52 protein-coding genes, 1 tRNA gene and 6 pseudogenes (2 of these 59 only partly in view) are annotated in these 56143 nt (G+C 54.5%); 22 read left to right on the top strand and 37 right to left on the bottom strand.

The window, feature by feature from the left end:
* Nucleotides 1-21 carry the 5' portion of a hypothetical protein gene (locus ABKW30_RS10885; RefSeq protein ID WP_348598906.1) on the bottom strand. Its footprint begins 219 nt before the window's first position, so the window shows 21 of its 240 coding nt (coding positions 1-21); it begins with the start codon at nt 19-21; its stop codon lies beyond the left edge, outside the window.
* A gap of 53 nt (nt 22-74) precedes the next feature.
* Between ABKW30_RS10885 and ABKW30_RS10880 the strand changes: the two are divergent.
* Nucleotides 75-413 (top strand): annotated as a pseudogene (locus ABKW30_RS10880) (efflux RND transporter permease subunit); the annotation flags it as partial.
* A gap of 109 nt (nt 414-522) precedes the next feature.
* Here ABKW30_RS10880 and ABKW30_RS10875 read toward each other — a convergent pair.
* The 4 genes from ABKW30_RS10875 to ABKW30_RS10860 all read right to left on the bottom strand — a co-directional run bounded on the left by ABKW30_RS10875 (nt 523) and on the right by ABKW30_RS10860 (nt 5106).
* Nucleotides 523-1299, bottom strand: a complete 777-nt coding sequence (locus ABKW30_RS10875) for an alpha/beta hydrolase (RefSeq protein ID WP_348598905.1) — start codon at nt 1297-1299, stop codon at nt 523-525.
* A gap of 802 nt (nt 1300-2101) precedes the next feature.
* Nucleotides 2102-2743, bottom strand: coding sequence for a ThuA domain-containing protein (locus tag ABKW30_RS10870; RefSeq protein ID WP_348598904.1), 642 nt, complete (start codon nt 2741-2743; stop codon nt 2102-2104).
* A gap of 19 nt (nt 2744-2762) precedes the next feature.
* Nucleotides 2763-3863 carry a Gfo/Idh/MocA family oxidoreductase gene (locus ABKW30_RS10865; RefSeq protein ID WP_348598903.1) on the bottom strand — a complete coding sequence of 367 codons (1101 nt, stop codon included), beginning with the start codon at nt 3861-3863 and terminating at the stop codon, nt 2763-2765.
* A gap of 37 nt (nt 3864-3900) precedes the next feature.
* A complete protein-coding gene (locus ABKW30_RS10860) occupies nt 3901-5106 on the bottom strand; it encodes an ROK family transcriptional regulator (RefSeq protein ID WP_348598902.1) in 1206 nt (401 codons plus the stop codon).
* A 192-nt stretch (nt 5107-5298) separates the two neighbouring features.
* Here ABKW30_RS10860 and ABKW30_RS10855 point away from each other — a divergent pair, with 192 nt between their 5' ends.
* The 4 genes from ABKW30_RS10855 to ugpC are packed head-to-tail and all read left to right on the top strand — an operon-like array spanning nt 5299 to nt 9538.
* Complete coding sequence (locus ABKW30_RS10855; protein ID WP_348598901.1) at nt 5299-6606, top strand: extracellular solute-binding protein; 1308 nt, start codon at nt 5299-5301, stop codon at nt 6604-6606.
* 57 nt (nt 6607-6663) lie between these two features.
* Nucleotides 6664-7602, top strand: coding sequence for a sugar ABC transporter permease (locus tag ABKW30_RS10850; RefSeq protein ID WP_348598900.1), 939 nt, complete (start codon nt 6664-6666; stop codon nt 7600-7602).
* Nucleotides 7595-8443 (top strand): carbohydrate ABC transporter permease, encoded by an 849-nt coding sequence (locus ABKW30_RS10845; protein ID WP_348598898.1) that lies wholly within the window; start codon nt 7595-7597, stop codon nt 8441-8443. Before ABKW30_RS10850 ends, ABKW30_RS10845 begins: the two co-directional genes overlap by 8 nt.
* A 24-nt stretch (nt 8444-8467) precedes the next feature.
* Nucleotides 8468-9538, top strand: a complete 1071-nt coding sequence (gene ugpC / locus ABKW30_RS10840) for a sn-glycerol-3-phosphate ABC transporter ATP-binding protein UgpC (RefSeq protein ID WP_348598897.1) — start codon at nt 8468-8470, stop codon at nt 9536-9538.
* 63 nt (nt 9539-9601) lie between these two features.
* Here ugpC and ABKW30_RS10835 read toward each other — a convergent pair whose 3' ends face one another.
* On the bottom strand, nt 9602-9928 hold the full coding sequence (locus ABKW30_RS10835; RefSeq protein ID WP_348598896.1) for a hypothetical protein: 327 nt from the start codon (nt 9926-9928) through the stop codon (nt 9602-9604).
* 34 nt (nt 9929-9962) lie between these two features.
* On the opposite strand from ABKW30_RS10835, the gene ABKW30_RS10830 reads away from it, so the two are divergent.
* Nucleotides 9963-10262, top strand: coding sequence for a DUF982 domain-containing protein (locus tag ABKW30_RS10830; RefSeq protein ID WP_348598895.1), 300 nt, complete (start codon nt 9963-9965; stop codon nt 10260-10262).
* Between the two features lie 562 nt (nt 10263-10824).
* On the opposite strand, the gene ABKW30_RS10825 is transcribed toward ABKW30_RS10830, so the two are convergent.
* The 14 genes and pseudogenes from ABKW30_RS10825 to ABKW30_RS10760 form a co-directional block, all read right to left on the bottom strand.
* Nucleotides 10825-11718 carry a ribokinase gene (locus tag ABKW30_RS10825; protein ID WP_348598894.1) on the bottom strand — a complete coding sequence of 298 codons (894 nt, stop codon included), beginning with the start codon at nt 11716-11718 and terminating at the stop codon, nt 10825-10827.
* An 18-nt stretch (nt 11719-11736) separates the two neighbouring features.
* Complete coding sequence (locus tag ABKW30_RS10820) at nt 11737-12387, bottom strand: TenA family protein (protein WP_348598893.1); 651 nt, start codon at nt 12385-12387, stop codon at nt 11737-11739.
* 4 nt (nt 12388-12391) lie between these two features.
* Nucleotides 12392-13234 (bottom strand): BtpA/SgcQ family protein, encoded by an 843-nt coding sequence (locus tag ABKW30_RS10815; RefSeq protein WP_348598892.1) that lies wholly within the window; start codon nt 13232-13234, stop codon nt 12392-12394.
* Nucleotides 13235-13292: 58 nt separating this feature from the next.
* A complete protein-coding gene (locus tag ABKW30_RS10810) occupies nt 13293-14060 on the bottom strand; it encodes a glutamine amidotransferase (RefSeq protein ID WP_348598890.1) in 768 nt (255 codons plus the stop codon).
* Nucleotides 14061-14122: 62 nt separating this feature from the next.
* The gene (locus ABKW30_RS10805) at nt 14123-15190 is read right to left on the bottom strand and encodes a phosphotriesterase-related protein (protein ID WP_348598889.1); all 1068 of its coding nucleotides are present in this window, start codon (nt 15188-15190) and stop codon (nt 14123-14125) included.
* Between the two features lie 5 nt (nt 15191-15195).
* Nucleotides 15196-16194 (bottom strand): ABC transporter permease, encoded by a 999-nt coding sequence (locus tag ABKW30_RS10800; protein ID WP_348598888.1) that lies wholly within the window; start codon nt 16192-16194, stop codon nt 15196-15198.
* Nucleotides 16191-17012, bottom strand: coding sequence for an ATP-binding cassette domain-containing protein (locus ABKW30_RS10795; protein ID WP_348598887.1), 822 nt, complete (start codon nt 17010-17012; stop codon nt 16191-16193). The genes ABKW30_RS10800 and ABKW30_RS10795 overlap by 4 nt, the downstream gene beginning before the upstream one ends.
* A complete protein-coding gene (locus ABKW30_RS10790; RefSeq protein ID WP_348598886.1) occupies nt 17009-17959 on the bottom strand; it encodes a substrate-binding domain-containing protein in 951 nt (316 codons plus the stop codon). The genes ABKW30_RS10795 and ABKW30_RS10790 overlap by 4 nt, the downstream gene beginning before the upstream one ends.
* Nucleotides 17960-17998: 39 nt before the next feature.
* Nucleotides 17999-19021, bottom strand: a complete 1023-nt coding sequence (locus ABKW30_RS10785; protein ID WP_348598885.1) for a LacI family DNA-binding transcriptional regulator — start codon at nt 19019-19021, stop codon at nt 17999-18001.
* A 70-nt stretch (nt 19022-19091) separates the two neighbouring features.
* On the bottom strand, nt 19092-19262 hold the full coding sequence (locus ABKW30_RS10780) for a hypothetical protein (RefSeq protein WP_348598884.1): 171 nt from the start codon (nt 19260-19262) through the stop codon (nt 19092-19094).
* A pseudogene (locus tag ABKW30_RS10775) lies at nt 19259-19564 on the bottom strand (DUF3313 domain-containing protein); the annotation flags it as partial. The pseudogene ABKW30_RS10775 and the gene ABKW30_RS10780, both read right to left, overlap by 4 nt.
* Nucleotides 19548-20563: pseudogene (locus tag ABKW30_RS10770) on the bottom strand (histidine kinase dimerization/phospho-acceptor domain-containing protein); the annotation flags it as partial. The pseudogenes ABKW30_RS10770 and ABKW30_RS10775, both read right to left, overlap by 17 nt.
* Nucleotides 20563-21234: pseudogene (locus ABKW30_RS10765) on the bottom strand (response regulator transcription factor). The pseudogenes ABKW30_RS10765 and ABKW30_RS10770, both read right to left, overlap by 1 nt.
* A gap of 397 nt (nt 21235-21631) precedes the next feature.
* Nucleotides 21632-22606: a zinc-binding dehydrogenase gene (locus ABKW30_RS10760; protein ID WP_348598883.1), complete on the bottom strand. Its 975-nt coding sequence runs from the start codon at nt 22604-22606 to the stop codon at nt 21632-21634.
* Nucleotides 22607-22705: 99 nt separating this feature from the next.
* Here ABKW30_RS10760 and ABKW30_RS10755 point away from each other — a divergent pair, with 99 nt between their 5' ends.
* Nucleotides 22706-23101 carry a helix-turn-helix domain-containing protein gene (locus ABKW30_RS10755; protein ID WP_348598882.1) on the top strand — a complete coding sequence of 132 codons (396 nt, stop codon included), beginning with the start codon at nt 22706-22708 and terminating at the stop codon, nt 23099-23101.
* Nucleotides 23102-23632: 531 nt separating this feature from the next.
* Here ABKW30_RS10755 and ABKW30_RS10750 read toward each other — a convergent pair.
* From ABKW30_RS10750 to ABKW30_RS10740, 3 genes are all read right to left on the bottom strand, one after another.
* Entirely contained in the window at nt 23633-24580 is a 948-nt protein-coding gene (locus ABKW30_RS10750; RefSeq protein ID WP_348598881.1) for an isoaspartyl peptidase/L-asparaginase, read from the bottom strand.
* Nucleotides 24581-24647: 67 nt separating this feature from the next.
* Nucleotides 24648-26237, bottom strand: a complete 1590-nt coding sequence (locus tag ABKW30_RS10745; protein ID WP_348598880.1) for an ABC transporter substrate-binding protein — start codon at nt 26235-26237, stop codon at nt 24648-24650.
* Nucleotides 26234-26803, bottom strand: a complete 570-nt coding sequence (locus tag ABKW30_RS10740) for a MarR family winged helix-turn-helix transcriptional regulator (protein WP_348598879.1) — start codon at nt 26801-26803, stop codon at nt 26234-26236. The genes ABKW30_RS10745 and ABKW30_RS10740 overlap by 4 nt, the downstream gene beginning before the upstream one ends.
* 206 nt (nt 26804-27009) lie before the next feature.
* On the opposite strand from ABKW30_RS10740, the gene ABKW30_RS10735 reads away from it, so the two are divergent.
* Genes ABKW30_RS10735 through ABKW30_RS10710 form a run of 6 tightly spaced genes read left to right on the top strand, consistent with a single transcriptional unit; the run spans nt 27010 to nt 32367 of the window.
* Complete coding sequence (locus tag ABKW30_RS10735; RefSeq protein ID WP_348598878.1) at nt 27010-27711, top strand: creatininase family protein; 702 nt, start codon at nt 27010-27012, stop codon at nt 27709-27711.
* A gap of 28 nt (nt 27712-27739) precedes the next feature.
* On the top strand, nt 27740-28711 hold the full coding sequence (locus tag ABKW30_RS10730; protein WP_348598877.1) for an ABC transporter permease: 972 nt from the start codon (nt 27740-27742) through the stop codon (nt 28709-28711).
* Nucleotides 28711-29589, top strand: coding sequence for an ABC transporter permease (locus ABKW30_RS10725; RefSeq protein WP_348598876.1), 879 nt, complete (start codon nt 28711-28713; stop codon nt 29587-29589). The genes ABKW30_RS10730 and ABKW30_RS10725 overlap by 1 nt, the downstream gene beginning before the upstream one ends.
* Nucleotides 29586-31289: an ABC transporter ATP-binding protein gene (locus ABKW30_RS10720; protein ID WP_348598875.1), complete on the top strand. Its 1704-nt coding sequence runs from the start codon at nt 29586-29588 to the stop codon at nt 31287-31289. The genes ABKW30_RS10725 and ABKW30_RS10720 overlap by 4 nt, the downstream gene beginning before the upstream one ends.
* 19 nt (nt 31290-31308) lie before the next feature.
* Nucleotides 31309-32181, top strand: a complete 873-nt coding sequence (locus ABKW30_RS10715) for a polysaccharide deacetylase (RefSeq protein ID WP_348598874.1) — start codon at nt 31309-31311, stop codon at nt 32179-32181.
* Nucleotides 32182-32220: 39 nt separating this feature from the next.
* The gene (locus ABKW30_RS10710; protein WP_348598873.1) at nt 32221-32367 is read left to right on the top strand and encodes a hypothetical protein; all 147 of its coding nucleotides are present in this window, start codon (nt 32221-32223) and stop codon (nt 32365-32367) included.
* A gap of 168 nt (nt 32368-32535) precedes the next feature.
* On the opposite strand, the gene ABKW30_RS10705 is transcribed toward ABKW30_RS10710, so the two are convergent.
* The gene (locus ABKW30_RS10705) at nt 32536-32952 is read right to left on the bottom strand and encodes a type II toxin-antitoxin system VapC family toxin (protein WP_348598872.1); all 417 of its coding nucleotides are present in this window, start codon (nt 32950-32952) and stop codon (nt 32536-32538) included.
* Nucleotides 32949-33206: a type II toxin-antitoxin system VapB family antitoxin gene (locus ABKW30_RS10700; protein ID WP_348598871.1), complete on the bottom strand. Its 258-nt coding sequence runs from the start codon at nt 33204-33206 to the stop codon at nt 32949-32951. The genes ABKW30_RS10705 and ABKW30_RS10700 overlap by 4 nt, the downstream gene beginning before the upstream one ends.
* Nucleotides 33207-33428: 222 nt before the next feature.
* On the opposite strand from ABKW30_RS10700, the gene ABKW30_RS10695 reads away from it, so the two are divergent.
* From ABKW30_RS10695 to ABKW30_RS10685, 3 genes are read left to right on the top strand one after another with little or no spacing between them, the layout of a single operon-like run.
* A complete protein-coding gene (locus ABKW30_RS10695; RefSeq protein WP_348598870.1) occupies nt 33429-33671 on the top strand; it encodes a type II toxin-antitoxin system prevent-host-death family antitoxin in 243 nt (80 codons plus the stop codon).
* A complete protein-coding gene (locus tag ABKW30_RS10690; RefSeq protein WP_348598869.1) occupies nt 33671-34090 on the top strand; it encodes a type II toxin-antitoxin system VapC family toxin in 420 nt (139 codons plus the stop codon). Before ABKW30_RS10695 ends, ABKW30_RS10690 begins: the two co-directional genes overlap by 1 nt.
* Nucleotides 34080-35204, top strand: a complete 1125-nt coding sequence (locus ABKW30_RS10685) for a site-specific integrase (protein WP_348598868.1) — start codon at nt 34080-34082, stop codon at nt 35202-35204. The genes ABKW30_RS10690 and ABKW30_RS10685 overlap by 11 nt, the downstream gene beginning before the upstream one ends.
* 152 nt (nt 35205-35356) lie before the next feature.
* On the opposite strand, the pseudogene repC reads toward ABKW30_RS10685, so the two are convergent.
* Nucleotides 35357-35687, bottom strand: a pseudogene (gene repC / locus ABKW30_RS10680) (replication initiation protein RepC); the annotation flags it as partial.
* A gap of 307 nt (nt 35688-35994) precedes the next feature.
* Between repC and ABKW30_RS10675 the strand changes: the two are divergent.
* Nucleotides 35995-36237, top strand: a complete 243-nt coding sequence (locus ABKW30_RS10675) for a DUF3601 domain-containing protein (protein WP_348598867.1) — start codon at nt 35995-35997, stop codon at nt 36235-36237.
* Nucleotides 36238-36246: 9 nt separating this feature from the next.
* On the opposite strand, the gene ABKW30_RS10670 is transcribed toward ABKW30_RS10675, so the two are convergent.
* Both ABKW30_RS10670 and ABKW30_RS10665 read right to left on the bottom strand, forming a co-directional pair.
* Nucleotides 36247-36621, bottom strand: a complete 375-nt coding sequence (locus ABKW30_RS10670; protein WP_348598866.1) for a phospholipid-binding protein — start codon at nt 36619-36621, stop codon at nt 36247-36249.
* Between the two features lie 87 nt (nt 36622-36708).
* Nucleotides 36709-36784 (bottom strand) — tRNA-Met (locus ABKW30_RS10665).
* 102 nt (nt 36785-36886) lie between these two features.
* Here ABKW30_RS10665 and ABKW30_RS10660 point away from each other — a divergent pair.
* Complete coding sequence (locus ABKW30_RS10660; protein ID WP_348598865.1) at nt 36887-37174, top strand: hypothetical protein; 288 nt, start codon at nt 36887-36889, stop codon at nt 37172-37174.
* 1423 nt (nt 37175-38597) lie between these two features.
* On the opposite strand, the gene ABKW30_RS10655 is transcribed toward ABKW30_RS10660, so the two are convergent.
* From ABKW30_RS10655 to ABKW30_RS10640, 4 genes and pseudogenes are all read right to left on the bottom strand, one after another.
* Nucleotides 38598-38900 carry a YciI family protein gene (locus ABKW30_RS10655; RefSeq protein WP_348598864.1) on the bottom strand — a complete coding sequence of 101 codons (303 nt, stop codon included), beginning with the start codon at nt 38898-38900 and terminating at the stop codon, nt 38598-38600.
* 440 nt (nt 38901-39340) lie between these two features.
* Nucleotides 39341-40282, bottom strand: a complete 942-nt coding sequence (locus ABKW30_RS10650; RefSeq protein ID WP_348598863.1) for an NAD(P)-dependent oxidoreductase — start codon at nt 40280-40282, stop codon at nt 39341-39343.
* Nucleotides 40283-40459: 177 nt separating this feature from the next.
* Nucleotides 40460-41256: pseudogene (locus ABKW30_RS10645) on the bottom strand (SDR family NAD(P)-dependent oxidoreductase).
* Between the two features lie 193 nt (nt 41257-41449).
* Nucleotides 41450-43030: a GMC family oxidoreductase gene (locus tag ABKW30_RS10640; RefSeq protein ID WP_348598862.1), complete on the bottom strand. Its 1581-nt coding sequence runs from the start codon at nt 43028-43030 to the stop codon at nt 41450-41452.
* Between the two features lie 1249 nt (nt 43031-44279).
* Here ABKW30_RS10640 and ABKW30_RS10635 point away from each other — a divergent pair.
* Nucleotides 44280-44930, top strand: a complete 651-nt coding sequence (locus ABKW30_RS10635; protein ID WP_348598861.1) for a Urease operon accessory protein — start codon at nt 44280-44282, stop codon at nt 44928-44930.
* 1203 nt (nt 44931-46133) lie between these two features.
* Here ABKW30_RS10635 and ABKW30_RS10630 read toward each other — a convergent pair.
* Nucleotides 46134-47273, bottom strand: coding sequence for a HAMP domain-containing sensor histidine kinase (locus ABKW30_RS10630; protein ID WP_348598860.1), 1140 nt, complete (start codon nt 47271-47273; stop codon nt 46134-46136).
* 55 nt (nt 47274-47328) lie between these two features.
* On the opposite strand from ABKW30_RS10630, the gene ABKW30_RS10625 reads away from it, so the two are divergent.
* Nucleotides 47329-50391 carry a winged helix-turn-helix domain-containing protein gene (locus ABKW30_RS10625; RefSeq protein ID WP_348598859.1) on the top strand — a complete coding sequence of 1021 codons (3063 nt, stop codon included), beginning with the start codon at nt 47329-47331 and terminating at the stop codon, nt 50389-50391.
* Between the two features lie 211 nt (nt 50392-50602).
* Here ABKW30_RS10625 and ABKW30_RS10620 read toward each other — a convergent pair whose 3' ends face one another.
* The gene (locus ABKW30_RS10620) at nt 50603-50893 is read right to left on the bottom strand and encodes a hypothetical protein (protein WP_348598858.1); all 291 of its coding nucleotides are present in this window, start codon (nt 50891-50893) and stop codon (nt 50603-50605) included.
* 649 nt (nt 50894-51542) lie between these two features.
* Between ABKW30_RS10620 and ABKW30_RS10615 the strand changes: the two genes are divergently transcribed.
* The gene (locus tag ABKW30_RS10615; RefSeq protein WP_348599008.1) at nt 51543-52631 is read left to right on the top strand and encodes an FAD-dependent monooxygenase; all 1089 of its coding nucleotides are present in this window, start codon (nt 51543-51545) and stop codon (nt 52629-52631) included.
* Between the two features lie 78 nt (nt 52632-52709).
* On the opposite strand, the gene ABKW30_RS10610 is transcribed toward ABKW30_RS10615, so the two are convergent.
* From ABKW30_RS10610 to ABKW30_RS10600, 3 genes are all read right to left on the bottom strand, one after another.
* Nucleotides 52710-54248: an IS66 family transposase gene (locus ABKW30_RS10610; protein ID WP_348598857.1), complete on the bottom strand. Its 1539-nt coding sequence runs from the start codon at nt 54246-54248 to the stop codon at nt 52710-52712.
* A 68-nt stretch (nt 54249-54316) separates the two neighbouring features.
* Nucleotides 54317-54670, bottom strand: coding sequence for an IS66 family insertion sequence element accessory protein TnpB (gene tnpB / locus ABKW30_RS10605; RefSeq protein WP_348598856.1), 354 nt, complete (start codon nt 54668-54670; stop codon nt 54317-54319).
* Nucleotides 54667-55041 carry a transposase gene (locus tag ABKW30_RS10600; RefSeq protein ID WP_348598855.1) on the bottom strand — a complete coding sequence of 125 codons (375 nt, stop codon included), beginning with the start codon at nt 55039-55041 and terminating at the stop codon, nt 54667-54669. Before ABKW30_RS10600 ends, tnpB begins: the two co-directional genes overlap by 4 nt.
* A gap of 743 nt (nt 55042-55784) precedes the next feature.
* On the opposite strand from ABKW30_RS10600, the gene ABKW30_RS10595 reads away from it, so the two are divergent.
* Nucleotides 55785-56143 carry the beginning of an alpha/beta hydrolase gene (locus ABKW30_RS10595; RefSeq protein ID WP_348599007.1) on the top strand. 382 nt of this gene lie beyond the right edge of the window, so the window shows 359 of its 741 coding nt (coding positions 1-359); the start codon lies at nt 55785-55787; its stop codon lies beyond the right edge, outside the window.

Here is a 56143-nt window from a genome sequence, read left to right as displayed (position 1 = left end):
GATAATGCCAATCTCTTTCATGACCCCCTCGTTTAAATAGTGATCAACGTCTCCATTCCGGCACATCAATGCCGCCGGGGGGCATCAACTGCACCATCCCCTATGACACCAGGCCATTCGTTGTGGCCTCGGTCGAAAAGGTTGTCCACACGCTGATCCCAACAATCGTGCTGCCGATCACGCTGCTCGGTACCTGCGCTGTAATGATGACGACGGGCTTCTTCATCAACGTGCTTACCATGTTCGTGATGGTGCTTGCGATCGGCATTCTCATCGACGATGGCACCGTCGTTGTCGAGAACGTCGAGCGCATCATGGCGGATGAAGGCCTGTCGCCCAAGGCGGCGACGATCAAGGCCATGAGCCGGATCACCGGAGCCATCGTCGGCATCACACCGGTCCTGTCCTGCGTTGTTCATCCTGATGGCTTTCCTCCAGCTAAAGACCAACTCATGATAAATAAGCCCGATGAGCGTGCCTTGAATGCCGTTCCACATACCACAAGGGCTGATTTGGATTTGTTTAGAGGCCACACGCATCAAGAACTAACCGCGTGATTTCGTCGGGACGGGATATGAGCGATAAGTGGGAAGCAGACACTTCTATTGTCCTGGCGCCCATGCGCTTGGCCATGAATCGCTGCAAATCAGGGTCGATGGTCCGGTCCATCGTCGAGACTGCATAATAGCTGGGTTTTGTGTGCCATGCTGCCTGCGATACGTTTCCGCCAAGCAAGGACTTTTGGAAGGGTTGTTGTACTGCGTACAGCAACCTTGCCCGAGCTTGTGGCAGATCACCGGCAAAATCACGCAAAAATGCAGCTTCACTGAGCCATCCCTCTTCACCGTCAAACATAATTCCTGCTGAGGCAGGCGGCGTAGAGTATTCTTTAGCCAGAACAGCATAGTCCTCATTGGCGTCAGGTGCGCGTGCCGCAACATAAACGAGGGAAGAAACATTTGGACGTGTACCCGCTTCAGTCACGATCATACCGCCGAAAGAATGCCCCACCAACACCGTTGGTCCGTCCTGCCGAGCCAGGACCCGTTGAGCAGACACAACCGCTTCTGGCAGGGTGGTCAAAGGATTCTGGACAGATGTTGTATTCAACCCCTGTGACTGCAGGCGGGTGATCACATCCGACCAACAGGAACCATCTGCAAACAATCCATGTACGAATACAATATTTCGGACTCCAAGCTTTTCGGATTTAGCCGTGGCGGCAATGCCACGCGAGGTGACAAGCGAGGCAGCAGCGCCTGCAACAAGGGACTTTGAGAAGGTCCGGCGAGTAATCATATTTTCTCCGTTCTGGTAATTTGATGCTATCAACAGGCCAGTTCGGCCGTTCACTCATAACGGTTACACAGTCACGGCAACGTGATCATCACAGGAAAAATCACGCGAACAACCGCGGGGCGTTCGACTCGCGCAAAGGTAAGGATTTCGTTACTGGCGAGTAAATTTGGTGGCATCGCTGAACTGGTTATGGATGTATTGAAGAATTGTTCCTCGTCGCACGTCGTAGCGAATTGGATCAACGTCCTGCTTAAAGAAAAGCAGAAAGAACAACTTCTCATTGATTGGTTTGGATTTGCTGGTCTTTACTACGAATTCGGCGCTTGTCGGCCCACCAAGTCGGATTAACTTGAATTTGCGTCTCAGTTTGCCGCACTCGTATAACGCCCTTACCAAATAAGTTTTCACTGTTTTAGCTTACGAAAGCCACAGTCATGAAACGCACGGCCGACCGCCTGCTAGGCGAGAATTACAGTTGGTCCGGGCTCGGTGCCGGTTGCAACCAGATGGTCATTGCTGCCGGTGGAATGTTCGTGTGGGTCTTGAGGATTCACTCTGAATCGAGCCGAAAAAGTTCGCCGGGAGCAACGATGGACAAGTCGCCAAGGTACAGGCCCTGATTGAGGGGGTGGGATACGAGATCCCCAAGCCGGCCGACGCACGCTCGATCTCAAAGGCCAGGGGCGGCCGTGTCGGTTTTAACCCGGTGATACCGACCAGGTGAAAGCGCGAAGATCGTGCGCTTATCTGCATCCACTCCCTGTTGCCACCCTCCAAGGCATACCGAGTTTGACTGCTCAAGTCAGCGGGCGGCCCAATTAGCTCCTCGCTGGAATATTGTTCGCATCTGCGGAACTTCGAACTCCTTGGCGAGATGACCGAGCGCCGAGTAGAAGACCCGGCCTTTGCCATATTTGCGCTTCCAGACAACAGGCATGACGACGCCGTCAATCCAGTAGGCGTGATCGCCATTGAACGTTGTCGTTGCGAGCACCTCATTGGAAGGGTCGATATGCATGTAGTATTGTTCCGACTTGTACGGAAAATCGCCGATGCCGTGCATGAGAGGATCGTCCGGTTTCGCCACGTTGACCGTGTAATCAATAATGTTGCCGGGATGTGCGACCCACTGGCCCCCCATGATAAATTGATACTCGACACATTCGCGAAAGGCATCCCCGGCCCCGCCATGATATCCGGCAATTCCCACACCGTTCTCGACTGCCTCCGCAAGATTCTTGGCTTCTTCCTTTTCGATCTTCGACATCGTCATGATTGGCACGACAAGGCTGAGATCATGGATGGAAGGGTCTGCGAATGCTTCTGTACTGTGCTCGACATAGACCTTGAAGCCGTCCCCCTCCAGAATGTCCTTGATGATTGCAGCGCATTCCTGCGGCTCGTGACCACTCCAGCCACCCCAAACAATAAGTGCTTCGCGCATTTGTTTTCCTCCTGAAACTCTAAATCCCGATCCGCCCCTCGATCAATGAATCGGCCAGTGGCGCAGGGCGCTCGGTTGTTGTCGTGATCGTTACCGTTCGAGCCGATTGCGAAGCGGTTTCAAATGCTTCCATGACTTCCAGAACATGCAACGCCAGAGACCCGTTTGCCCTGTGTTGCCGGTTGGACCGGATAGCATGCGCCATATCCGCCACTCCCAGCGACCGGTAATTTCCCTCCGAGTAAGGATAGCGCGTATCCCTGCTCTCGAATGCTCCGCCCTTTTGCAGATATTCAATCTGCCCGCCGAAATGGTTGGGGTCCGGAACGATCAGCGTTCCTTCTGTACCATAGATTTCGAGTGGCACGTGTTTGTGGCCGACAACGTCGAAACTCATCCCGATTTGCACAATTGCACCATTGGCGAAGGCCAGAACGCCAGCCACGTGCGTCGGCACGTCTACAGGGATACGTTCGCCTTTGCGCGGCTCACTGCTGATGATGCGTTCGTTGTGAGGTGCGAATGCAAACCCGGCAACCTGAGTGACCGGCCCCAGCAGATTGACAAGATTGGTGATGTAGTAGGGGCCCATATCGAGCATGGGACCGCCGCCGACCTCATAATAAAAGTCCGGATTGGGATGCCAGCGCTCATGACCCGGACACATGAATGTGGCTGTCCCGCCGACAGGCTGGCCGATTGCGCCCTCATCCAGAATGGCGCGCGCGGTTTGGTGTGCCCCCCCCAGAAACGTATCGGGTGCGGCACCAATGCGCAGGTTCTTTGACTTTGCGGTTTCCGCGAGCATCTTGCCATCGGCAAAATTGATGCCCAATGGCTTTTCCGAATAGGTGTGTTTTCCCGCATCCAATGCTTGAAGTCCGACAGCAACATGAGCTTTTGGAACGGTCAGATTGACAATGATCTCAATATCGGGAGCAGCCAACAACGCACTGACGTTTGTGGCGGGTATGTTGAACTCCGCTCCTCTGGCGCGCGCCAGGTCTTCGTTGAGATCGGCGAGCCCAACAACATTCAAGATCGGAAAAGACGCCATCGCTTTCAAATAGGCACCCGAAATATTACCGCAGCCGATAATGCCGATACCGATAGGTTTCATTCAGTTTCCTCCCGAATACACATGTGAGCAGAGACAATCAAAGTCCCTGTGCAGGGCCTGTTGTTCCCCAGGGTGATTCATAAAGTTCGCACAGAGCGACAACAGCAGCACCCTGCGCCCAAATCTCATCCGTCGAATGATCGAAGACCAGTTCAGCGACATCTTTGAGCGATGGCGGAATTGCTTGAGCGTAAGCGGTGCTCATTCTTTCAAGAAAAGGTTTGCCCAGCGCGAGGCTCGATCCGACCACGATGATGCGCGGCGGAGCGAACAGCGTCACGATATTGGCGAGCGCTATTCCCACCGCCTCACCTGCGTTCGCTGCGGCACACACAAGAGCATTGTCTTCGGCTTCAATGAGACTTTGAGCATGGTGCATTCCGCGGCCCAGTTGAATCGCCTCGGCAAAGCGGCTTGCCGCCGGGTGCACCCCCAGAATGGCACTTTCGCCAGCCTTGCTTGACAAACGCACCGGTCCCTCGGAACCAATACCGAGGACAAGATCACCAAGGTTATGATTCAAGCCTCCGGCCCCTCGGAACAACTGCCCGTCGTGCAGCACGCCGAGGCCGAGCGTGCGCTCCAGCGATACCAAAACCATATCGTCCAGATCGCGTGCCTTACCGAACCAGTGATGAGCAAGCGTTATGGCGTGGGCATCACTTTCGATGATCGTCGTCGTTCGCAGGCGCTCTGTCATCTCGTCGGCGAAGTCGACTTCCGTATCCCGAAACACCTGGCTCGTCAGCACACGGCCGGTACGATGCTCGATGACACCGGGCAAGCCTATACACACGCAATCAATTTCATCGAGCGACAGACCGGCATCAACAACGCATCGCCGCACGCCATCCTCTATCAGATCGGCAATCACGGCGATTGGTTGCCGGTCAACCCGCAGGTCGAGTGTCAGTGTCGAACACACCTCACCCTTGAAATTCGTCACAACGAACGTCATCCGGTTCGACGCAATCTTGGCTCCTACGACCCGCGCGGCGTCCGGATTGAGCTCAAGCATCACCCTTGGCCGGCCACGAACAGCGGCGTCGCGCAAATCCCCTTCATGACGCGTCAAAATGAGCCCGTCATCAAGCAGCGAGGCTGTGATCGCCGACACTGTCGTCGTTGACAACTCGCTTCTTTCGCTGATTTCTATCCGGGATATCGGCCCATAGCGGCGAATCGTGTCCAATATGGTGAAGCGATTGATTGCTCGCATAAGTTCTGGGTCTGCGGTTTTCATAAAACATACCAGGCAGTTAAGGAAGTATTCGGCGATATTTTAGCCGGGATGCGGAATAAATAGCAGGCGGCATCCACTCTGTGTCAAGCAAATTAAGCCCGTAAACATAAATTTTGGTTGACATCGTGTGATTATTCCTTTGAATTAATCCGCGTTGCGGAAAAATTATTTAATTTCTCGGGAGGAGAGATTATGAACACGATAACGCGCCTCGCCTTCAAGGGCGATCGCATAGCTATGCGAACAGTAGCGGCTGGATTGGCACTGATGCTGTGCACCGCCGCCGCAAATGCTCAAACAGTTGTCAAGTGGCTCCATTTGGAAGTAGATCCACGATATGTTGCTATCTGGGATGATATTGCCAAGAAATATGAAGCCGATCATCCCAACGTTGACATCCAGATGCAGTTTCTGGAAAATGAAGCGTTCAAGGCAAAACTTCCTACCTTGCTCCAGTCGCCTGATGCGCCGCATATTTTCTACACCTGGGGTGGCGGTGTGTTGAAGCAACAGGCAGAAACCGGTGCCCTCATGGATTTGACGGCCGCCATGAAAGCTGAGGACAGGGCCTGGGAGAAATCCTATAACCCCGCCGCCGTTCAGGGCCTCACCTTCAACGACAAGATATGGGCTGTTCCCATGAAGATGGGCACCGTCAGTTTCTTCTATAATAAGGGACTTTTCGCTAAAGCAGGAATTGATGCCGCAGCCATCAAGACCTGGAATAACCTCCTGGATGCTGCAAAGAAAATCAAGGCCGCTGGCATCGTCCCCATTGCCGGTGGCGGTGGCGAAAAATGGCCCCTGCACTTTTATTGGAGTTATCTCGTCATGCGTGACGGGGGCAAAGAAGTGTTTACTGCCGCCAAGAACGGCGAGGGAAATGGATTTCTCGATCCGGCCATCATCAAAGCTGGCGAACAGCTTGCGGAACTTGGCGCGCTGGAGCCGTTCCAACCCGGCTATCTCGGCACTACCTGGCCTCAGGCACTGGGCCTGTTTGGTGATGGCAAGGCCGCGATCATCCTCGGTTTTGAAAATACAGATGCCAACCAGCGCAACAATGCAGGCGATGGCAAAGGTCTGGCCCCCGAAAACATCGGTCGCTTCGCCTTTCCGGTCGTTGAAGGCGGGGCTGGTGCGGCAACCGACACCCTGGGCGGTCTCAATGGCTGGGCTGTATCAAAAGATGCACCACCCGAAGCCCTCGACTTTCTGGCTTACCTGACCAATGCCGACAATGAGCGCGTTATGGCCAGGGCGGGGATGCTCATTCCTGTGGCTGTTGGAGCGGAAGACGGCGTTGTCAACCCACTCGTGCGGCAATCAGCCGAGCAGCTCGGCGCCTCGACCTGGCATCAAAATTTCTTCGATCAGGACCTCGGACCCTCGGTTGGTCGTGTTGTCAATGATGTTGCCGTTGAAATCACGTCCGGTCAGATGACGTCGCAAGAAGGCGCCCAGACGATTCAGGACGCGTTCGAACTGGAGAAGTTCTGATTCAGCACCTGCTGTTGGTCGCAGCATGACGGAGCAGAAGTGCCAGGTAGGATGAGTATGACTGAATTGAGTGCCCCATCAACACTGTTGCCCTCGGCGGGACGAGCCAGGACTGTAAGGTCCATGAGTCCACTGGCCCGTGGGCGCCTTCCCGTCCTCCTGTTGTTTTTGCCGCCCGCGATCCTGCTTTTTACCATCTTCGTTATTTTACCGATGGGGGAAGCCGCATGGTATAGCCTTTACCGCTGGAACGGATATGGCTCTCCCCAGCAATATGTCGGTTTGCGCAATTTCCAGGTTCTGTTCAACAATGCTGCCTTCACGCAAGCCCTGTGGAACAATGGCACGATCATTCTGGTTTCAATATTGATCCAGATACCTTTGGCAATCTGGTTGGCCATGATGCTGGCCCATCGCATTGCCGGCGTGGTGGTCTTCCGCCTCATCTTTTTCCTGCCCTACGTGCTGGCTGACGTGGCAGCAGGCCTTATCTGGCGCTTTGTCTATGATGGCGATTACGGGTTGTTTGCCGCATTGTCGGCGTTTCTGGGTATAGCAACACCTTATGTGCTCGCAGACCGCGATCTCGCGATATATGCAGTGCTCGCCGTGGTTGTCTGGAAGTATTTCGGCTTCCACATGATGCTATTCATCGCAGGCCTCCAGTCCATAGACAAGAGTATACTCGAGGCTGCCGAGATAGATGGAGCAACCGGCTGGCAAAAGTTCCGGCACATTACCTTGCCACTCCTTGGCTCTACTGTGCGTCTTTCGATCTTTTTTGCGGTGATCGGTTCGTTGCAGCTGTTCGACATGATCATGCCACTTACCGCGGGAGGGCCATCCAACTCGACGCAAACCATGGTGACCTTCCTTTATACCTATGGTGTAACCCGCATGCAGGTCGGGCTGGGCAGTGCAGTCGGCGTCGTTCTATTCGTCATTTGTGTCACCCTTGCCTTTGGCTACAAACGGATTTTTATGCGCAATGACTGATCCTAATTCCGCCATGCATCCAACCCCCGCGACCAAGCTTTATCTTTATGTGGCATTGTCGATCATTGCGGTATTGGTTCTGATCCCGTTGCTCACGACAGCGCTTGGCGGGTTTAAATCTCTCGGAGAACTCCGCACCAATCCGTTTGGCCTTCCATCGACGTGGCATTGGTCGAACTATACCGATATCCTGTTCGGTGATCGTTATTGGCGCCAGATGGTCAATTCCTTGATCATTGCTGCATTGACCGTTTTTCTGACGCTTGTTGTCTCGGCCATGGCGGCCTTCACCTTCGCCCATATCCGATTCTTCGGATCCGGCTTTCTGCTCAATTACTTTCTGATCGGTCTGATGTTTCCGGCGGCGACCGCGATCCTGCCCCTGTTCATCCGTATACGCGACCTTGGATTACTGGATTCTTATTGGGGTGTCGTCCTGCCCCAGGTCGCTTTTGGACTTGGCATGAGCATTCTTTTGTTCCGCAACTATTTCCGCAATCTGCCGGACGAATTGTTTCAGGCGGCTTTTGTCGATGGCTGCGGCTACATTCGCTTCTTCTGGTACATTTCGCTTCCCCTCGCCCGGCCGATGATCGCCACTGTCGGGATCATTTCGTTCGTTGGTAGCTGGAACAGCTATATTCTGCCACTGATCATGCTGAATTCTGAAAGCAAATACACATGGCCCCTCGGGATCATGGTCTACCGGGGCGAATACGGCACGAACTGGCAGCTTGCTCTGGCATTCATTACCCTCACAATCCTTCCCACCATCATCGTCTTTTTTATTGCCCAGAAGCATATTATCGCCGGCCTCACTGCCGGGGCTGTCAAATCATGATAGAAATTCGTTGGAGCAACGCTCATGGCATCCGTTGAATTGCACAATGTCAGAAAAGCCTACGGTACTCTGGATGTCATTCATGACCTTACGCTTTCAATATGCGATCGCGAATTCATCGCGCTGGTCGGCCCTTCCGGATGTGGCAAGTCCACACTTCTTCGAATGATTGCCGGGCTTGAAGAGATCACAAGCGGAGATGTCCTGATTGACGGCAAGACTGTGAATGGCCTGACACCTCGCGAGCGCAATATCGCCATGGTGTTTCAGTCGTACGCGCTCTATCCGCATATGACGGTGGCCCAGAATATCGGTTTCAATCTCAAAATGTCCGGCGAGTCCACAGCTATGATCGACAAGCGGGTTACCGAAGCCGCGCGCATGCTCGACTTGACAAACCTGCTTGATCGCAAACCGTCCCAGCTTTCCGGCGGACAACGCCAACGTGTTGCCATGGGCCGTGCTGTCGTGCGCAACCCGGCGGTTTTCCTGTTTGACGAACCGCTTTCCAATCTCGACGCAAAACTGCGCGTACAGATGCGCTCGGAAATCAAATCATTGCACCAAAAGGTGCAAACCACATCGGTTTACGTCACTCATGACCAGATTGAAGCCATGACTTTGGCAGACAGGATCGTCGTCCTCAATCATGGACGTATCGAACAGCAAGGCGCTCCGATCGAACTTTATCGCAATCCCACCAATCTTTTCGTTGCAGGCTTCATTGGTTCGCCTTCCATGAACATCCTGGAGGGTGTGGTGGAGGGTGCTGAAGGCACGCCGAGCGTTCGTTTGAGCAACGGGACGGCAATAAGCGTTGGCGCCGGAAAGCATATAAAGCGGGGGCAAGCCGTCAAAGTGGGTCTGAGACCTGAGCACTTGTCCCTGGCCGGCAGTGGCAGCATCTTGCGCGGCCAGACGCTGCTCGTGGAACCGACCGGAGCGCAAACCCATGTGCTTTTCGATATGGCTGCAAATCAGGTGACTGCCTTGGTGAATGGAGATATTGCGGTGCGTGTGGGTTCGCCTTTTGCGGTCACAATTGATTCAGATCTTGTCCATGTGTTTGACAGTGAAAGCGGTCGGGCACTCTAAATTCAACGAGGCACCGAAATTAGCCGGAGAAACGCCGGCAATGACGTTCTGAGCATTATCACATTATTCTTGGTTAAACGAGCTGGCGATATTCTTGAGTTGCGGTTCTATGGACATCAGAGGGACGAAAATGGCGATTCCGACATGGGTGGCGCGCCAGCCTTGGGTCGTCTGGAAATGCTCGATAGCCATTGGCCAAACCGCGCCCGAAAGATAGCTTCCCGAAGCCGCAAAGGCGACCGCGAGCGACCGGTGCTTGTTAAACCAAAGCGAGAGGTCGGATATAAGCGGCGAAAAGCCGGCAGCCGATCCAAGGCCGATGATCAGCGAGCAGGCGGCGAATTGCCAGATATTGGTGGTAAGGGCCGCGATGATATATATGCAACCCAACTGAACTTACGGTGTTCACCATCTGGAGGACTTGATGAACTCATATTTTGAAAGCCCCATCTTCGTAAAAGATGGATCGCGAATTGTTCGCGAAATCGCAGCGCTTGATGATGCGATTGAATTTCTGGACAATTGGCCCGAAGCCCATCGCGACCTTATTCATGAAACAGCCTGGCGCACCTGTTGCGAAGCATTCGGCGGCCATAAACCGCTGAGTGTGGCTCATTCAGCATTTGAAGGCTTTGCGCGCAAGGCAAAGATACTTGAGGACCCCGCTTCTGTCATGCCTTGGATCATGAATGCAAAATCTGGTGGAGGCCTTATGACTGCATGATGATAATCGTGGGCCGTCTCTCCCGGCGGCCCCATAAATTCCTGATAGCCACCCTCTCACAGGTGAGCTGGATCATGGTAATTCTTAATGAGCTTTAGCAAGAAGTGCGAAGGAAATTGGCCGTTACCGGCGCGTCCCAAACTTAAGACCCACTGGCAACTCTTCCTTTGAAAAGGCCGATAACAGGTGCACATCGGGTGTTTTCGATTGTCGCCGAAATGTCTGCAATGACGTTCGACGCCCGCCAAAAAGAACAATTCCGAATGTGACAGACTTCATCCTCGCATTCCGGAGCGAAGTGAATGCTGTCTGGCGAACAATAATCCGGCAAGGCCGCCCTTGGCGCTGGCAGCAGCGGCGCTTGCTCGGAAAGTTCGGGGCAAAGCGTTGCGCTCGCAAGATGTTTTCCATTTACGCCATGTTCTGAGTCCCCAGGATCCACAGCGGGACAATCGCAATGGCCAGACTGCGTCGAAGCGAGGTCAGTGCGTAGTCCGTACGCGGCGGCCGTTATTTTGAACGGGAGATCTCGAATTGGTTTCCGCTGGAGTCCGTTAGCTAATCAAATACCTATTGTTTCAAGTTCCAACGGTGTAGGAAACGCAGAGCGTGTGCCAACCCTGGACACGGTAATCGCTGCTGCTTGAGCCGCATGTTCGAGAGCCATCCGGTCAAGCAGGCAACCACGCTTCAGCGATGAGGCCAAGGCAACGGACATAAATGTATCGCCGGCACCCGTTGTATCGACGACTGCACCGGCGGAGGCTGCAACTGTGATCAACTCCCGGCTGTTCACCAGCATGGCACCTTTTTCCCCGAGCGTGAGAACAACGTCCTGAATGCCCTTTTGCAGCAGATATCCGGCGGCAGCTTCGCCTTGTGCGCCTGTCATGGCCTGCGCTTCTCCGCGATTGAGGAACACGATATCGACCAGCGGCCAGAAATCGGCAAAAAATGGCCGCTGCGGCGATGGATTGAACGCTGTGGTCATGCCCAGCGATCTGGCCAACTGCAACATCTCGAGAGTAGTCTCATGGGAAAGATTTCCTTGCAGGATCACAAGATCACCTGGTTCAGCGCCTCGCAGAACAGGGGCAACGTGGAGAGGGTGCAAATTGCGGGCAGCATCTGTCGTCGTAACAATGGCGTTTTCTCCACCCGGCAAGCGGAAAATAAGGGAAATGTCGCTCGATATTCCCTCGATCCCGATAAGCTCGCTGGTGAGGGGTTCGTCACGAAGATGCCGGCGAATCGTATCGGCTCTCGAGTCCTGCCCCACCGGAGCCACCAGTATCGTGGGAATGCCGCAGCGCGCCATTACCACGGCCTGGTTTGTTCCCTTCCCTCCCAGATCGTGCGTACCCACATGCCCGAGGATCGAAGCTCCGGATATCGGAAGTTCATTGACAATAATCGTTTCATCCATTGCAATATTGCCGATTACATAAGCGCGCATGCAGTTACTTCCTTGAAGTCAGAGATATGGCGCATCATGAAAATGAATCTCAAGCTGCATGGCGTGACCAAAGATACTGCTTAGCCGGGCGCATAAGTCTTCATGAAGCCCCTGCTCGCCTGCGATATCGAGCTGGTCCTTGAGCCACATGGCCTGATCCGCAAATGCCTGATCCACATGCATTGCAACCCATTCCTTCAACAGTGGATCGCTGATGTGGCAGGACGATGCTTCCTTCGACCATGTCCAGTACATCCATTCTGCCGCAAACATCGCTGCAACAATGTCGAGGAACTCACCTTCATTGGCGACGTCCAGCATACCTGAACAAAAGTTTCTGACGGCCGAAGTGTCGGTATCGAACGATGATGGATCGATACCACGGCTGGCAAAGGTCCGTTCGAAATAGGTCATCTGGCCGTTTGCGAGTGCAACAACGACAGCGGCGAGCCAACGCTTCTGCTTGATATTCTTCGCTTTTGCCACCGCCAAAGCGAAGATGGAAATTGCCGTGTCGACAAAAGCCGCTTCGTAAACGAGGTAGCGATCGAATACAGCCTTGCCCAATGCATCGCTCTTGATATCCTTGACAAACCGATGATTGACCATGGCTTGAAGAATACATGCATTTTCGCGGAGAATACGCTCGGAGAGGGTCTCGGCTGCCATCGGATCAGTGCTCCAAACCTGCTTCCGCCGACTTGCGGAATGCCTTTACGCGATCAATGTCCACCGCGTTCCACCAGACACCGTCATATTTGAGCGACGAGGCAACAATGACGCCATTGGTGCGGCCAAGGATATCCAGGATGTTGTCCCTGGTGACGCCCGACCCTACAAGCAGCGGAAGATGCGTGGCAGAGCCGATTTCGTCGATCTCTTCCATGGTTGCACTGTTGCCTGTGCGTTGACCTGTAGCAATCACGCCATCTGCATCGAAGAAGGCCAGGTCACGGGTCAGTTCCTCGATGGTCCGGTCAGCAACAATAGCGTGGCTGCCATGTTTGACATGGCTGTCAGCAAATACCCTGATGTGCTCTGCACGCAGCAGGGACCGGTAACGCATGGCTTCGGCGGCGCGTCCTTCCATGAACCCTTCATTTGCCACATAGGCATTGGCCCATTGGTTGACGCGGATGAATTTGGCCCCGCCAGCCATGGCAATGGCGAATGCCGGGATCGGCGCATTGGCGAGAACGTTTATACCAAGCGGAACGCCGATGGCTCTTGCGATGCGATCCGTCACCACGGACATGAAACCTGTTGTTTCAGGACCGATATCGTCCGGTTTCGAAAACGGTATGTCGCCATGGTTCTCGATGACCAGACCATGCAAACCACCCTCTATGCAGGCTTCGGCATCACGCATGCAGGCATCGTAGATCGTGTTCATATCGGCTCCCCTGTATCTGGGAGAACCGGGAAATGCCGGGCAGTGAATCATTCCGATGAGCACCTTGTTGGTACCGAATATTTCCTGCACAGCATTGGATTCACGATCCGATATTGCTTGCATGTTTTTCCCTTTCAAGAAGATTTCATACCGTGTTGCCGGTCGTCCCGGATGCCCGCCTTCAGTCGCGCGTCAGCCAGCCGAGAATGTTTTTCCAAAGCTTGCCATAGCCTTCCCACTCGCAGAATGCAGGCGACAGCCAGTGCGGACCGATGTCCGACGTCCATGCCGCCGTCTTGCCCTTGCCGGAACGTCCAAGAACCAGAAGCGGGTGTCCTCCCTGATCGTCAGGCAGGCGCGCGATGACCTCGACATCATCACGTTCGCGAGGTTCGACCTCATTGACACCAAGAAGCAACGGCCATTCGCCATCAAGCCCGGCCATGACAGGGTGATCCGGCAGCTCGATCTTCGGCGTCGTTCCTTCCGGTATCTCGACGCGGTCATCGTAAGGAAGGCAGGTTACGGGGAGAACATCCTCCACCGCAGTGCGGCGCCAGCGGGCTTTCCCGTCAATGCCCTGAAACGAGAAGTATCCGCCGACCATCAGAAGCGATCCGCCTTTTTCGACCCAGACCTTGATCAGCTTGAGGCGGTTGGGGACGGTACGGGAATGCAGCCAGACATCGGGTGGCAGCAGCAGAGAGTTTGCACCTATATCGGAAAGGATGATGACGTCATAAACATCCAGACCGGCCATTTCGAAGGGGAATTTCTCGACCGCCTCATGCGCGGGCATGTAGGTCAGTTCGAAATCGCTACCCGCTAGCGCATTGACCAATGGTTCGGCACCAAGGTGAAAGGTAACGCTGCCGAACTGATCGAAACCTTTGTAATGCGTTGCGGAACTAACCCAGCTCTCGCCAACGAGCAGTACTTTCTTTGTCATCGTCTTACCATTCTTTCCTAAAATGTCCGGGTCTATCCAAAAATCCGGGCAGGCGACTTGCGTTAAACACCTGCGTGAAAAACTGAACGGGGGTTGGCTCGCATCATTTGATCGAGAGCCGCTTTATCCAGACCGTGGCGTTGCAACCTCGGCAGAAAATGACGCAAGACATAGGCATAGCCATTGCCGCCGTAACGGGTCAGCATCATCTTCAGGAAAACATCATGCGAGAGGAGCACTCGGTCGATATGGCCGGCATGTGCGAGGCGGACAATGGCCCGGGCTGCCTCTTCATCGCTCGGGCACTGGACCTGCTGGTCGGCATAGAAAAAGTCCATGCCGATCATGTCATATTCGAGGAAAGCGCCGCGTGCGGCGAGTTCGCTCTGATAGGCAAAATCGTCATGGGAAGGGTTCATGTGGCACAGAACCGTATGCCGCAGGTTCGCACCCTCCTGTGCAATGATATCGAGGATGCGGTGGCCCAGCCGGAACCAGCCAGGCAGGTGAACCATCAGTGGCAAGCCGGTTCGCACCTGTGCCTGGGCAGCGCCGCGAAGTGATTTCTCTTCTTCGGCGGTAAAATCCGACGAAACGCCGATTTCACCAATAAGGCCAATCCTGACGTCAGTGCCATCAACTCCTTGTACTGCCTCGCGGACAATTTCCGTCGCTATATCCCCGACGGTCATTGCAGCGACTTCGGCAGGGTGCGAGGAGCCGAGATAATATCCGGCTCCCATCACGATATTGAGGCCCGATGCCCTGGCAATACGCTTCAGGGCAAGCGGGTTCCGGCCAATGCCACGGCAAGTTGGCTCCACAACTGTCTGCCCGCCCTCCAGAGCAAAAGCCTTCAGCTCCGTCACCGCCAGGGGTTCATCGTCAAGCGTGATGTTATGCTTGTTGACAAAGGGGTCCTGCTTAAGCTCGCCCAGTATCTCGATGCAGACAAAACCGCCTGCAAGATACTGGCGTTCCGGCGTCTTTGGCGCATGCCACCAGCAGCGGCAGTCATTCAGGATGTGCTCGTGCATCAGGGTGATGCCAAGTTCCTCCGCTGCCATCGGCCCGTTGACAGTCATCACCTTGCCGGAATGGACATGAGCTTCGGAGAGATCATTGCTCATGGAAGTCAGCCTTTCCTGCCGAACCGGAAGTTCGCTGTGAATATCCGGGTGTTCAGCCAGATGGCTACAAGGATAATTGCGCCGGTAACGATCTGGGTGAAAAATGGCGAGATGTGCATCAGGATCAACCCGTTGCCAATGACAGCAATAGTGAGCGTTCCAAGCACTGTGCCTATGATTGTCCCTCGTCCACCCATCAGGGAAGTTCCCCCGAGAACGACAGCGGCGATCACTTGCAGTTCAAAACCGACAGCTGCATTGGATGAGCCGGAACCCAGCCGGGCTGCAATCAGCAGGCCCGCGACCGCACATGCCACGCCGGAGATGATGTACACCGATGCTATGATCCATTTGGCAGGCATGCCGACACGACGGGCGGCTTCCATGTTGGAGCCCACGGCCACAACCTGACGCCCGTATTTTGTCGACCGGATCGCCACATAGCCAAGAAAGGAGACTATCACCGCAATGATTGCAGGCACCGGAAACCCGGCGACGACACCCCGCCCCAGGGCAAAGAAGCCCGGCGCATCCTGAATGGGGATGGAATAACCCTGCGTGAGATAAAGTGCAAAGCCACGCAGAACCGACAGTCCCGCCAACGTGACGATAAAGGCCGGGATACCCTGATAGGCAATGAACCAGCCTTGCGCAAATCCGAGACCACCGCCCAACACGATCATTGCAACCACCACGAGCGGCCACGGAAATCCCATAGCCATCACAACAGCAGCAACTGCATTGATCAGCGCAACCTGAGAACCAACGGAAAGATCGATGCCGCCGGTGATGATCACGAAAGTCATGGCGATGGCGACGATCAGGATCGGTGCGGCCTGCCGGACAATATTGAGAATGTTACCGGACGTGAGAAACGTCTCGCTGCCGATTGAAAAGAATATCATGCAGGCGGCAAAGAAAATGGCAATCGAGAGAACCTGCGCATGTTCGCCGAAGAAATCTGCAATGCGCGACCCCTGGCCACGCTCTGTATAAACAGTCATTGTCTGGCTCCCTCACCGACAATAAGCTTCACCAGGTCCTCAAGAGAGGTGCCGCCGATCTGACGCTCGGCAACCTTTGTACCTTCGTACATGACGGCAATCCGGTCACAGACCCGAAAGAGGTCCTGAAGACGGTGCGTAACGAGAATGACCGAGACGCCTTGCGCCTTGACCCGGTTGATCAATGCCAGCACCGCTTCCACCTCGGCAACCGCAAGTGCCGATGTAGGTTCGTCCATGATCAGGACCCTGGGCTTGAACGATGCGGCGCGGGCAATGGCAATGGCCTGGCGCTGCCCGCCGGAGAGTTGCGCTACTTTACCTGTAAGTTTTGGAATTCTGATCTCCAGAGAGTCCAGCATCGCGCGTGCTTCGATCAGCATCTTCTTGCTGTCGAGAAACATGCCCTTGCTGAGTTCGCGGCCCAGAAAGAGATTGCCGACAACATCAATCTGATCGCAGAGGCTGAGGTCCTGAAACACCATTTCGATGTGGCGGTTGCGTGCATCGGCCGGACCGGACAGACGAACCGCCTCGCCTTCGATCGTCATCGTGCCGCCATCGGGGATATAGGTTCCCGAGATGATCTTGGTCAGCGTGGATTTTCCTGCTGCATTGTCGCCGACCAGGCCAAGGCATTCACCCGGAAAGATGTCGAGATCAACACCGCGCAAAGCCTGATGCGAACCGAAAGATTTACGGATACCGCGCAGCGAGACGCGCGGGTTGGGGTCTGTATTGCCGCTCGTTCCGTCTCCGGAGGGAATAACCCCTCCGGAGTGAACGGCAGCCGCTGCCTGCCGGCCGTTCCGGTTCATTTGAAGACAGCCCGGTATGGATCGACATTGGCTCTTGTCACGATGGTGATCGGCACGGAAATGTTCTGGTCAACAGCCTCACCTGCGGCCACCTTCTGCAAGGCATCGACAGCTGCCGCACCCATTGCCGACGGGTCTTGCTGGATGACGGCTGCAACGAATCCGGCATCGATGCCCGCAATGGCTTCCGCCGTCAGATCCCAGCCGAAAACCTTGACCGTGTCCTGTTTGCCCTGACTTTGAACAGCAGCGATGGCACCCATGAGCGCCGGTTCGCCTGTCGCGTATATCGCCGTCAGGTCAGGATTGCCGGTGATAAGGTTTTCCGCTGCCGAAAGCGCGTTGTCCTGAACATTCTGTCCATCGACTACCCCGGCAATCTGAATACCCTCGACACCCTTGATCGTCTTTTCAAAACCTTCCTGACGGACGTTCTGAATGTAAGAGTTCAAGGCGCCGACGACACCGATCTTCGCCTTGCCGTCCATATTTGTTTTGACGTAATCAAGGAAGAACTTGCCCATGTCCGCGCCAGCCGTCGCATTGTCCACGCCGATCTGTGCCTTTTGCGGCCCTGCCGGCAGGATGGCATCGATAGCGACAACCGGAATACCTGCATCCGCTGCCTGCTTGACTGCAGGCATCAGGCCATTCACGTCGATGGCGACAACAGCAAGTCCCGAAACCTTTTCCTGGATATAGGTTTCGATAGCACTGTTCTGCGCCGTGGGCTCATTGTTGGAATTGAAAATCACCAGCCTTACACCGGCAGCATCAGCGGCCTTCTGTGCGCCCTCGTTCATCTGGTTGAAGAAAAGCGCCTGCTGGTTGATCTGAACCAGTGCAATCGTCTTTTTCTCCTGAGCCACCGAGGCCGAAACAGCGCAGCTCAACATGGTAAACCCTGCCAGCGCGATCATCATTCTTCTTGTTAGATTCAAGGTCATGTTCTCATCCTCTGTTGTTTTATAACCGTCGCTTTTTTGTTATTTCGCTGGCGGAGCAACGGAGTTCCGCACCACGATTTCGACAGGCAAAAGCTCCTCTGAAGCGGAGGGTTTCCACTCTTGCCAGTTTGTTTCCAGAAGCAGTTCCAATGCCCGGCTGCCAAGCTGCCGGACGGGCTGGCGGATAACCGTCAGCGGAGGCGCGAAAAGATGCAGCGGCCCGACATCGTCGAAACCGATCATCGACACGTCGCCCGGAACCGAAACGCCTCTATCCTTGAAGACCTCGAGCATGCCGATGGCGATTTCATCCGAGCTGGCAAAAACCGCCGTCGCTTCATGGCGTTCTTCAAGGAAACGCAACGCAGCCTGACGTCCGTAATCAATGGTGTATTCGCCGGCGTAGCGGTCAACCCGGACCGTGCCGGAATGGTGTTCGCGAAGGGCCCTCACCACGCCAGCGAAACGGCGGCGCGCACTGATCATGCGCTCGTCTCCACCGATAAACAGGACATGACAGTGTCCATGACCAGCCAGATGCAGACCGGCAAGATATCCACCATGATCATTGTCACAGAAAAGCTTTGGCGCTTTCGAGCCCGGCACGTCTTCATCAACGACCACGACTTTGCCGGAGCGGTTGATGAGACTGGCCAACGCCCCGTCATCGGGATGATTTGTGATGAAGATCAAACCATCGACGTGATTGCGCTCGATGAGCTGGAGATATTCGACTTCACGGCCGGCCCGGTTGAGCGTTGCATGCAGCGAAACAGCCAGCTTTTTCTCATCGGCAGCCTGCTCCACAGCTGCGACGAATGTCGAGAAGAATGGATTGGCGATTTCCGGCACCACCAGACCAATCGTATCGGAGCGTCCCCTGCTCAACCGGCGCGCATGGGGGTTTGGAATGTATTTGAGCCTGGCGATCGAATCTTCAATGCGCTTCTTGGTGTTATGGGGCAGATCAAGGCTGCCGTTTACGAACCGCGAGACGGTCGTTACCGAAACACCCGCTGCCGCGGCAACATCCTTCAGACTTGGCATCGTTCTTTTGACCAAAGCTCAACCCCATTTTGTAAAGCGCTTTAGTAAATCGCTTTACAAAATGAACAGCAGTTTTTCTGAATTGTCAACGCAGTCCAGTTTTAACGAATTTTCTGATCCAGATTAAAGCGCGATAGTGCCAGGCCTTGCTCTGTTCGCTAACCTTGCGGGCGTCCTCGTGGATGTCCATGTTCTTCTTCGGCCCTTCAGACACTTCCGCGTGTGCAACAGCGACAGGGTGAGTAGCCAACGTCATTCGATTCCGGGCGGCTTCGGGGTTTTGTCAGTCCATTGGGGCGGAAGACCATATCTACCTGCCACAGCGCCCAACACCCCCGGGGCTCGACCGAAGGTTTCACATGCTGCATATTTCGGCTTGCCGCCAAACCAGGATTTTACCCGCTGCCTCGAAGGAACTGAAATGTCCAGCATTTTCGGCTCCCTGCCAGTGATCAACATTCTCGAAAAGTCACTCGCGAACTTCGTGGCCTGACCATACGCGTCGCCCACCTCGGAATAACGGGGTCTGTCCTGAGGGGCTTTCGACCTCACGGTGAAAGGAGACCCGGTAACCGCCGGCGATCGCCAGTGGCGCGATGTCCGCCACCGCGGTTTGTGCAATTTCAACAAGATCCACCGTGCTGTTGAATTCAATGGTCTGGTCATTGCGCTCAAAATCGAGGAGTTGCTCGGCGGTGTCAGCCAGACGTACAACGTCGTCCAACATGCGGCTGCGTTCCGGCCCATCTGACATTCCATCAATCCTTAGCTGCATGATCGCGATTGGTGTCCTGAGTTCATGCGCAGCGTCGATCAAGAAGCGCTGGCGTTTTTTGCCTCGCTTTCAAGACGGGCAAGTGTGCCGTTAAAGGCGGTAACCAGAGGAACGACTTCTTTGGGTATACCATCCACAGGAAGACGAACTCCATGCTTGCGCGGATCGATCTGTGCTGCACGTTCAGTAACGTCGCTGATCCGCGCGAGCGCGCGCCCGACTATCCGCGGAACGGCAAGAAAGAGCGCTGGCAGAGCGACCGCCAGCAGGGAAAGGTAGATCGGGGAGGCTCTCGCTAAAATGGCGATGACAGGCGAACCTGTGTGAGCCACGCCACCAAACATAAACCGAACCTCCCCCGCATCCGTTTCAACTCTGTCGATCGTCGCCACCTCATCAGTCGCGGAAGATCCTCGAATATCTGCTTCGTCGAACAGATAAACGAGAGGCGCAATCTGCAAATATTCCGGTGGAATTGTGCCGTGGGAGACAGCGGCACCGTCTATTGTGGCCGCTACGTACCAAAGTGCCTGGTTCTGCTCCTTGAGGGCATTTAACTCCGGTGTACTATCAAGCTCCAGATACCCTTGGTTATCTCGGTTTACGGCTCGTGCAATCGCAGAACCAACTTTGTTCTCCGTGGCGATGTTGGGTGACATGATTGTGGCTGCCCATACACAAAGTCCCAGGATCACCGTTGCAACAACGACGACGATGACCAGGCTGAGTTGCCAGCTCAATCTCCACCATAAAGAAGGATTCGACTTGACTGCGGTGCTCATTATTCTTCCTTAAGAATATATCCGATGCCGCGAATATTGTGAATCGTTAAGCCGGAACCGAAATCCGTCAGTCTTTTTCGCAGTCGCGAGATGTGCGCGTCGATTGCATTGGACTGTATTTCTTATTCGTAATTATAAACCGCCTCTTCCAGCGTCGAGCGAAGGACAGTCTTGTTCTTTCGCTTGGCGAGCGCGACGAGAACAAGAAGTTCGCGCCGTGGAATTTCGAACTTGGTCGAGTTGACGGTAACGTCCAAATGCAGCGGATCGATCAGCATGTTTGCCGCGACAATCCTGGGCTCCCGGAGGATTGTCGGTCGCCGAAGCACGGCACGCAGTCGGGCCATAAGCTCCTCCACCAGGAACGGTTCGCCCAGATAATCATCCGCACCGACATCCAGCCCCTCGACGCGCTCCAGTGGCTTATTTCGCGCCGTCAGGACGATGATCGGCATATCCCGTCCTGCTCGCCTGAGTTTCGGAACGAGCGTCAGCCCTTCGCCGTCAGGCAAACGCCGGTCAAGAAGGATGGCATCGCAATCATTCTGAAGCGTCAATTCGAAGGCGTCGGCAAGATGTGCTGTGTGGTCGATGACAATGCCATGCTTGGCGAGCGCTGTAGCCAGCGCCGCCGCCAGTTGCTTCTCGTCCTCTACCAATAGAAGTCTCATGTTCCGTTACCCTTCTGCCCCTGCGTTTCCGCCTTGAGGATTGCAGCAGTATTACAGGAGAAGAAACGCTGGTTTTTAACTGCAGATGCTCAATCAAGGTAATCCAGGCCATGGAGGCGGAAAATGCGTCGGGCCCGCCAGGGTTTGGAAGGTCAAGGCCCCCATGTTTTTACTCTCTCTGAAAGCTTCCGAACGCAATCAGCCCCCGTGAAACTTGACATTCCTTCTTGGAACAGTCTGGCGAGCGGAGAGGTTCTCTCGTTCTCCACTGTCGTAGATCGAGCGTTATGAGATGTCCCGACCTCGATACCTTGGCGATCACCCATTCGGCGGTGGATGTGAAGATGGGCCTGCCCTCCCTCTCCGCGTGCCACAGTGTCGGAAAGGTATTGGTCGATCAAGGGAGAAGAACGATCTTCCCAACTGTTGCGCGTTCGTCGATTTTGCGATGAGCCTCGCTCGCCTGAGAAAGTGGAAAGCTGCCGCCGATCACCACGCGGATCTGACCATTCGCTGCAAGCCCAAAAAGCTCCGCGAGGTCCGACCTGACAATCTCGGGCGTCAATAGAGGGATGAGTGCCAATCCCTTCAGGGATCTGTTGAGAAGAAACATAGACTCCAAATCGTCGCGATCGAGTTCGACCCTTCCAAGCGCCCCGAAGAGCAGTTCTCCAGAAGGAGCCAAAACCTCCAGGCAAGCCTTCGTCAGTGACCCGCCCACGAAATCATAGATTACATCCGCCCCGAGTCCGCCCGTAGCCTGGCGCACGGCTTTGACCCATTCTGATTGTGAGTAATTGACGCCTATGTCGGCGCCGAGCGACTGCGCAAGGTGAAGCTTTTCCGCTGTGCTTGCCGCAGCTATGACCTGCCGCGCTCCTTCTTGCTTCGCCAATTGGATCAGCAGCGTTCCTACTCCGCCTGCAGCGGCGTTGATCAGGACAGTCTTTCCAACTGGAGGACTCCGCCGAACGGCCTGAAGCGCGGTCATTCCCTGAACCATCAGCCCGACGGCTGCCTCGAACGAGATATTGTCCGGCACCGGGACGAGCGCGTCAGCATTAGCCGTAATATAGTCTGAATATCCTCCGCTGCCGCGCGTAAGGAAAAGCGGCACGGCAACTCTCGCATATGGAGCGATGTCCACACCTGGCCCAACGACCTCGACGGTCCCGGCCACCTCGACACCGAAGACTATAGGAAGATCCGGCGTGACCGCATATCGATCCTGGCGCATCAGAGTCTCGAAAAAATTGACACCCGCTGCGCGGACTCTGATCAGAACCTCGCCAGACTCCGGCGCAGGCGTCGGAACATCTACGAGCTCAAGAAAATCCGGACCGCCAAAGCGCGATAGTTGGACAGATTTCATCTGAGGGACCTTGGCTTGCTATTCTTCGACCCCTTCCTATCTGTATAAAGTAATTTCTCTCTACAGACATTTTTCTCCCATACAGACCAAATGGTAACTATGGCCAAACCAACCAAACGACTGCCAATACTGCCGATCGAACGGGCCCTGAAGGCGATCTCCGGTCGCTGGAAGGCTATCATTCTCTATCATTTGCTAGACGGTCCAAAGCGCTTGTCCGAACTCACCAAAGTACTGCCGGAGATCAGCCAGAAGGTCATGGTGCAACAGCTTCGGGATATGGAAGAGCATGGTCTTGTCCACCGGGAGATATTCCGTCAAGTCCCGCCGCGGGTCGAATATGCGGCGACATCTCTCGGTCTGGGCCTTGAGCCCGTGATGCTCGCTCTTTGTGAATGGGGACAGCGCCACGCTGAGGAACTCGACGAGCAGGATCGTATTATCGATTGCCTCATCCGGCCCGTTCATACAGTGCCCGCGAAGGCCAAGGATTAGACTATAATGCTCTGCGAACGCTCCGGGATTTTTGCCCGGAACCAATCGGCCAGCAAACTCACAATGATGTCCGGCGGGTTTTCCTTGGTCAGGATTCGCCGATTACAAACGTGATATTAACCTGTGCGCAAGTAGATGGCATTTGTGTCATTTGGCACGCCTGGCAATTCCAGATGATCGGTGTGCACCAATCAACGGTGGTCCATTGCTGACCTGACTTCGCATACCCGCCTTGAACAGATATGAACGCGCGATCCACGGATTACCGCCGTTGTCTTACGCTCGTAGATTTGCAGCAGGAATGTTCGGCTATGTCACTTGAAAGCTCGCTCTGCGTGGGCCGAAACAGATGTTACAAGTCTTGAAAGACATCGCATCGAGGTCGTACGACGATGACATCATACTATGTCCTTTGTCGTTTGGGATGTGCCGGTCACCTGAAGTTGCGGGCAGTTGCTGCCGACAGGAATTCGTCTCGCGCACCATATGGGCCCGTTACATCCTGGAGCACCGATAACTTGTCGACCTGGTTCAATTTACCTGAAATACCTCTTCGTGGCTTCCGACGTACAACGCTCCCTGCGGTGTCACCCATCCTCTGAACATACCGGGCGTATTGTAGGGCGCCGCGATTGAACCATCGGTTCCAACTGCGACAAGCCCTGCCCCGGCTCCTCTTACAGCCAAGTCGTGATGGATGACCTTGTTTGTTGCGGCCGCGAGGCTTTCTCCCAGGTACGCCATACGACTGGCAACTTCGTGACCAACCACATGCCGGATGAAATACTCGCCTTTTCCCGTTCCGGATACCGCGCAAATGCCATTTCGCGCGTACGTCCCTGCCCCGACGATCGGGCTGTCGCCAATGCGACCGATGGGCTTGTTGTTGAAACCGCCAGTCGATGTAGCGGCCGCGAGGTTCCCGGCTTCATCCAGCGCTACGGCTCCAACGGTGCCATGCTTTTCGGCTTCGCTTGCCTTGGCCACCGTTCCGGCAGTCTCGTGTGCCTTCATGGCCGCCAGTGCACGCAGCCGGCGCTCGGTGGTAAAGTAAGAGGGCTCGACAATATTCAGCCCTGCCCGCTCGGCGAATCGGTCGGCCGCCTCACCGGAGAGAAGGACAGCGTCTTGCTGTTCCAAAAGTACGCGAGCAGCTCTTACGGGATTGCGGATGCGACGTACGCCAGTGACGCCACCGGCTGCAAGCGTCGCACCGTCCATGATCGATGCATCCAGTTCGTGTGTGCCGGCAGTGGTCAGCGCTGCGCCATATCCGGCGTTGAAATGTGGGGAGTCTTCAAGAACAACGACAGATGCCTCTACCGCGTCAAGAGCAGATCCCCCAGACGATAGAATGGTCCAACCTGTCCTCAGGGACTGCGCCAGGACATGGCGTGCGGCGATCCACTCGTGCTCGCCTAAATCAAGCTTGGCCATGACACCACAGCCACCGTGAATTGCAAGCGCAACCGGACTCATTTGCCATCTCCTCGAACCAGAAAGAAAAAGCGGCCGGGTAAAAGCCCGGCCGCTACAATCAAATGCCTTATCTGGCCGGACGAATATTCATTGCAAGGGTGTCCTCGTCGGAACGCGGCACAATGCTCAGCTTCTTGCTCATGCCCCAGGCAGTGATGACCGAGGCAATACCCAGATTGGGACGGTCAGAAGCAACCAGCGCATTGGCGTCCCTGAGCTCCTGTTCGCGTTTTTGCGTGTCCATTTCAACGCCGGCCGCTTCAATTAATCTGTCGAGAGCAGGATTCGAATAACCGCGATTGTTGAATGCACCCAGCTTCGTTTTGGGATCGAAGGTGTGTACCAAAGAAGACAGCGTGTAATTGGATTCGCCTGTCAGCGTTCCCCATCCGGACATGGTCATCGAGTAATCGCCCCGCGTATTGGCCGGGAAGAAGACAGCGCCGGGGACAGCATTGGCTTCTGCGTTGATGTTGATGGCAGACAGCATTTGGACGATTGTCGTACCGACGTCCCTGTCGCCCGGAAGACGGTCATTGGTAAAGCTGAAGGTTACCTTGAAGCCGTCAGGATAGCCGGCCTCCGAAAGCAGCACCTTCGCCTTTTCAATGTCGGGTTCCGGAACCTTTACATCGGGATTGTATCCGAAGATGTTGGGCGTCACGAGCTGTGACTGGACGGTGCCCATACCTTCCATGGCAACTTCCGTGATAGCCAGGCGATCAATTGCGAGATCGATGGCCTCACGCACCTTTGGATCCTGTAGCGGGTTCTTGGCGAGCGGCGTTCCATCTTTGGCACTGATTTGTGGCGACTTGTCCCTGAAGTCGAAGGAAATATTGAAAAGATAGACGCTGTTCTGCTTTACGATCGAAAGGTTGGAGTCTGTTTCGAGCGTCGGAACGTCGGAGGACGGTACGCGCGAAATTAGGTCAACCTGTCCTGCCTTCAACTGCGCAACCCGGGCAGCATCGTTCGGCAACTCCTTGCGAACCACCTTGTCCCATGGCTCCTTGCCGCCCCAGTAATCATCGAAGCGCTCAAGGACGAGTTCTTCCTTCGGTGTCCAGGAAACGAACCTGTATGGTCCTGTGCCGATTGCTGCCTTGCCGGAATTGAAGGCAGCTGAAGCCGCCTCCGGGGAGTTCAGATCCTTTGCGGCATTGTGAGACACGATGAACAGACGAATGAAGTCGTTCGGCAAAGTGGGAGCCGGGCCATCTGTCCTCACGCGGATCGTATGTTCATCGACTATCTCTGTGCCGGCAACCCGACGGACGTAGATAGTGGTCGGATTTGGACCTGCAACGTGCGGGATGCGCTCGATGGAAAACTTCACGTCTTCAGCCGTGAAATCAGATCCGTCATGGAATTTTACACCCGTGCGGAGCTTGAATTCCCACGTGGTGTCGTCGATCGCAGTCCAGCTTTCGGCAAGACCCGGCTCCAGCTCAAGATTGTTTCCCGATTTGATCAGGGTATCAAATATGTGCTTCATCGCCTCGGCATGCGTGCCCGCAGCTGTAAAATCCGGGTCGATGGAAAGCGGCCCTGCCCGGACACCGATCGTCAGGTCGTCGGCCAGCACCGGGCAAGAAAATCCGGCTGCAAGCGTCGTGGTCAAAGCCAATATCTTTGAAAGACGTAGGAAAGTCATTCTTCATGCTCCTCTGGTGTGATCTGTGCTGACCAATTGGGTGAATCTACGACGACTTTTGCGAGCAGTTCGGAGAGCATCAGTTGCTCTGCAGGCGTAAGACCTGCCAACATGACTTGTTCTCTTTCGACCATGGGCTGCATGCACTCATCAACGATGCGTCTGCCTTCGTCCGTCAGACAGAGGACAAAGCTCCTGAGATCAGCGGGATCGAGTTCTCGCTGTATGACATCCTTATCGAGCAGTTTTTGAATAGCCCGGCTTATCGTATTCTTTGGAAATCCAGAGGATGTGCAGACAGCGCTCGCCGTTAGACCATCCTTCAGGCCAAGAGCGTAGATTACGACGAATTCGGCCCGTTGCATGCCGTATTGCTTTTCTATCCAACGATAGATTGGCACGTTGAAGTTCAGAGCCAGGAAATTGATCCTGAACGAAAACCAGCATGGATTATTCCATAGCTTTGCGGCCACGAGATCATCGACGTCGGCCTCATTGAAGCGCCGCTTGCCACCTTCCCTCAACAGTGCGGAAAACGGATACGCATCAGCAATTGGCCGTTCCATCTCTATCCTCACCAAAATTTAGTTCGTCCCGTATGGAACTTGACACTGGGTAAATTGACTGTCAATCTCTTTTTTTAGTACCGTATGGAACTTTATCTCGGAGACAGGCCTCTCGGGACGAGAGCGACTATTATTTGTGCAGGGAGTGGGTTTTTGTTGCTGAAAAGAAGATCACTGTGCACGAAATTTCTACGCAGGAGGCATTATTGAAAATTGCGGAAATGAACTGGATGCAGGTCGAAGCCCAGGCAGCTGCGGATGATCGTTGCCTGCTGCCTATCGGCAGCGTGGAACAGCACGCCTATCTGAGCGTGTGTGTTGACGCGATCCTTGCCGAGAAGATTTCTGTTGATGCGGCAGAGCCGATCGGCATACCGGTGTTTCCGGTGTTGCCATACGGCCTGGCTTCATCTTTTGCTGCGTTCCCCGGGACACTGTCCTTCAGTCTTTCAACCTATATCGGTGTTGTCAGGGATCTGCTTGACAGCATTCATCGATCAGGTTTCCGCCGAATCCTTGTCGTCAATGGACACGGCGGCAATTCGCCGGCAGCGACGATCATTTCCGAATGGCTGAATATGCATCCGGACAGCTCGGTCAAGTTGCACGACTGGTGGCGTGCGCCGAGGACCATGGCGAAGGTGCTGGAGACGGATCCGGCAGCCTCGCACGCGTCCTGGATGGAAAACTTCCCCTGGACCCGGCTGGCCGGGATCGAGCAGCCCTCGCACGCAAAACAAGAGATCGACTTTGCAAGACTCGCCCGGGTGGACGCGGGCCGCAAACGTGAAATGCTGGGCGAAGGAAATTATCATGGGCTCTTCCAGCGACCGGATAACGACATGCTGGCGATATGGAGCGTGGCCGTTGGCGAAACGCGCGAACTGATCGAGCGCAACTGGGACTGACAACTCGAAAAATCGAGGGGGGGGAACAATGACCGGATTTATTCTTCAGAGGCTATGGCAGGCGGTTATCGTGATCATCGCCATGTCGATGCTGGTATTTTGTGGGGTCTACGCGATCGGAAATCCGATCGATGTACTGATCTCGCCCGACGCCACGCAGGACATTCGGGCAGCGATCATCGCGCAGTACGGGTTCGACCAACCGCTCTGGCGCCAGTACATTGCCTTTGCATCGCGCCTTCTGCACGGTGATTTCGGCAGTTCATTCGTCTATAATATGCCGGTTGGCCAACTTATTCTTTCCCGCTTGCCGGCAACATTGGAATTGACATTGACAGCTGTTCTTTTTGCCAGCCTCGTCGGCATTCCTCTTGGCATGTATGCCGGATACCGGCCGCATGGCAGACCGGCCAAAGCCGTCATGGCACTGTCAATCCTCGGCTTTTCAGTGCCAACCTTCTGGTTCGGGCTGATGCTGATCATGACCTTTGCCGTACAGTGCGGGTGCATGCCTGCCGGCGGACGAGGGGCAACAGCCAATCTGTTTGGAATCCAATGGAGCTTTCTGACAGTCGATGGCATCTCTCATCTCGCTCTCCCTGCGCTTAATCTTGCACTCTTCAAATTCTCGCTGATGATCCGCCTGGCCCGCGCAGGAACACGCGAGGTCATGACGAGCGACGCGATCAAATTCGCGCGTGCCGCCGGCCTGAAGGAGTATACGATCCTGCGCAGTCACGTGCTTCGGCTGATCTCCATTCCGCTGGTTACCGTTTTCGGGCTGGAACTCGCGTCGACGCTGGCATTTGCAGTTGTAACAGAAACCATCTTCTCCTGGCCCGGCCTGGGAAAGCTCATCATCGACAGCATCACGTCGCTCGATCGACCCGTCATGGTCGCCTACCTGATGTTTGTTGCCTTTCTTTTCATTCTTATCAATCTCGCGGTCGACTTTGCCTACCTTCTCCTCGACCCGAGACTGAGGACAGGACGTGCGTGATGCCCAATGACACATTCCTGTATCGGTTCTGGAGCGACTTCTCGCGTAACCACACGGCGGTTATCGCAGCGATTATCGTTCTGGTCATCGTCCTGGTCGCGCTGTGCGCACCTTTGATCACACCGCAGAATCCCTATGATCTCTCTCATCTTGTATTACGCGATGCCCGCCGCCCGCCGGGTTATGTAGGCACGGGCGGCTATGTGCATTGGCTTGGTACGGATGCGCAGGGACGAGACCTGTTTTCGGCAATCGCTTACGGACTGCGCATTTCACTCCAGATGGGCGTCATTGCCACAGGTACCGCGCTTGCGATCGGCGCGATTGCGGGCTGCAGTGCTGCCTATATCGGTGGACGTTTCGAAACCAGCGTGATGCGTATCGTTGATCTGCAATTGTCTTTCCCCGCAATGCTGCTCGCCTTTGTCATTGCGGCCGTACTCGGTCAGGGGAAATACCAGCTCATCCTCGCCTTGATTTTCGCGCAGTATGCCTATTTCGCGCGCACCGCCCATGGTGCAGCCGCCGCCGAGCGGCAAAAGGATTACGTGGAGGCTGCCCTGTCCATTCCACTGAGTTCCTGGCGCGTCGTCAGTCGCCACATTCTGCCCAACGCCTTTCCACCTATAATCGTCGTTGCAACGGTGCAGGTCGCCAGTGCCATCTCCCTGGAGGCGACACTTTCCTTCCTCGGTGTGGGGTTGCCTACGACCGAGCCGTCTCTGGGCATGCTGATCGCAAATGGCTTCCAGTACCTTCTCTCCGGTCGTTACTGGATTTCGATTTATCCGGGCATCGCACTGATCATCTTCATCGTCTCGCTTAATCTGGTGGGCGACCAGGTCCGCGACCAACTCAATCCAAGGTTTCAGCGATGACGGCCCCGCTTCTCGAGATCACCAACCTCAAAACCCAATTCCAGACGGCCGGTCGTCTGGTGAAGGCCGTTGACGGCATATCATTCAGCCTCGATGAAGGTGAGATTCTCGGCCTTGTCGGTGAATCCGGCTCGGGTAAGAGCATCACCGGATTCTCGATTATCGGGCTGCTCGACGAACCCGGAAGGATCGTCGAAGGTTCGATCAGGTTGCAGGGTCGCGAACTCGTCGGCCTACCGGTTCAGGAACTGCGCAAGATCCGGGGCAAGACGGTATCCATGGTCTTCCAGGATCCGATGATGACGCTTAATCCGGTACTCACGATCGGGAAGCAGATTCGATTGGCTTTGGAAGCACACGAAAAACTATCATCGTCGGAAGCGCGTGAACGAGCCATTGCAGCCCTCGCGCAGGTGCGCATTGCCGATCCCGAACGGAAGGTTGATTTCTATCCGCATCAATTCTCCGGCGGCATGCGTCAGCGCGTTGCAATCGCAATTGCCATCCTGCACAGGCCAAACCTCATTATCGCCGACGAGCCGACGACTGCTCTCGACGTGTCGATTCAAGCCGAGATACTACAAGAGATGAGGGAACTGGTTGGCAAGCTCGGAACTGCCCTGATTTGGATCAGCCATGATCTGGCCACCGTTTCGTCTATTTCGCAGCGGGTGGCGGTGATGCAAACCGGCAAGATTGTCGAGATCGGCCGGACCCTCGACGTACTGACGGCGCCACGCCATGACTATACCAGGCGCCTTCTGAATTCGTTGCCCTCACGGTCGGAACCAGGGCAGCTTCTGGCCCGCGGCGCGGGTGGGCTCGACGGTGCGCCGCCGCCACGCAAATCGCGTACTGCTCATGCGACGAAGCTTGGTCAGCCTTTTCTGGTCATTGATGCGGTCAGCAAGCAATTCGACAAGAGGCCAGGGCTTTTGCGCTCGCTCGCCATTAGATCCGGTTTTGCCTCACCGGAAGAACCGGTACTGGCAGTCAGGTCTGTCAATCTGACGCTCAAGCGCGGTGAAGTCCTGGGCCTCGTCGGTGAGTCTGGCAGCGGAAAGTCGACGCTCGGACGTATGGCAGCCGGAATCTACGTTCCAACATCAGGCATGGTCCGGCTCGCAGGAAAGCCGCTGATGAACGACGGCAAGGTACCACGCAAAATCACCACTGCTGTCCAAACCATTTTCCAGGATCCTTTCTCTTCATTGAATGGACGCATGCGGATCGGCGATATCGTTGCCGAAGGGCCACTCGCGCACGGGCTGGTCAAATCGTCCGAGGCGGTGGCTTATGTCGTGCAATGGCTGACAGCCGTGGGGCTCGATCCGGATTTTGCAGAACGCTACCCTCACCAGTTTTCCGGAGGGCAGCGCCAGCGGGTCGCAATAGCACGGGCCCTGGCCATGCAGCCGGACGTCGTTATCTGCGACGAACCCGTCGCTTCGCTCGACGTTTCGATCCAGGCGCAGATCATCAATCTCCTGATAGGCCTGCGTCAAAAACTCGACCTTTCACTGATCTTCATATCGCACGATCTCTCGGTTGTCCGACACCTCTGCGATCGGGTTGCGATCATGTATCGGGGCGAGATTGTTGAAGAAGGTTCGACAAGCGATATCTACGCGAAACCGCAGCACGACTACACCCGCCGGCTGCTGTCAGCCGTGCCAGAACTACCCGTAGCAGCTGAATAGACAAAGAGGAGAGGCTTTCATGGAACCTTGGCAATGGGATGAGGTAACGTGGAGACGAAAGGTGAACAAGGTTCGTGCCGGTCGCTCGTTAAGGCCCAAAGCTTGGAAGAACCGCGCGCGGATTGCCGTCGCCCTCTCGTTTGACAGCGACCACGAAAGCAACGAATTGCGCGACGGTGGCGAATCCATTGGGCGGATGTCGCAGGGCCAGTACGGTAACCGCGTCGGAATTCCGCGCATCCTCGAGGTGTTGCGCCAGGCGAACATTCCCGCAACATTCTTTGTTCCGGCTGTGGTTGCTCTGCTCTATCCCGAAGAGCAGCAGCGCGTTGTCGATGCCGGCCATGAAATTGGTCTGCACGGGTGGATCCATGAGTTGAACACGAAGGTCCCTCCGGCAGACGAGCGCGACCTGCACATGCGGGCAGCGGAGGTGCTGGAAAGAGTCACCGGTATCCGACCCGTTGGGATGCGTACGCCCTCATGGGATTTTTCGGCAGTAACCCTTCAGATCCAGCGCGAACTCGGCCTGCTCTATGACTCGTCCCTCATGGCTGATGATGACCCATATGAGATCCTTGAGGACGGCGAACCCACTGGCATTGTCGAGCTTCCGGTCGAGTGGATACGCGATGATGCGGTCTACTTCAATATGAACAGGTTCGCTGCGCATCGCCCTTATACTCCGCCGCCCGCGGTGTTGGATATTTTCAGGAGAGAGTTTGACCGGGCCTATGCCGACGGTGGCCTGTTCCTTTTGACAATGCACCCCCATGTGATCGGATACCGATCCCGGATATTCATCCTGGAAGAACTCATTCGGCACATCAAAACTCACCCCGATGTTTGGTTCGCAACGCATGCCGAGATTGCCAATTTTGTTAAGGTTTGACACCCACTTGTAAAAGGGTCCTGGCAAGAGCGTCGCCGCATGCATCCGAACCTCACCTTGCGTGACATTGCCGCCCAGCTTGAAGCGATGTACGAGCGCACACCGCGGGGATCAGCAACCTGGACAGCCTCGTCGATCAAGCATCTGCTCGATCGAGCAAAGAAGCCAGGCCTCATTGCTCGATAGCCTCGCATCCGTAAGCAAGGTCGGAGGCAAGTGCCCGAAGGGTATTGTAGACCCCCGCTCTGCCGTGCCAGATGCTTGAGCGCTGCCACGTCTTGGTCGGTGAGCTGTGCGGCGCGCGTTAGACCGGACAGAGCGCTGCAGACTGCTTATGGCTTATGGCCTCGCCCGTCAGTGATCGCCCGCCGGTACCGCAGAGCCCGGGTGACACCGTAGATCCGTTTTGGCGAAATCATTGCCCTTGAACAGTAGCGGCGCCTTGGCGATGGCTGCGACTGCATAAGAAAAGCAGTCACCCATGTTGAGACCCGCTGGATGACGTCCCTTGCCGTAGGTACTGTAAGCGCGCTCGGCGGCCGCGTAATGTTTGCCATCAAAGGACACGGTCGTAACGTTCGGCGCCTCGAACAGCCGCGCAACGATCGCACTGGCGTTGGAGAAGCCTTTGGCTGACAGCACGATGCGGGTTTCAAATAAGGTTGGCCATCCGATGAGCAGTGCCTCCTGACGCAGGACGGACTTGAAGTTCTCGGCTTCCGGTTCTTCCAGCGTGATGGCCAGAATGATTGACGTATCGATCGCGATCATTGCGGCAGGCCATGCTCGTCATAAAGATCGTCATGGGCGGACGTGGCATCCACCGGCACAGTACCTCTGCCTTCTGCCGCAAGCTCCCAGGCCACGTCGATTGGGTGGTGGTTCTTCTGTTGGCGCAGCTCGCTGTCATAGTGCTCGAGCGCCTGCTCGACAAGCCTGTTCATCGGCATGCCGGTCCGGCGGGCAAGTGCATGCGCCAGCTCTTTTGCTCTGGCACTGCGGATGGAAAGTTGGGGCTCGGACATGTTCAGCGCGCTCCTGATCGCGAATTCAGCCCAAAAGATACCGGACACAAACGAAGATAGCAAGTAAATCACATTAGATGGCTTATTATCGATAGATATTTACTATCAATAGTGATATGGTTAGGCCTTGACCATGTAGAGGAAACGGCCTAATCATTGTGCCAAAATCGAAAAGCGCTGCACCGTTTCCTGGACGAGAGACGCAACCACGGAGCATCTATCATGACCGTCACAGTCAAGGTCGCCGAAGCCAAAACTCATCTGTCCGATCTCCTGGCAAAAGTCGAAGCCGGTGAGGAGGTGATCATATCACGCGGCAATACACCGGTCGCCCGGCTTTCGCGCATCCGCCGCGACAATGACGTCGCTGCGCTGATCGCCGAAATCAAGGCCCAGCGGGCCGGCCGTCCGGTCACAACCCAGGACGAAATTCGCCAATGGCGCGATGAAGGAAGGCGTTACTGATGTCCTTTGTTCTCGATGCTTCCATTGCCGCCGCCTGGTTTCTTCCCGACGAACAACATGATGCAGCCGATCGACTACTGGCGGATGCAGGCTCAACGGTGGGTCTCGTTCCGGCCTTGTTCTGGTTTGAAACACGTAATCTGTTTCTGGTGGCCGAGCGACGGGGACGGCTCAGACAAGGCGAGGCTCTTCTGCTGATGACGCAGTTGAGGGGACTGCCGCTGGAGGACGCCGGATCCGGAGGCGACGGGCTTGTCCTGGAATTGGCTGCCCGCTACGCAATGACCGCATATGATGCGAGTTATGTCGCGCTTGCCAGGACACAAGGACTGCCGCTGGCGACCGGGGACCGGAAAATGGCGACGGCTGCCCGCAGTGAAGGCATCACCCTCATTGGGCCGCTCGAGCATGAACATTGACCGAGCTTCCTCCGGACGGGCAGTTTCGAAGCGCGCGGCGGAACTGGAATCGCTTTTTGCCATTCTGCCGATCGACCGCCTCGACGAGCATGTGGCCAGCGCCGGTATAGGTGACAACACCCTGCGGGCGCTCGCCTCCGATCTGGCCTATCTCGAAGCGTGGTGTCAGCAGGCCACCGGCTCCGCCCTGCCCTGGCCGGCGCCGGAAAGCCTGGCTCTGAAATTCGTCGCCCATCATTTGTGGGATCCGGCCGAGCGCGAAAACAATCCCGGGCACGGCATGCCGGATGCGGTGGCGGTTGCGATGCGAGCCCAGGGCATGCTGCGAAGCACCGGACCGCACGCACCCGGCACCGTGCGCCGGCGTCTGACCAGCTGGTCGATTCTGACGCGCTGGCGCGGCCTGACGGGTTGTTTTTCGGCACCTTCGCTCAAAAGTGCCCTGCGGCTGGCTGCTCGCGCCAGCGCCCGCCCCCGCCAGCGAAAGAGCAAAAAGGCCGTCACCGCTGATGTGCTCGTCAAACTTCTCGCCACCTGTGACAGCGACAGACTGGTTGACCTCCGTGATCGTGCGCTGCTGCTGATGGCCTTTGCCTCCGGCGGTCGCCGACGCTCCGAAGTCGCCGGTCTGCGCATCGAGAATCTTGTCGAAGAGCCACCGGTTCTCGCCGATCCGGCAAACAGGAACTCCCCTGCTCTCCCCTGCCTTTCCATCCACCTTGGCAGGACAAAGACCACCTCGTCCGGGGAGGACGAACAGGTCATGTTGATTGGTCGGCCGGTCCTTGCGCTGGCGGTATGGATCAAGGCAGCCCGAATCGAAAACGGGGCCGTTTTTCGGCGGATCGATCAATGGGACAATCTTGATCGCCGGGCGCTGACGCCGCAATCGGTCAATCTCATTGTCAAGACGCGTGCCAAACGGGCCGGTCTCGATCCATCGTTGTTTTCCGCGCACGGACTGCGCTCCGGCTATTTGACCGAGGCCTCCAACCGCGGCGTTCCTCTGGTGGAAGCCATGCAACAATCGCTGCACAAGTCCGTGACGCAAGCAGCCAGCTACTACAACAATGCCGAGCGCAAGTTGGGCAGAGCCGCCCGGATTGTTGTTTGATCGCCTGTCGCTCCAGGAAGCTGGACTGGTCGTGGAGCAGCCCCGCATTTCATGTGCGGCAAAGCTTTTCATCCTCGGGATGGCAGCGTTGTCCTGCGATTCGCGTCCATTGGCGTCCGGAGCGTTGCATGATTCCTCCGCCAATTCGGCACCATCTGCGAATGCGAACCCATCGAGCGTAGCGCCGCCATCAGCATTGGCCCGACGGAGAACTCCCCGGCCCTTGCCTTTTTCGTCAACGCTCGCAGATATCCGCCCGCCGAATTGATGGTTTCCCCGCGCTGCAGCATGCAGGCGATAACAATTGCCGTGTTTTCCTGCCCCGGAACATCAAATGCCTCCTCGTAGATCGAAGGAGAAATAGCGAGATAGCCCCTCTTGCGCCGCGGTCATCGGCGGTTCACGCCAGCTGCCAATACCGCTGACGGCATAATCAGCGATTTCGGGGCGGGTTTTCATCACCAAACCCAAAGGATAGGTCTTTGCACCATTTTCGCTTCCCTTGCCTTTCCGGGCAGGCTCGGGGGTTGGCCCGTACGAACGGCAAGATAATCGACATCGACAAGTGGTATTCTTTAAGCTTCAGGTCATCGGACACCGATTCTAGAAAGATCGACGCTGTTTTGTCAGCTGATTGCTGGTGATACATGTCGACTATGTCAGGAGGTGCAGGCTCTGGCTTGTGAAGCATAAGGAAATCCGGCGACCATAGTGTGTTATATTTTCAAACTGCTTTAGAAGCGAACCCTTGGTCTGTTAATGTTTCGATGCTGGTCGAGAGGTGCGAATCGTGATCCCAGAGAATTATGGGCATTTGATTGTCGGCAAGTCATACGTCGTGACGCAAGAATTCACGGATTATGACGGGCTCCGTCACTCTCCTGGCGAAACGTGGACCTACCTGGGCTATGACTCTTTCTTCTATGATGCCGGATTGACCCTTTATATCTCACCTGGCGACAGCATAAGGCTTCAGGATGCGGATTTATTCCAGCGGCACATCGTCTCCAGACTTGAAACCTACATTGGGTAGCTAATTGCATTATTTCTTGGCGAAAGGTTTCTTGTCCTTCGCTGTTGCGAGCGTCTTCCCGCTTGCATCCAGTGCCTTCACGGTAATCGAGTAGTAATGCGTTCCTGAAGGTGGGCACGGACCTTTGTACTTTACGGCCCCATATGGCAACGCTGATTGGCCGGTATAAGCCACCTTGCCTCCGCCATGGCTGAAGCCAATTGCGTTCGTGTCGATCATCTTCACATCGAGTTGCGCAGTGCCTGCAGGAACGTCTGTCAGCTTGATCGGTGGTGTATTGGAGTCGAAACACTTTTTGGTCGGACCCCATTCAAACGAAATGCCCATGGCAGACGCGCCGGTCATCATCGCTACGGATAGACATAGTGCCAATGCTATTTTCAATTTATCCCCCTGGTTCCAGAATGGAATCATAAGAGGCTATGAGATGGCAACACGCTGGGCAATGGCTCTAAATCCAATTGCTTATACTGGTAGCGGCAGATCGGATTCGAACGACATTCTTCTGGTTATGAGCCAGACGAGATGACCATTTCTCCACGCCGCGTAAGACTGATTGTTCGTATTTTAAGCTTCGACGCAGCCATCGATTTACCGGGTTAGTCGAACCCGTTTGACTGTTTGGCAGTTATCTGACTTTGATCCGCGTATGGCGACAGGATTTAACAGTTGGACGCTCGCGACCATTGTTGCTGCTGCCGGCGCTTTTGGCGCCGGGGCAATGATCGATGAGGCCGGTGTTTCAAAAGTGATGAGCGCCGTATCCGGTCCTTGTCAAATCAAGGGCAACATAAGCATCAACACCGGAGAGCGGATCTATCACGTCCCCGGCCAAGAGTTTTACCTCAAAACCAACATTTCACCTGGATATGGCGAGCGTTGGTTCTGCTCGGAAAAGGAAGCAATTACAGCAGGCTGGCGCCGCGCAAGACGCTGAATAAACCTGGTGAATAGCTTTCCATGGCGAAAATGCGCTGTTTCCAGCATATTGGCGTGCAGATGCGAAGATGGAGAATACATTGCAGTTGTTTTCGGTAGCGTTCGAAGGGTCGAGATCCGGCGGCACTGCGCTGTTTAGATGCACTCCCATTCAGAACAATAGATGGCAGCTGGACTTAGAATTTGATGGCATAAAGGCAACCTTTACCGCTTCAGATTGTCACCAGGCATTCAACGAGATGCGGGAGGACGTTGGGCGCGGTTATGTCTTTTTATGCAATGCTGCCTGTCCGAATTTTCTGCTTTCGGCAATGCTAAGCCAATCGGGTGGTCTGTATGGCTACATGATCCAATCCGGCCGAGTAGCCAGAAACTCTGACGTCGTACCAACTTTTTCGGCCGCAAATCGACAGAGTGTAGGAACGGTCTGCGAACAGGTAAACTTTAAGGAACGATACTTTCGTATGGTCGCTGATGGCTCACCCATCCAAGTTTGGCAATAACTTTCCATGGTAGGAAGCCGTGGAAGCAAATGCGAGTGCCCCGGAAACCAAGCTTCACTCTGCACCGATCAAAATAAGTCGAATTCGCTGGACGCGCCTACCGTAGCGCGGGAGGTGAGGAATTGCCGGGACGGGGCAGAACTTCATTACAACTGCAACCAGATCGTCTGAAATCGGAATATTCCACCAGTCTGACCTGATTAGATTGCGGGCGACCGATATCTTTTCCCCCTCGGTATCGGTTGTTCCCCTCTGAAGGTTTCTCAACCTTCAAAATTGAAAGCCGGGCCACTTTGGTCCGGCTATTTTTTCAAAAAAGCACTTCTTCCATCAGCATGGAACGAAACTGGCTTATTGCTAGTTTTAAGGTCAATCACCAAAGGAGCCGCTGACATGACAGACGACAAGTCCAAACAAGACACTCGCGACCCGTGGAAGCTCCAGCATAGCCCTGCTCTGCAAATACTTGCACAGCAGCGTTCAGGGCGGCGTCACGGTCAAATTCTTTTGCTCTCGCCATAGTGATACCCTATCGCATATGGACTATTCTGCCCAGAATTATTTCTCTAGAGGAAATGGCTCGGCTGCTTCTGGGTATCAGCAAACCGATATGTATGCTGCATAAGTGGAACCACCGCACGATTTCAAGAATTCGGAAGTATGTTTCGTATGTAGTGACCGGCCCCGCGAGTACTCCCGCGCGTAAAGCTGCTTATATTCACTCCGCGCCGTCCAGATCACTTTATGGCCGACTTCTGACCTTCGGTCAGGCACACACTCTGTGGGAGCAAATACCGGCCGGGGTCAAAGTGGTGCCATCATTCTACCGACAGCCGTAAGGGAGCTGGACAACCGGACCGACGTCGCATGCTTCAAGCTTCACCGGACAATCCGACGGACATGCTTCTTCCCTGAATACTATCGAGAGGTCATGCCTGCCGGGTTGGGTATTGCCAAATCATAGACCTCAATTCGCTCCCATACGCCTCCGGCCATGTATGGGTCGGCTGCGAGGACGGCATCGAGAGATGAGCGATCCGGGAGCTCGAAGAGAAAGGCAGAACCAATCGGATTGCCACCCGAGAGGATTACGCCACCATTCATGAGGCTTTTTGATCGAGCCAGATCTTTTATGCGAGCCTGGTGCCGGGTACGCAGCTCCGCACGTTTGGCAAGAGTGCTCTTCTCGGTATAGTCATGCGCCACGACTAGAAAATTCATTTTATTCTCCCTTATCAAATCGCGAACTACTGAAGGTGTGAAGGTTCGTCGGCATGGAGAATTGTAGGAAGTTTTTCGAAATCCACCAGCGCTGAAAGGCTACAGTTTTCATGAGACTCGCGCATTTGTATCACATTCGAAATCTATGGTGCATAACGCTCTGCAAGAACCTCTTCAACCGAACGGGATGGCAAGGCATACCCTACCGGATATAGACGAACAGGATGAAACCGCTGCCATAAGAGCAGAACGAAAAAATGTATGCAGCAGCGATAGGTACGAAGGTCACGATCGCTGATCGAATACCAGGAAACCAACTCACCTTTGTCCAGATTCTCTGCTGGCGCTCTCGGAATGTTGCTTCTGTAATGGCCCATAAATATCCGGACAGGATCAGATTTCTGTTTGACGATTCAAGAACTCACGCGGCAACTGATGCCCTATGCCACTATATGCTGCAGTCTACCGCCAATTTCGAATTGAACGATATTGGCAGCAACCACCTCTGCAATTTCTGTCAGCGAAGCATCCGTGATCCCCGCAATATGAGGCGTTGCGACAACGTTCGGAAGTCGCAAAAGCGGGTCTTGAGGATCTACGGGCTCGCTCCAGTATACATCGAGCCCGACGCCACCGAGATGCCGATCCCCGAGGCATTTTTCGAGGCCCTCACGATGGATCAGCCCTCCCCGCGCAATATTGATAACCAATGCTCCCGGTCGCAACCATCTTAGTTCTTTCTCGCCGACAAGGCCCGTAGTTTCAGGCGTGTGACGAACACACATCATGAGGATATCGCTTTGAGAAAGACACGCTTGCGCCCTTTCGCGGGAGTAGCATTGATCCAGAAGGAATTGACGCGATCTGATGGGACCTGGATTTCTCGTTAAACCGACAAGCCTGACGTCAAATGCCTTTATCCGCTTCGCAATAGACTGGGCAACAGCACCAAGTCCGTAGAGACAAACCGTCTGCCCTGCTAGAGTCCTACCTGTCGGTGCACCGAGAATCCCCGAACGAATGCTTCGTTGTGCAGAATTGGTTTGCCTGAGAAGCATCAGGAGGAGGAGAAGCGCGTGCTCGGCAACCGAATCCGCATTGGCGCCAGTTCCCGGAACATTCGCAACGGGAATGCCGCGAGCCTGCGCCGCTGCAATATCGACGACATCTAATCCGACGCCGAACTGCTGGATGAACCTGACGCAGCCACGCTCCATTTCCGCCGCACCGATACGTATCGCACGGGGTATAAGGACGTCGATATTAGTGGGCATACGTTCAAGATTGCCATCCCAAACAAGAACTTCGTGGTCGCCGCCAAGCGCCTGTACCAAGTATTCAGGCATGTCGGAGAACGCATTTCCGCAAAATACAATTCTCATGTCTGCTTTTGCCTCTCATCAAATTCCGGGCCGATGAAACCATTGCGGCAACCCTATTGCGTTTCAGGTCAGTAAAGTATCGTTTCAAATGCATTGCGACGCTGTGCTTCGTGCAGCACATCCACGCCGGGCCTTTGATCAACACTCTCCGCTCCACTATAGATTAGCAAAGTACACTTACGTACTCGCCCAGGACAGCAGCTTTGCGCTGTAGGATCGCACGGCCAAACGAAGCGATGTCTCCCCAAGCAGCAGGCGAAGAGGCGGTCGTTTTTTGTCAACAAGCGCGAGGATGACTTCTGCGGTTGACTGCGGATCATTTATTTTGTCGGCGTCCAGCAGCCTGTGAAGATGCGTACGTGCGTCGTCATATGCGTCAATCGGTTTGGATTGCCTCAACGAGGCAGGAGATGCAAAGTCCGTCGCGTAGACAGACGGTTCGACAATTGTAACTTTTACGCCCAGCCCGATCAGCTCCTCCGAAAGAGCTTCCATCATGCCTTCCAGCGCCCATTTTGAAGCGTTGTAGAGCCCAATCGTGGGCTGACCAACCAAACCACTGATACTGGATACCGAAATAATATGACCTGAGCCCTGGTTCCGCATTATTGGAAGTGTTGCCTGCGTGACCCAAAGCGAACCAAATACATTGTATCGAACAGGGCCCGCACGTCAGTTTCGTCCACTTCCTCCACAGCACCGATGAGCCCGAACCCAGCGTTGTTTATCAGCACATCGATCCTGCCGAAGCGCTGTTGGCCACGTCTTACGGCATCGAAAGCATTCCCTCTATCCCGGATATCCAGCGGAACCGGCAGAACCTGTTCGCCATATTCTTTTTGAAGGGACGACATTGCGGCGACATTGCGAACAGCAGCAATAACATGGTCGCCTCTTGCAAGCGCGGCCTCTGCCCAGATCTTCCCGAACCCACGCGATGCGCCGGTTATGAGCCAAACTTTTGTTTTGGGCATTATGCATCTCCGCGCTTGGTTCCTATGAAGGCATTTACAGATAGACTGTCGTCAGCACCGGCAATTTCAAACGGCCGGGTTTCACGCCTGTTGCAGATTTTCGCAATTGTGTTTCACTCGTAAGCCAATACACAGACAGCCTCGATAAAGAATTGCTGCTGAACATCTTCCGCGATTAACCGATCCGCAAAGTTTAACCTTTAAACTGCACCGCCGGCGCATCGTAAAATTGCTGTCTCAGAATATGCGAGGCACGTTCGCCGATAATCACACATGGAGCCATGGTATTACCGGATGTAATCCGCGGAAGAACGGAGCCATCAGCGATGGTCAAATTTTCAATGCCATATACTTTGAGATTGTTGTCCACGACAGACATGGCATCACGCCCCATCTTTGCCGTGCACGTCTGATGCCAGAAGGGCACGGCACTTTCTTTTAGGAATAAGTCCAAATCCGCCCCGTACGTCCTTCCCGGATAGCATTCCCGTTTATTCAAGTCCCGCAAAGGGTAAGCCGCTCCAATGTCGCGGCTTAACTCAACCGCGGTCCTGGCAATATCAAGATCGTCCGGATCAGACAAAGCATTCAAGTGAATCGCAACAGGGTCGCCCGGATTAGCGCTGCGCAGCCTTACGCGACCTCTGCTCTTTGGCTGTGCCAGACCCGCAACCAATGACCATCCATGCTCGGGAATACCCTTTTGCGCAATTTCCGGGCTGCATACAGGAAACTCTGCTTGGCACATAAGGATATCAGGTGAAACCCGGTTTGCATCACTCGTGATATATAGCGTTGCCTCGCTTCCATTTCCCTGCGCTGGCATAGGATGGTCGAACTCCCAGATTGTTGGAAAGCAAATATGATCCTGCAGGTTTTCTCCTACACCTGGGAGATCCTGAACCACTGGAATCCCAAGGCGCTTGAGATCCTCCGCTCTTCCTATCCCTGAATGCATCAGGATGCCCGGGGTATTTATGGCCCCGGTTGAAAGAACAATTTGGAGCGATGCCTTGAAGGTTCTTTGTTCACCGTCAACTACAACTTGAACACCGACGGCCCTACTTCCATCCATAATCAAGCGTTGGACTTCAGCGCCCGTTACAATGCTAAGATTCTTTCGAGTTAAAATCGGCCGGAGATAAGAATCGAAAATTGTCATTCGTTGTTGGCCATTTGCACGCACATCCGAGATGGCACAGCCGTTCTTCGCAGTCATCATCTGTCCGTTTGGATTGACAAAAGACGGTATCCCCAGGGTTGCGGCAGACTCTACAAGAGCTTTAGCGACAGGATGGGGGTTTCGAGGCTGCCATACTGTAACCAGTCCACCTTTACCGCGCGGCATGTCAGATATGCCTTTATAATCCTCAACCATTCCATAGACATCCGAAATGGCTTGATAACCCCAAGCAGAATCCCCCGCTTCGTCAGCGAAATAATCCCAATCCCGCTGATGACCGCGAGCCCAGATCATCGCATTAATACTGGAACTCCCACCCACGGTCTTTCCCATTGACATGGTGAGGGAGCGCCCATTCAATCCACGGTCGGGCTCGGATGGAAATGCCCAATCTTCGGGGCCGCCAAGTGCTTCAGGCCATCGACCGGCATCGCGCAAGGCATCGGAATATTGCATGGCCCCTGCTTCCAACAGAAGCACGTGAATATCCGGGTCGTCTGACAGGCGGCGCGCAACAACCGAGCCCGATGTACCTGATCCACAAACAATAACATCAAAAACCTTTTCTGATAGCGTCAAGCTGTCATGCATTTGGGCTTCCTCATAGTATTCTATTCGAGAAGATGAGTACCAATGCTCTGTCTGGGGCCTTTTGGGGAAAACTGAAGAGCCGTACCTGCAGAAGCCATTTAACAGCACGCTATGTGTCCCTTCGATTTTAAGGAAGCGGGCTTTGATTACATTTGCAAACCGGCGAATTGATCAATCATCGATTACCAATGTATTGGCGCAATACCCATGTCACTAACGAGCATGCTCTGGTTGGCAGTACGCGTGAGTGAACTGGCCGGTGCCCGCCTTAGCCTGGTTGCAGTATTTCAAAGCGTGCGGCCACGATTTCATTTCAAACAGGAATCTTCAACTTCGACATAAGATCGCAACTGATGAATACAAACCTGCGTCTGACACCACGAGATGGCTGTTGTCAAAGACATGGAGTTTGGAATGGACGAACTTTTCTTACTGTCGAAGTATTCCCCCAACGAGCCTACGCGACGGCGTCCATGGTGGCTGCCGAGTAGTCTTCCCGCACTGCTACATCGGGTTCAGTTTAAACTAAAGGCTGCGCGCGATGCAAAGCATCTCTCAAGTTTGGACGATCGCTGCCTTGCGGATATTGGTATCTCACGAGGTTCCATAAATTATGCTGTGAGGTACGGACGCCATAATAATCGCCGGAAGCACCTCAATTACCGCTAAAACCACAAGCGCACCGGGTAGGTGCGCACGTGGCCTGAACTGGGACCGTGGTCCAGGTCTGACGGTAACCTCCGGATTCCATTCGATCCCTTATGGGGCACGACAAGAACATCTCCAGACTATACGCTAGTTTAGACGAACGATGAGGGTTTGAGAGCCCGAACGCACACTGAAAATTTGGCAAGGGCATACGTGCTGACGCCGCATGCTTTGAGTATTGTCGTTCGGAAAGGGTCGGGACCGCAATCTGAACATTTCTCAAGTCAGGTGAGGCGGTCGGCCAAAGAACCGCACCGATATGCGGTTTCGTCTATTCAACAACTACGACGGCTCGCCTTATGCCTTATGTATCCGATTGGAACTCATCCGCAGCAAGATACTTTGCCACAATCGTCATTCGGATTGTTCTTCATTTAAAAAATTCCGGTTCTGAGCAGTGGTGATGTCATATTACGAATGAAATCCGTCTCGCGTGTTTTCGTAATTACCGCGTATCCATTTGACACGAGCGTGCCCAAATCGACGCCGGGCGAACGGTTCCACGTTTACCTGGCATAACTTTGCGATGCGAGGCAATCCTATGGACAAGCGCACTTTGGGCAGCAATTTCTTACATACCTTTTGTTTCTTTCCGCAAACTATCGTCATTGTGGGGAATGGTCCCGTAGATCGTGCCCTGTCATTGACGATAGATAGAGCCGACCTTGTCATTCGCTTCAATGACTGCCGATCAGTGCAAGGCGGAAGCAACCGGACCGACGTGGTTGCCGTCTGCAACACCGGACGCCCGGCCAAGTCGATGCTTGCATCCAAAAAGTGGCGGCAACTCCACCCCGTCAATCAGGCTGCCGAGATATGGTGTGTCAGAGATCCCAAGAAGATGCGCTCTTTGAAGCCGGTACTCGCCACCACCCATCCCGAATTGGAGGACTTCTGCGACGACCGCACAGCGGCTTTCGAGGATTTTTGTGTACTGACCGGAAAACGATGCATAATCATAGGAAAGGCATTTCAAGACGATGTTGAGGCCGCACTCGATCCTTTCGGGCCCTCGCCCTATGTGGTGCCGAGTAGCGGAATGATTGTCATTGAAACAGTTCTTCAAAGCTATAAATCGTCAACTGTATGCATCGTCGGATTCAGTCACGAAGGCTGGGAGTTACACCCCTTTGGAGCTGAGAAACGACTGGTCCAGCACTACGTCAATACCCGGCGGCTCATACGGCTTTGAGTTGTCGCAGAGCTAAATCAGCGCCGTATCCGCTCAAATGGATGAAGGAGCCAGCGTCTCATTGGGCGCCATCTCTGGCGAATACAAATCAGAAAAAGCTGTCCGGAATACAGTCCCGAAAATACCGTCGACGACAACGACCTGAACTCGACTATCCACAATCCGAGCACAGCGTTGCAACTGAAACCAAGATCCGACACGACGTAATCGCCTGGAAGCTTGCCATTGTTATCTCTGCCGCACTGAGGTCAGGCGAGGTTCAAAATGACAGATCAAGGAAGACGTGCAAACCTTCGGATCGTAGCAATCGACGGACTACTCGTCGACCAACTTGATGCCTTTCAAGTATCGGCTCGACCCTTCACAAGCAAAAGACCCAAAAGATTCAGAATATTGAAGCGAATATTTCAAGACTTTGCCTATGCTTGCGAGCTCTACTATCCTTATCAACTCTTTCACCTTTACGAAGCGGAGGAGAAAAACGAGGACAAATGATTGCTGCAGTTGATCGGAAAGCCGTTGACACAGGACGGAAGGTTTCGTTTCGATCAAAACTTCATTCCCACTTCTCGTCGGAGAGACATCGCGATCGATAAAATCGACGATAATAGTCAGACCGCAAGGTCGGAATATTCACTAAATCAAGGGCTGGAACTGAGTATCTTTCAAACGCTGCTTGCTGACAAGCTCGCCAGAATGTGAGACGAGCAGGATGAACAAATCCAGTGCTCGCCCTCCGAATGCCAACGGGCTTTCGCACTTCAAAAGCATGCGCTCTGTTGCGATCAGCTTATATGCCCTGAGCAATGCCACAGCAACCGGCGAGGCCAAAGTAGCACGCTATGCGCTGCAAAATCGATATCCAGCACTCGTTCGATCAAGAGCCCCTGAGATCAATCAGGTGTTTGCACGTGTCCGATTTTCTGGAGGAAAAACCCTTCAATTCCGGAGTTTGCGCAATGTTGTCGCCCAGATCAGATATTAGCAACCGTGATAGGAGACCCGAAAGCCACCTTCTGCCCGAGAAACGTACCGTCAGGATCATGACAACGCCAGAAGAGATTGATCGAACGCTTACTTGAGTGAACGTGTTCCCCGCCGAATGATACGCGCGCACCGTTAACAGATTTTGATCCCTGATATACGCCGTAGTGCAAGAGTATTCCGGCAACAAGGTCGGCTGCTCCCGTTAGTTGAATCCTATCAACCTTTGATTTTGCTTTTCAGGATAATTTCCGCGCGTAGGCCACCACCTTCGCGGTTCCCTAATTGCAACACGGCACCCATCTCCCCAGCCAGTTGTTCGGCTATGGCAAGACCCAGGCCGATACCTGCAGTTTCGCTGTCAGCGCCTTTCAGCTTTACGAACGGTTGCCTGACCGCTGCGAGAAGTTCTTCAGCGATACCCGGACCTCGATCCAGGACAGAAATTACGGCTTCTGCGCCGTGTGAGCGGTAAACGCTGATCTCAGCAGCACCAGCGTATTTTAGCGCGTTGTCGATGAGGTTGGTAACCACGCGGCGAAGACTGACTGGGCGAAGTGCTGTCACCGCATCAATAGTTCGCACCAGGGATACGTCTCTTCCCGTATCTTCATAGTCAAAAACGATGCTTTCGATCAAAGCCCGCAGATCAACAGCAGTGGACTCTTCGGGCTTTTGGAACGAACTCTTCGCATAGGTAATACCATCGCGGACGAGACGCTCCATTTCACCCAGGTCTCTGAGCAGCTTGTCCCTTTCTGGAAAGTCATCTGCCAGCTCCGTGCGCAAACGCATCCTGGTTATCGGCGTTTGCATGTCGTGGGCGAAAGCAGAGAGCATCTGAACCCTTGCTTCCAGGTGATGCTGCATCCGATCACACATATCGTTGAAGGCTCTTGCCGCTTCTGCAACTTCACGCGGTCCGCTTTCGTCCATCTTATTGATTGGGCCGTTCGCCACCAGTTCATCCGCGGTAGTGACGAGATTTGAAAGGCTGCCCGCCACTTTTCTTGCAGCAGCCATCGTGATGAGCAGAGACAATATGAGCTGAGCCACCAAAAGAGAGAGCACGATCGGATAATTTCGAACGGGGTTGTGAGCGTTGATAGAAAGCCAAAGAAGGCTGCAATTTATTATGGCTGTGCCCAAGAGGATCGGTATGGCGATCTGGGTGAGAATTGAGCGCCCAGAGAAACTGCGAACGGCTCCACGAATAACCGGCCGGACCAGATCCGCAAGCCGTACTGTCTCCCGCATTTCCCGCGTTGCCGTTTTTCGACGGCCTGCACTTTCCAGGAAGCTGCCAACGTATCCGCTGTTGCGACTGATGTGCGCTGTCTCGATATCGCTTAAGGACATGGCCTCCTCGAGGGTTTGAACGCTTGCTGACAGAACAAAATCCGAAACCAACGCCATGGGCGTGGCCAGCGATTTATTTCAGTTCAAGCGTTTTAGCTCACCGCTGTTTCTTACACACGTTATCTTGCATGAGCTGCTGTTAGCTTCTGATAGCTGCCCATCGCCGGAGATGTGTAAAAGTGTTGATTACCAAATGCTTGACACAGACGCCCGTGCAGCTAACAAATACCTAACAATTAAGCACCCACCCGAGATGGCACGCTGGTCCGTACTATCTGCTGCAGGAACAATACTCATGGCATCGTCCGAAATAACTACGATTTCGTTCGGTTCTTTCACTTTGAAGCGCAACGGAAGAATACTTTTGTACGGCAACGAGCCAGTCGGTCTCGGAGCGCGAGCATTCGATCTTCTCTGGTTTCTGGCGTCGCGGCCAAACACCATTATCAGCAAGCAAGAACTTTTAGCCTCAGTCTGGCCAGAAGTATCAGTCGAAGAAGTGAGTTTGCGCTTCCACATCAACAAGCTTCGAAAAGCGCTTGCCAAAGGAGAGGAAGCTTCACGGTATATTTTTACCGCGACCGGTCGCGGTTACTACTTTGCCGCAAGCACTATTGTGGATGAAGAACGGAGTGAGCAGAGAGCTGTCTCTTCATTGGACCGTCATCAACCTTCACTTCCGGGGGTCTTGAATCATATCTATGGCCGGACTGAGGACAGTGAGGCTATATGTTCCCTGGTTCTGGCCAAACGGCTTGTAACGGTCGTGGGCTCCGGAGGTGTTGGAAAAACGACAGTTGCAGTATCGGTGGCGCTTAATCTGGCTGCCAACTTCAGAGAAAATGTGCATTTCGTCGACTTGGGATCTATCAGCGACCCATCGCTTGTCGAAGCAACTGTTGCCTCGACGCTGGGGGTATCTCCACAAACTGGAGATCCAACATCTGCCCTCGTCGCATACCTGTCAAACAGGCGGGTGCTCATTGTGCTTGATACCTGCGAGCATCTGATTGACGAGATCGCCGAGTTAGGTTCCCGAATTTATGCCGGCGCGCCCAATGTCTATCTGCTGTCGACGAGTCGTGAACCGTTGGAGATCGAGGGCGAGCACGTTCATAAGCTAGCGCCTCTGGCTTACCCTCCGGAACATACTTGCGCGGCCGAGCAGATTGGAGATTATCCAGCAAGTCAGCTGTTGCTTGAACGAGCGTTGGCAAGTGGAGCACAGCTCGATCTCACTCGCGACGCCGCGGTTATCGCGGAGATATGTCGCAAGGTCGATGGTCTGCCCCTTGCAATCGAACTGGCTGCAGCCCGGGTCGCAAGCTACGGCGCACAAAAGACGTCGGAGCTGTTAGACGAGCGCTTGAATCTATTTTGGCCTGGACACAGGACAGCGCCGATACGCCAAAGGACCCTGCAGGCGACATTGGACTGGAGTTTCGGCCTTCTGTCTGAGATTGAACGGAAGGTGTTGCGTAGGCTTGCTGTGTTTGTCGGCGACTTTACAATCGACGCTGCTCTGGAGGTTGTAACCAATACGTTGATCGATCCGACTGCCGTGCTCGCAGCCCTGGATAGCCTGGTCAAGAAATCCATGGTCGCCACCAGGCCCGGTGGGGAAGCGATCAAATATCGTCTGTTGGACAGCACGCGTTCGTATGCTCTTTCCATCGAAGTCGAGGATGGGCAGCAACTGGCTGCTCGACATGCTCGTTTTTATCTGGAGTCTCTTAGATCTTCTGAGCATGCATGGTATCGCCTTCAAAAACGGGAACAGCGAGGGAGCCAGTTGGGTGCGCTTGCGAATGTTCGAACTGCGCTTGCCTGGTGTTTCGGCACTCAAGGGAATATTGCTGACGGAGTGCGACTTACAGCGGCAGCATCTCCTTTGTTGCTCTCACTGTCATCTCTGGCCGAAAGTTATAAGTGGATCAGCAAAGCGATTTCCAGCTTGGACCAACATACGATCGGGACTCTTGACGAAATGCGCCTCCAGTCCGCACTAGGTGTATCTCTCATGTTTATGCGCGGTGAGAGTGCGGCAGCAAGGAAGTCACTGGAACGCAGTCTGGAGATTGCCGACGAACGGGGCACCGTATTGGATCGAGTAAATTGCTTGGGTCCGCTCTTTATGTTTCATCTCAGCGTCGGGCAATTTAGAACCACGCACCGTCTCGCGGAGCGAGCCTGGGGCCTGACGACCAAGATGAACGATCCAGCAGCGAAGACGCTGGGACAATCCCTCTTGGGTATTTCGTTTCACATGGGAGGCGACTTGCCCAATGCGCGATCGGCCCTGCAGGCGGCTTCCCGTCTTGGCGCGACGCTTCCCCGGTCCGCAACATATTTGGGCTTTCAGGGGGGCGTCTCCGAGGCGTTCCTGGCACGAACTCTCTGGCTTGAAGGTAGACCTAACGAGGCAAAAGAGTGCGCCAAGGCGGCTATCGTTACCGCGGAGCAAAGCGGGCACCCATTGTCCCTGTCAATAGCGTTGCTTTGGGCAACGTCGGTGTTTTCCTGGAACGGCGATTTGGAGGTTGCAGAGGAGTATGCGCGGCGATTGGTCGATTTCGCCACAATTCAGTCCTTCTTGGCCCATCGTGCCGTCGGGGCCGGACTGCTGGCGGATCTGGACATTGCGCGAGGAAACGTCGATATCGGTATCGAAGCGCTGACTGATGCAGTAGAGACTTTGAACGCTGCCAACTATGGCTTGCAGGCTACTCCGCTAGCGCTAGCGTTAGCCAAGGGCCTGCTTCTTTCCAACCAGCCGCGTGACGCACTGTCACTCGTCAGTGAAACAAAGAGAACAATTGAAAGTAACGGTGACCTTCTTTATCTCCCCGAAGCTCTGCGATTGGAGGGAATGTCACTCCGGGATCAAGAGTTGCCAAGCGCGGCGGAGAATTGTTTTCGCCAATGCCTGGAAGAGAGCCGCAGGCAAGGCTCGATTGCCTGGGCTCTTCGTGGAGCCCTGGAGTCCGCTCGAGTAAAGATTGCCCACGGTCAACGCGCGGCAGCCATAGCGCTACTTACGCCGATTATTGAGAGATTTGAGAGAGACTCGTACTCTGGTGATCTTGCGATAGCGAAGCGAATGATTGCTTCCGAGTGATGCAAGGCTTACTGCCATCACCTCGACCGAGCGGGCTTGCCGTTCTTGTACCGGCTTCGCTGGCAACGACCCCTTCTGAGATCAAGTCGCCGCCTTGCCTATGTCAGAACGTTAGTATCCCGGTCGGGGCAATTGGCAATATGCGTTCGAAGATACTTCTGTCCGCCTGGCTCTTCTTCATCCTCTGTTTGCAGATCACGCAACAGGGCAGCTAGTGACCAAAATTGGTTTTGCGGTTATTGAAGGCCGCTTCTTGCTCCGGACGCCAGCGATACTCAGTACCGTACTTTTCGTTTGTTCTCAGAATTGTTCCCGACTGTAGAACCCGGAATGATACGTTGGGATTTGATCGAGAGCGTACAGTTTCGCCAGGGTCAGCTTTTCCACTCAGAACTGTTTGTAAATTCGAGGAACCACCATGGTTCTTCAATGCATCACTATTCGATGCATATGCACCGGTCGTACTTAACATCAACGCCAATGCGAGCAGTTTCGTTTTCATCTTGGATTCTCCTAAGGTAAAGTGGATCTGATAGGCTGACCTGGAACTTGTCTAAAGGCATACGGAACTATCAGCGACAGGGGCACTATCAACTGCTGGTGTATCTGGTCTGTGTCGAGAACACTCAATTATGTAACAGATCATGTCCGCCGCCCGGGTTCGACGGGAACAGCATCTTGGGCACCTTGTTTCCGCCAGCAATTAAAGGCGGCCAATATCTCGACTATGATGAATGTTGGTAAGAAGGGGTAAAAGCACTTCATCGTGCAGTTTCAGGTTGGGATGGATTCAAACGAAGTCTGAAGAAGAATCGAGAGGTGACGTCACGCTTCAATCCTTCCCCGGATGTTTGGGGGTGGCAACTAACTGATGGAGGCAGGTTCCCCTCACAGGCTATATCCCCAGCCTGAAATTTTGGACGAAAGTTCTTTACCGGGCGGAATCTTGTAATACATAACCGAGGCTTCGACCTATTACCGGGCACGTGATCGGCCACCCTGAAATATTTGAGCAGGCCTTCCGACATCTCCTGTTACAATTGCAATCAACTCTATTTCATCCTGAAGCCGAGATGCATCCCGGCTGATTTAATGTATCCGACCACCAGACTTGGCCTTGGTTAGGAGAATTTGCGTTGAAGATATTAATCGTGGGGGCCGGCATTGCGGGCCTTGCGGCCGCCAGAGCTCTGGAGATACGGGGTTTCCATCCCGAGATCGTTGAGCAAAAGAGCGTATCGCCTACCGCCGGGCAAAGCCTCTTTCTACTGGGAAACGCAATGCGCGCATTGGGCAATCTCGGTCTTCAAGAAGAGATCGCGCCTGTGTCATACCCCATTCGTACCCAGGCGATTATGTCTTCCCGCGGTTCACTCCTCAATAAAACGTCGACGCAGTTAGTCTGGGGAAATTGCGGTCCTTGCGTATCCGTGCTTCGACAGACACTTGCTGACGTGCTCCAATCATCTCTCAGAAGAACGGCGATCACGCACGGCACCACAGTGGTGAATAGCATTTCGCGAATAGGAAGGAGGGAAGTGCACTTCTCGAATGGGCGCGTCTCAGACTACGATCTCGTGATTGGAGCCGATGGAATCCGTTCATCAATTCGTGCCTCAACTTTTGCCGAAACAAGCCCGCGATCTATCGGCTTGGCAGCATGGCGGCTTATGGTAGAAAACCGCCATCAGATCGATAGCTGGACCGCAATGCTCGGTATGAAACGCACGCTTTTGACAATACCGCTCAGATCATCGAAACTCTACCTGTACGCAGATTGTCCTGCGAATGAATTTGGTGATGGATCTATTCGGAGCTTGAAAAGACTGTTTGCCGACTTTGCACATCCGTTAGGGTCTGTTGTCTCCGAACTTGACGACAGCACCAGCGCGCATCGAGCGTATCTCGAGGAGGTTCCCCTTGGATGCTATGTTGCAGATCGTCTGGTTTTGATTGGAGATGCCGCGCATGCTTCATCACCAAACATGGCGCAGGGAGCCGCGATGGCGCTCGAAGATGCGGTGGTTCTGGCCGACTGCATCACCGGAAAACAGGCCCTTGACTGCTCGCTTTCGGAGTTCCACGAGCGCAGAAAGCACCGAGTGGAGTGGGTGCGAAAGCAATGCCACGCTCGCGATAAGCTTCGCGGTGCGCCCGATCCGGTTCGTAATCTGGTGCTGCTCAGCCTTGGAACCAGGCTGTATCACCGCTCCTATAACCCGTTGGTCGAGCCGACCTGAATTGTCAACTTGTTGCGCTGAAACTCCAAGGGGTTCTCAATGCTTCGTATATTCGTATATTCGTAAGCGATGTCTCAATCACACCTTGTCGGGATAATTCCAGGGCAACAGTTGATGTATGAGGTGCTGTTTATGCCCATTGACGATCGCTGTGAGCGTGCTGGTCAGCCATTTTTGTGGGTCAACGGAATTGAGTTTGCAGGTCTCTATCAGTGAAGCGATAATTCCCCAGTTTTGTGCGCCTGCTTCATGACCTGCGAAGAGTGCATTCTTGCGATTGAGTGCAATCGGCCGGATCGCTCTTTCGACACTGTTGTTATCAAGCTCAATGCGACCGTCGGACAGGAACAGACACAGGCCGTCCCAGTATTTGGCGATGTATTTCAAAGCCTCACCCAGTGGTGCCTTTGCCGATACACGGGCACGGTGATGAGCGAGCCACGCTTTCATTTCGACGATTAATGGTTTTGATCGCTCCTGACGAGCTGTCAGTCGCGCTTCCGGGTTGAGCCCACGCAGCTCGGCTTCGAACTTATAGAGCTCACCGATCCGCTTGACGCCTTCTTCTGCTATCGGCGCTGCGCCCGTGCGGGTGATCTCGACCAGCTTGCGACGAGCGTGGGCCCAGCAATAAGCCAGTTGGATATTCTGACCAATGTGCTCAGGCGCAATCAGCCGATTATACCCGGCATATCCATCGACCTGCAGGACGCCTGTGAAGCCCTGCAATATCTGTTCAGCATAATGTCCTGCACGACCCGGCGCATAAGTGAAGGCAACACCCGGTGGTGCATTCCCGCCCCACGGTCGATCATCGCGTGCCAAAGCCCAGAAGTATCCGGTTTTGGTCTTTCTTGATCCGGGATCAAGCACCGGTGCACGTGTTTCGTCCATGAAGAGCTTGTTGGAACGCTTCAGATCAGCAATCAGCGCGTCAAACACTGGTCGCAGTTCGAAGGCTGCTCTTCCCACCCAGTCGGAAAGTGTGGAACGGTCGAGATCAACACCTTGCCGCGCAATAATCTGGGCTTGACGATACAATGGAAGGTGATCGGCATATTTGGAGACCAGCACATGCGCGACGGTTGCCTCTGTTGGCAATCCTGCCGGGATCAATCGTGCCGGAGCCGGAGCTTGCACAACGCCGTCGCTACAGCTGCGGCAAGCATATTTGGGGCGATGGGTGACAATGACACGGAACTGCGCCGGGACGACATCCAGGCGCTCGCAGACATCTTCACCAATGCGATGCAGACAACCGCCGCAGGCACAGATCAGACTCTCCGGCTCGATCACTTCGTCAATGCGAGGCAGATGTTTGGGAAGAGAACCACGATTGGCCGCGCGCGGTTTGGAAACTCGCTTGTTTGGAGCCGTATCCGCTTCGTCTTCAGCATGGATGGCAGCGATGGCTGTTTCCAGATCTTCCAAAGCCAGATCGAACTGCTCAGGATCGCTCTTCTCTGACTTGCGACCGAAAGCTGCCTGTTTGAAGGCTGCGACCAGTTTCTCCAGCCGCTCAATGCGTTCATCTTTACGAAGTCCAAGCGCAGTTGCCGCGATCAGCATCGCTTTGAGTTCAGCAATGTCATTGGGAAGATCGGCAGCATCCAACATACGTCGAACCTACCAAATCCGGTCTTGATTTGCTTGATGATTTTGCAGTCAGAGTCATCGTGCCGCAGTTATTCGACCGTCTCCGGCGCTCTCGCCTCCACCGCGCGTACACGACGCCAGTCAAGCCCGGCAAACAAGGCCTCGAACTGCGCATGGCTCAACGACATCAACCCGTCCCGGATTTCCGGCCAACTGAACGTATGGGCTTCCAACCGCTTGTAGGCCAGAACCATGCCGCTACCGTCCCAGTAGATCAGCTTCAGACGATCTGCCTTGCGCGAGCGGAATACAAAGACAGTGCCCGTGAATGGATCCTTGCGCAGTTCGTTCTTCACCAACGCAGATAGTCCGTCATGACCCTTACGGAAATCGACAGGCTTCGTCGCGACCATGATCCGCACGCGGTTGGAAGGAAAGATCATGTGGAAGCCGCAAGCGCGCTTGCAACAGCAACGATCCGGGACGCGGATGCGCCTTCCTCCAGCCGGATGATGATTGAACCGGCGAGTATCTCAACACGAGAGGCTGGCGCTGCTGGCGGCTTCACTGCAGGTGTCCCGACAACGATTGCAGCAAATTCCGTCTCGTCCTCTGGCGAGGGCAATACAAGCTTGCCCTGTCGTGCCAGCGTGCGCCAGGACGACAGGTAATTCGCCCGAACCCCATAACGATCTGCGACTTCCTGAACCGTCACACCTGGCCGCAAACTCTCCGAGACAATCCGGGCTTTCAAATCAGACGGCCAGTGGCGATGACCGGCACGCTTACTCTGGCCCGTTGTGAGAAACTCCATTCGAGGCTCCATGGAGAAACTCCGTTCTATCCATTCATCGCCTCTCAATGACAGATCAGGAAATCAAACAGAACGTGGGGGTAAAACACCGGTTACGTATATTCGGACTCATTCTGTCGAGCTTGGTCGTAGCTTTGCTGTGGCAGAGGTCATGACCATTTGTTCACACCTTCATTCTTCAGACGGAAATGGCGGTCGTGCAGTTACCTCCAGATCTGGCTTGGGTGGTCGGGGCATTATATTACCTTGCGTGTTGCTCTATGCGGTGCCGCGGCTGCGCTTGTTGACGGGTGTTGATAACAGACTTCCCTAGTGGCGCGATTTACACTCACATCCGGTCAGGCGAGATGTTCTCACCGCCGCAGACTATAAGTTTGCTTGGGACTTGACGCGTGGGTCGGTCTTAGTCTCAGGGACAGGCGATTGCGCGAATTCTTTATCAGGTGCAGTTATTGAACACCATAGGTGATCTTGGCGAGAATTAGGCGAGCTTGCCCGCGCTTCGATCAGTATCCTCCTTCATGCGTCAAAACCTTGTTAAACTTTCCCAAATGACAGCCAGATACAAGTCTCTTTGTACGAGTTTGTACAATCGGAGCTGTCAACACAGTTGGCTACATTTCGAAGAGTTCCTGACATATCGCGGATACATGCCCGAGGGACATATACGATGGTCATTTCTTATCAAAGGAGATCATATGTCCCGCCATCCTCAGATTTTCGCCGCACTGGCTGCAGCAGCAATGACGTTTGCCGCTCCGGCCATGGCACAACAGAAGCCTACCATCGTCCTCGTTCATGGTGCTTTTGCGGAATCCAGCAGTTGGAACGGAGTTATCAAGGATCTGGAAAAGGACGGGTATCCCGTTATTGGAGCGGCAAATCCACTGCGAAGCGTGAAAGGTGACGCAGCCTCTGTGTCATCTGTTCTGTCAAGTATCAAAGGACCGATAGTTCTCGTCGGCCATTCTTACGGCGGTCACGTTATTTCCGCTGCCGCTAATGGCCACGACAATGTAAAGGCGCTGGTTTATGTGGCCGCTTTCGCACCCGAGGCCGGCGAAAGCGCTGCTGATCTCAGCGGCAAATTTCCCGGCAGCAC

The sequence above is a fragment of the Phyllobacterium sp. SB3 genome (assembly GCF_040009165.1).
In the GTDB taxonomy this organism is placed as follows: Bacteria; Pseudomonadota; Alphaproteobacteria; order Rhizobiales; family Rhizobiaceae; genus Phyllobacterium.
This window is presented reverse-complemented; position numbering and strand designations above follow the sequence as displayed.

What these genes read in the sequence shown, in the direction of transcription:
- ABKW30_RS10760 (WP_348598883.1), bottom strand. Translation starts at nt 22,606, where the DNA reads ATGAAATCTGTCCAACTATCGCGCTTTGGCGGTCCGGATTTTCTTGAG.
- ABKW30_RS10695 (WP_348598870.1), top strand. Translation starts at nt 33,429, where the DNA reads ATGACCGTCACAGTCAAGGTCGCCGAAGCCAAAACTCATCTGTCCGAT.
- ABKW30_RS10715 (WP_348598874.1), top strand. Translation starts at nt 31,309, where the DNA reads ATGGAACCTTGGCAATGGGATGAGGTAACGTGGAGACGAAAGGTGAAC.
- ABKW30_RS10845 (WP_348598898.1), top strand. Translation starts at nt 7,595, where the DNA reads ATGACTGATCCTAATTCCGCCATGCATCCAACCCCCGCGACCAAGCTT.
- ABKW30_RS10655 (WP_348598864.1), bottom strand. Translation starts at nt 38,900, where the DNA reads ATGAATTTTCTAGTCGTGGCGCATGACTATACCGAGAAGAGCACTCTT.
- ABKW30_RS10800 (WP_348598888.1), bottom strand. Translation starts at nt 16,194, where the DNA reads ATGACTGTTTATACAGAGCGTGGCCAGGGGTCGCGCATTGCAGATTTC.
- ABKW30_RS10730 (WP_348598877.1), top strand. Translation starts at nt 27,740, where the DNA reads ATGACCGGATTTATTCTTCAGAGGCTATGGCAGGCGGTTATCGTGATC.
- ABKW30_RS10700 (WP_348598871.1), bottom strand. Translation starts at nt 33,206, where the DNA reads ATGTCCGAGCCCCAACTTTCCATCCGCAGTGCCAGAGCAAAAGAGCTG.
- ABKW30_RS10780 (WP_348598884.1), bottom strand. Translation starts at nt 19,262, where the DNA reads ATGACGTTGGCTACTCACCCTGTCGCTGTTGCACACGCGGAAGTGTCT.
- ABKW30_RS10685 (WP_348598868.1), top strand. Translation starts at nt 34,080, where the DNA reads ATGAACATTGACCGAGCTTCCTCCGGACGGGCAGTTTCGAAGCGCGCG.
- ABKW30_RS10710 (WP_348598873.1), top strand. Translation starts at nt 32,221, where the DNA reads ATGCATCCGAACCTCACCTTGCGTGACATTGCCGCCCAGCTTGAAGCG.
- ABKW30_RS10795 (WP_348598887.1), bottom strand. Translation starts at nt 17,012, where the DNA reads ATGAACCGGAACGGCCGGCAGGCAGCGGCTGCCGTTCACTCCGGAGGG.
- ABKW30_RS10725 (WP_348598876.1), top strand. Translation starts at nt 28,711, where the DNA reads ATGCCCAATGACACATTCCTGTATCGGTTCTGGAGCGACTTCTCGCGT.
- ABKW30_RS10850 (WP_348598900.1), top strand. Translation starts at nt 6,664, where the DNA reads ATGACTGAATTGAGTGCCCCATCAACACTGTTGCCCTCGGCGGGACGA.
- ABKW30_RS10660 (WP_348598865.1), top strand. Translation starts at nt 36,887, where the DNA reads ATGGCGACAGGATTTAACAGTTGGACGCTCGCGACCATTGTTGCTGCT.
- ABKW30_RS10745 (WP_348598880.1), bottom strand. Translation starts at nt 26,237, where the DNA reads ATGACTTTCCTACGTCTTTCAAAGATATTGGCTTTGACCACGACGCTT.
- ABKW30_RS10755 (WP_348598882.1), top strand. Translation starts at nt 22,706, where the DNA reads ATGGCCAAACCAACCAAACGACTGCCAATACTGCCGATCGAACGGGCC.
- ABKW30_RS10815 (WP_348598892.1), bottom strand. Translation starts at nt 13,234, where the DNA reads ATGCAAGCAATATCGGATCGTGAATCCAATGCTGTGCAGGAAATATTC.
- ABKW30_RS10750 (WP_348598881.1), bottom strand. Translation starts at nt 24,580, where the DNA reads ATGAGTCCGGTTGCGCTTGCAATTCACGGTGGCTGTGGTGTCATGGCC.
- ABKW30_RS10825 (WP_348598894.1), bottom strand. Translation starts at nt 11,718, where the DNA reads ATGCGCGCTTATGTAATCGGCAATATTGCAATGGATGAAACGATTATT.
- ABKW30_RS10620 (WP_348598858.1), bottom strand. Translation starts at nt 50,893, where the DNA reads ATGAAAACGAAACTGCTCGCATTGGCGTTGATGTTAAGTACGACCGGT.
- ABKW30_RS10610 (WP_348598857.1), bottom strand. Translation starts at nt 54,248, where the DNA reads ATGTTGGATGCTGCCGATCTTCCCAATGACATTGCTGAACTCAAAGCG.
- ABKW30_RS10870 (WP_348598904.1), bottom strand. Translation starts at nt 2,743, where the DNA reads ATGCGCGAAGCACTTATTGTTTGGGGTGGCTGGAGTGGTCACGAGCCG.
- ABKW30_RS10630 (WP_348598860.1), bottom strand. Translation starts at nt 47,273, where the DNA reads ATGTCCTTAAGCGATATCGAGACAGCGCACATCAGTCGCAACAGCGGA.
- ABKW30_RS10790 (WP_348598886.1), bottom strand. Translation starts at nt 17,959, where the DNA reads ATGACCTTGAATCTAACAAGAAGAATGATGATCGCGCTGGCAGGGTTT.
- ABKW30_RS10810 (WP_348598890.1), bottom strand. Translation starts at nt 14,060, where the DNA reads ATGACAAAGAAAGTACTGCTCGTTGGCGAGAGCTGGGTTAGTTCCGCA.
- ABKW30_RS10600 (WP_348598855.1), bottom strand. Translation starts at nt 55,041, where the DNA reads ATGGAGTTTCTCACAACGGGCCAGAGTAAGCGTGCCGGTCATCGCCAC.
- ABKW30_RS10635 (WP_348598861.1), top strand. Translation starts at nt 44,280, where the DNA reads ATGGACAAGCGCACTTTGGGCAGCAATTTCTTACATACCTTTTGTTTC.
- ABKW30_RS10640 (WP_348598862.1), bottom strand. Translation starts at nt 43,030, where the DNA reads ATGCATGACAGCTTGACGCTATCAGAAAAGGTTTTTGATGTTATTGTT.
- ABKW30_RS10690 (WP_348598869.1), top strand. Translation starts at nt 33,671, where the DNA reads ATGTCCTTTGTTCTCGATGCTTCCATTGCCGCCGCCTGGTTTCTTCCC.
- ABKW30_RS10855 (WP_348598901.1), top strand. Translation starts at nt 5,299, where the DNA reads ATGAACACGATAACGCGCCTCGCCTTCAAGGGCGATCGCATAGCTATG.
- ABKW30_RS10625 (WP_348598859.1), top strand. Translation starts at nt 47,329, where the DNA reads ATGGGCGTGGCCAGCGATTTATTTCAGTTCAAGCGTTTTAGCTCACCG.
- ABKW30_RS10705 (WP_348598872.1), bottom strand. Translation starts at nt 32,952, where the DNA reads ATGATCGCGATCGATACGTCAATCATTCTGGCCATCACGCTGGAAGAA.
- ABKW30_RS10805 (WP_348598889.1), bottom strand. Translation starts at nt 15,190, where the DNA reads ATGAGCAATGATCTCTCCGAAGCTCATGTCCATTCCGGCAAGGTGATG.
- ABKW30_RS10830 (WP_348598895.1), top strand. Translation starts at nt 9,963, where the DNA reads ATGAACTCATATTTTGAAAGCCCCATCTTCGTAAAAGATGGATCGCGA.
- ABKW30_RS10820 (WP_348598893.1), bottom strand. Translation starts at nt 12,387, where the DNA reads ATGGCAGCCGAGACCCTCTCCGAGCGTATTCTCCGCGAAAATGCATGT.
- ABKW30_RS10650 (WP_348598863.1), bottom strand. Translation starts at nt 40,282, where the DNA reads ATGAGAATTGTATTTTGCGGAAATGCGTTCTCCGACATGCCTGAATAC.
- ugpC (WP_348598897.1), top strand. Translation starts at nt 8,468, where the DNA reads ATGGCATCCGTTGAATTGCACAATGTCAGAAAAGCCTACGGTACTCTG.
- ABKW30_RS10860 (WP_348598902.1), bottom strand. Translation starts at nt 5,106, where the DNA reads ATGAAAACCGCAGACCCAGAACTTATGCGAGCAATCAATCGCTTCACC.
- ABKW30_RS10740 (WP_348598879.1), bottom strand. Translation starts at nt 26,803, where the DNA reads ATGGAACGGCCAATTGCTGATGCGTATCCGTTTTCCGCACTGTTGAGG.
- ABKW30_RS10720 (WP_348598875.1), top strand. Translation starts at nt 29,586, where the DNA reads ATGACGGCCCCGCTTCTCGAGATCACCAACCTCAAAACCCAATTCCAG.
- ABKW30_RS10865 (WP_348598903.1), bottom strand. Translation starts at nt 3,863, where the DNA reads ATGAAACCTATCGGTATCGGCATTATCGGCTGCGGTAATATTTCGGGT.
- tnpB (WP_348598856.1), bottom strand. Translation starts at nt 54,670, where the DNA reads ATGATCTTTCCTTCCAACCGCGTGCGGATCATGGTCGCGACGAAGCCT.
- ABKW30_RS10875 (WP_348598905.1), bottom strand. Translation starts at nt 1,299, where the DNA reads ATGATTACTCGCCGGACCTTCTCAAAGTCCCTTGTTGCAGGCGCTGCT.